Below are 55,979 nucleotides of genomic sequence, written 5' to 3' on the forward strand. Positions count from 1 at the left end.
GAGCATCCGCACCATCGAGACGCTGTCCGCGCCATAACTGTCGGCGGCAACCGGCGCGTCGACGAAACCCTGTCGGCGCCAGAAGGCATCCGCGCCGTTGACGGCGGTCAGGGTGATGCGATCGAAGCCAGCGGCGCGCGCCTGCGCGATGGTGAGGTCCACGGCCGCAGCAGCAGCGCCGGTGCCGCGCGCTTCGGGCAGCAGCGCCAGATCATGAAGATAATAGCGGTCGGCCGCGTCCGGCAGCCTGCCCATCAACTGGTCGAGCGCCGGCGGTCGGTCGCCGGCCCAGGGATGGGTGACGAGGTAGCCCAGCACCTCCCCGTCCCGCTCCAGCAGGAAGCAACCCGCCGGATAGAGGCGCAGCCGTTCGGCATAGATGGCAGGCTCCTCCGTATAGGCGCCATGAACCCGGTCGGAAATGGCCGCCGCCGCGTCCACATCCTCCTGCCCCATCGGTCGCCACTGGGCGCTGCCGCTCATGCCTCGACACCCAGGGCACGGCGATTGGCCGCCAGCAATTCCTCCGACAGCGCAGGATCGTCGACCGCGCGCGCCAGCACCATCGTGCCGACCAGTTGCGCCATGCGGGCGAGCGCCGCGTCGCGATCGGCGATACCGGCATTTTGCAACGCGGCGGTCAGATCCTCGAAGCCTTCGCGAAAGGCGGCGGCGAGCGGTCCGCCCTTGCGCGCAGCGTCCGGGCCGAGCGCGATCAGCGCGCAGCCGGTTTCGGGCGCGTCGCGGTTACGGGCGCTCAGATAATCGGCAGTGATCGCATCCGGCCCGTCCTCGGCCGACAGGCGACGCCACTTGGCCGCGCCGCGCGCGAGCGACGTGGCGCAGGCTTCTGCCGCCAACGCCTCCTTCGATTCGAACTGATTGTAGAATCCGCCGTGGGTAAGGCCGCATTCGCGCATCACCTCACCAATGCCGACGCCCTCCACACCACGGGCACGAAACAGGCGCGACGCCGCATCCACCACCTTCTCGCGATTGCGCTCGGCCTGTTCACGGCTGACTTTCATGATCCTGCATCTCCAATTGGCCTCTTGATCTTATATATGATACCTATCATTTAACGCCAGTCCGTTTTCCGGCTCGAGTATCAGTTCTGGGGCCAGTCCAAGGGGAAGTCGATGCTGTCCACCATGTTCGCCCGCCGCTTGGCCGCGCGCAATGTCCATTATGGCTGGGCGGTCGCGGGCACGACCTTCCTCACCATGCTGGTGGTCGCCGGCGCGGTCGGCGCGCCGGGCGTGTTCATCGTGCCGCTGCAGAAGGAGTTTGGCTGGAGCGCGGCGGATATTTCCGGCGCGCTGGCTATCCGTTTCCTGCTGTTCGGCGGTATGGGGCCTTTTGCCGCCGCCTTCATGAACCGCTTCGGCGTGCGGCGGATGATGCTGATTTCGCTGTCTATCGTCATTGGCGGCCTGCTGCTGTCGCTTGGCATGACGCAATTGTGGCAGCTCGTCCTTCTCTGGGGCGTGGTGATCGGCGTCGGCACGGGTCTCACCGCCATGGTGCTGGGCGCGACGGTCGCCACCCGCTGGTTCAGCGAGCGGCGCGGACTGGTGATGGGACTGCTGTCGGCCAGCACCGCGACCGGCCAGCTCGCCTTCCTGCCGCTGCTCGCGAGCATGACCGGCAGCTATGGCTGGCGCGTGGCGATGCTGCTGGTGTGTGGCGCGATCCTGGTCGCGGCCGTCGCGGTCATGCTGTTGATGCGCGATCGGCCGTCGGACCTGAACCTTGCCCCCTATGGCGAACAGGCGATCCAGCCCGTCCCCGCCCAGCCGGCCAGCCTGGGCGCGCTGCTGGCAACGCCGCTTATCGTGCTGCGCGACGTGGCGAAGGTGCCGACCTTCTGGATCCTCTTCTTCTCCTTCTATATCTGCGGCGCCAGCACCAACGGGCTGGTCCAGACCCATTTCATCTCGCTGTGCGGCGATTATGGGCTGGCGGCTGTCGGCGCGGCGTCGATGCTGGCGATGATGGGGCTGTTCGATTTTGCCGGCACTTTGGCATCGGGCTGGCTCAGCGATCGTTATGACAATCGCTGGCTGCTCTTCTTCTATTATGGGCTGCGCGGCCTGTCGCTGCTCTATCTGCCGTTCAGCGATTTCTCGATCTACAGCCTGTCGCTGTTCGCCATCTTCTATGGCCTCGACTGGGTGGCGACGGTGCCGCCGACGGTGAAGCTGACCGCGCAGCGCTTCGGTCCGGAAAAGGCCAATATCGTGTTCGGCTGGATCTTTGCCGGGCATCAGCTGGGCGCGGCGAGCGCGGCGCTGGCCGGCGGCCTGTCTCGCACCGCCTGGCAAAGCTATATGCCCGCCTTCATCGCGGCAGGCATATTGTGCCTGATCGGCGCGGCGCTGGTGCTGCTCATCAACCGGGGCCGGACGCAGACGCTGGCCACGGCCTGAAGGAATCGATGACGGCGGCGCGCAGGGGCGCTAGTTTGCGGCCCATGAAAAAAGCCAAAGCCGCGCCTAAGCCTGCCTCCGCCCAGAAACGTCGCTCCCGCTGGATCAGCATCCCCCTCAAGGTCGCCATCGGCTTTGTCGGCCTGTCGGTGAGCACCGTGGTCATCTATCGCTTCGTGCCCCCGCCGGTGACGATCACCATGCTGCTCGACCCCAATGGCATCACCAAGGAATGGAAGCGCCTGGACGCGATCGATCCGGACATGCCGCGCGCGGCGATCGCGGCGGAGGATAGCCGCTTCTGCAGCCATCATGGCTTCGACGCGGTCGCGATTGCCCAGGCGATGCGCCACAATGCCAGCGGCGGGCGCATTCGCGGCGGCTCCACGATCAGCCAGCAGACCGCGAAGAATGTCTTCCTGTGGCAGGGTGGCGGTTTCGTCCGCAAGGGCTTCGAAGCCTGGTTCACCGTGCTGATCGAGGCGATCTGGGGCAAGCGGCGGATCATGGAAGTCTATCTGAACGTCGCGGAGACCGGCATCGGCACCTATGGCGTGCAGGCCGGGTCGATCCGCTATTTCGGCCATGGCGCGGGCAAGCTGAGCCGAGCGGAGGCGGCGCGGCTGGCGGCGGTATTGCCGTTGCCCAAGAAGCGCGAGGCGATCGACCCGCATGGCTTCACCCGCCGCTATGGCAACAGCATCTCCGCCCGCATCCCGGTGGTGCAGCGCGACGGGTTGGATGACTGCCTGAACTGAGACAGCGGCCGGGCGCCCGAAAATAGGAAATCGGGCGCTTAACTTCCCATATTTCCCGCACATTTCGACATTTTATTGCGCTGTCCTGATCCTATCGGAAAGCGCACACTGCCCTATCCCCGATCATAATCGAGCGGCGGCGAATAGGACATGAAAAAGGGAGGCGCGGATCGCTCCGCACCTCCCTTTTTGCCTGTCGGCGTCTGGCTTAGAAGCCGATGATCAGCGAAGCGCTGATCGCGCGCGGCGAACCGAAGTTCACGAAGGCCGAGGACGAGCTGGCGAGCGTATCCAGACCGCCGCTGAACGAGCCGACATAATATTTGTCGAACAGGTTGCTGACGTTCAGCTGGATCGCGCCCTTCTCCATGCCGACGCTGGCCAGCGAGTAGCGCAGGTCGAGGTCGACGACGGTGTAGGCACCGAACTTCGCACCGGGGAAGATCATCTTGCTGGTGCCATCGGTGAGCGTCACGCTCTGAATTTCACCGTTGATGTCGTTCAGATAGCGCGAGCTGGTCTTCTTCGCCTGGACGCCCAGGGTGAAGTCGCCCAGATTGCCCTGCAGACGGCCACCGAACAGATATTTCGGCGCGCTGCGTTCACGCTTGCCCGAGGTGCGGAGATAGGCAACGCCATCCTGCACATAGCACAGGCCGGCCAGAGCGATGTCGCTGGTCGCGGCGCAGCTGCCGGTCACGGCGTCGTTCTGGATTTCCGACTTGATGTAGGAACCGAACAGATAGGCGGTGATTTCCTTGATCGGGCTGTAGGAAATATTGGCGTCGACGCCATATTTCTTCACCGGACCCAGGTTGGTGTCGGTGCCGTTACCGTCGATGTCATAGGCAGTGACCAGACGGTTCTTGTACTTCGAGTACCAGCCGGTGACAGCAGCCTGCACCTTCGACGAGGTGTAGCGGAGGCTGGCGTCGAAGCTGTCCGAGGTTTCCGGCGCACGATAAGCGGAGTCGCTATCAACCGGGAAGATGAACGCGTTGTAAAGCGCATCGGTGCTGGGCACCGACAGGTTCTTGGCATAGCTGCCCGCGATGCTGATTTCCGGCGTGATCTTGAAGGTCGCGCCGACGTTCGGCAGGAACTTGTCATACTTCAGCTTGCGCGCCTGCGGCAGAGCCGAACCGGTCGCACGGCCGGTCGTCTCGTTGAAGCTGTAAGGATGGGTCGCGATATAGTCGGCCTGCTGGTCTTCCGGCACGCAGTTCACGAAACCACCCGAGCTGGTGGTGAAGCAATACTGGTTCAGTTCGCGCTTGAAGAAGGGCAGACGGCCACCGATCAGCACCGACAGCTTGTCCTCGAAGAACTGGCCGCGATATTCACCGGCGATCTGGTTCAGTTCGGCGATCGACTTGCGGTCACGCTTCTGCAGCGCGTTGCCGGCGGCATCCAGGACCGGATCGTTGATCGGGAACACGTCGAACGGCGTGCCACCATTGTCAAGGAAGCCAGCATAGCCGGTCTGGCGGTGACGGGCGCGATCATAGCTGTACGACAGACGGACGCGCTGGCCATCGCTGATCTCGTAAGCCAGGTTGGCGATGCCGACCCAGCGACGGGTGTTGGTCTGGCTCGGCTGGAGCAGGGTCACGCGACCCAGCACACCGTCACCGTTCAGGTCACGACCGAAATAGAAGCTGCCGCCATAGTTGCCGGTGCCGGTGAAGCCGGTCGAATCCGTGAAGAAGGTTTCGTTGGCGCTGGTGGTGCCGCCGCCATTGGCCTTCACCCACTGATAGGCGCCGTCGACCGACAGGGTCAAACGTTCAGCCAGGGTGAACTTCGAATTCGCGCGGACATTGCCGGTGTTCGAAGGGTTGAAACGACGCTCGAAATCGGTGCCGCAAGCGTTGGGGGTGCTGGTCTGGCTGACCTGGCAGGGATAGCCGCCGGCGATGTCGTAGAAACGATCGCTCTTGTCGCCGGTGAAGGCGCTGGCGCGGAAGGGCGAACCACCGAAGTTGTTGCGGTTCTGGTTATAATGGGCAGCGACCGAGATGAAGTCGCCGTTGCTGCCGATATCCTGCCAGATCTTGGCGTTATACTGCTGCTTCGACACCTTGCCATAATTGGCGAAGGCAGCATCGTTGCGAATGCGCGAAGCCGAGATCCAGGCCTTGGTGCCATGGCCGGTGAGGTCACCGGTGTTCACCACGCCGAACATGCGGAAATAGGGACGATCGCCGGCACCGTCGGCGACGATGTTGCCGTAGCTGACGCTGGCCAGAACGCCATAATCATCGCTCGGCTCAAGGGTCTTGATGTTGACGGTGCCGCCAACCGCAGCGGCGGTCGGGCTGTCGACGTCGGTCGAACCGAGGTTCACATTGACGTTCTCGATCAGTTCGGCGTCAACCTGCTGGTTGGTGTAGATCGCATAGTTGCCCGAGTCATTGAGCGGGATACCGTCAAAGGTCTGCGAGATACGGTCCGAGCTGAAGCCGCGGATGGTGAAGCTGCCGCCCGACGAACCCCAGGGATCGTTGTTGGTGAAGCTGACGCCCGGCACCAGGTTGATGATTTCGTTGACCGACTGACCCGGACGCTGCGCCTGGATGATTTCCTGGCCCAGAACGACCTTCGCCTTGGGCGAGTCAGGGATCTTCACGCCGCCAACGCCCTGGTTGACGACGGCGCCCGTCACGATGATCGAATCGAAATCGTCCGAACCGGTCGACTGCGCGAAAGCGACAGCCGGGGCAGCGACGGCGAGAATCGCGGCGCTGCACTTGAGAAACTGCTTCATTGACCCTTGTCCCTTTTTCAAGAGTGCGCCCCACGGCGCCATAACCATTTTGCTCTTCGAGCCGGCGCCGCATCTGGCGGCCACTGGCGACGCCCCTGTGATGCTATGATTGCAATTATGTTACAATGCAGGTGCGGGACTGTCACAATTGGAAGGACATCTGGGCAAGGCACTGAAAAACAGACCGAAACATCAAACTATCATATTGATTTTATTGCATAATATGTCGAAATTTTACACCACGCCAACAGTGGTGCAATTATGCAACGGCGCAGGAAATTTTGTGCAGTGCGAAAGACTTGCACGAAAAAGGGGCCGGTGGATGGTCCACCGGCCCCTTTTGTTCCAGCCTGAACGGCGAATGAACTAGGCAGCGTCTTCCGCGCGCTTGTCCTTCTCGCTGAACACGCGAATCGGCTCCTTGGTCCCGGCGACGACATCCTTGTCGACCACCACTTCGCCAACGCCCTCCATCGAGGGCAGGTCGAACATGGTATCGAGCAGGATCGCTTCCAGGATCGAACGCAGGCCACGAGCGCCGGTCTTGCGCTCGATCGCCTTCTTCGCGATCGCGGTCAGAGCATCGTCGGTGAAGCTCAGTTCGACATTCTCCATGTCGAACAGCTTGCCATATTGCTTGACCAGCGCGTTCTTGGGCTCGACCAGGATCTTGACCAGTGCGGTCACGTCCAGATCCTCCAGCGTCGCGATCACCGGCAGACGGCCGACAAATTCGGGGATCAGGCCGAACTTCAGCAGATCTTCGGGTTCGCTCTGACGCAGCAGTTCGCCGGTCTTGCGCTCTTCGGGGGCCGCAACATGGGCGCCGAAGCCGATCGACTTGGCTTCCAGACGGTCACCGATGATCTTTTCCAGACCCGCGAACGCGCCGCCGCAGATGAACAGGATGTTGGTCGTGTCGACCTGCAGGAACTCTTGCTGCGGATGCTTGCGCCCACCCTGCGGCGGAACCGAGGCGGTCGTGCCTTCCATCAGCTTGAGCAGCGCCTGCTGCACGCCCTCACCCGACACGTCGCGCGTGATCGACGGGTTTTCCGCCTTGCGGCTGATCTTGTCGATCTCGTCGATATAGACGATGCCGCGCTGCGCCTTCTCGACATTATAGTCGGATGCCTGGAGCAGCTTGAGGATGATGTTCTCCACGTCCTCGCCGACATAGCCGGCTTCGGTCAGCGTGGTGGCATCCGCCATGGTGAAGGGCACGTCGAAGGTCTTGGCCAGCGTCTGCGCCAGCAGCGTCTTGCCGCAGCCCGTCGGGCCGACAAGCAGGATGTTCGACTTGGCCAGTTCCACCTCGCCCGGCTTGGAGCCATGGTTGAGGCGCTTGTAATGATTGTGGACCGCGACCGACAGGACGCGCTTGGCGCGCTTCTGGCCGATCACATAATCGTCGAGCACATCGCAGATCTCCTGCGGGGTCGGCACGCCGCCATCCTTCTTGCCGACGAGACCGCCCTTGGTCTCCTCGCGAATGATGTCGTTGCACAGTTCCACGCATTCATCACAGATGAAGACGGTCGGCCCCGCGATCAGCTTGCGCACCTCATGCTGCGACTTGCCGCAGAAGGAGCAGTAAAGCGTGCTTTTTGAATCGGAGCCCGTAAGCTTAGTCATTCGCCAATCTTTCCTCCCCGCCGTCGGCACCATGCCGGATCTGGCCGGGGATATTCTGGTCCAAAGGCCATCCTAGACCGGGGCACGGCGGTTTCACAAGAGGTGATGTACCGCACCCCGGTAAAGATCGCCTTTAGGCTTCCGCGGATTCCGCAGCGGCCGGGCGGCGATCGAACACTTCGTCGACCAGACCGAACGCCTTGGCTTCGTCAGCCTCCAGGAAGGTGTCGCGGTCCATCGCCCGCTCCACCGCTTCCAGCGACTGGCCGGTATATTTCACGTAGAGATCGTTGAGGCGGCGGCGAATCCGAAGGATTTCCTTGGCCTGGATCTCGATATCGGACGCCATGCCCTGGGCGCCGCCCGACGGCTGGTGGACCATGATGCGGGCGTTGCTGAGCGCGATGCGCTTGCCCGGCTCGCCAGCGGCCAGCAGGAAACTGCCCATCGAGGCGGCCTGGCCGATGCAGACGGTGCCGACCTGGGGGCGGATATATTTCATCGTGTCGTGGATCGCCATGCCCGCCGTGACGACGCCGCCCGGCGAGTTGATGTACATCCAGATGTCCTTCTTCGGATTTTCCGATTCGAGGAACAGAAGCTGGGCGACGATCAGCGAGGCCATATGGTCCTCGACCTGGCCGGTCACGAAGATGATCCGCTCGCGCAGAAGACGCGAGTAAATATCGAAGCTGCGCTCGCCACGGTTCGATTGCTCGATGACGATGGGAACCAGCGCGGCCATGGGATCATGCATGATGTTGGTCATTGTGCTCTTTCAGTCAGGTGCTTTTGCCCGACCCCCTACATCGGCACAAAACCCGACTGGTTCAAGGGGGAACCATGTGTCACCCCTACCGTTCCACAATCGTTTCAAATCGCGACAGGGGGAACAAGCCGATGGTTTCCGACGTGCATTCCGATATTCCGCCCCATGACGGCCGGGCCGGACCGGGGCTGATCGCCGCCTTCTCCTTCGGTTGGAAGGCGCTGGCGCTGCGTGGCGTGGTCTCGATCATCCTGGGCATCATCGCCCTGGCCTACCCGTTCAGCGCGCTGTTCGCGCTGACGCTGATCTTCGCGGTTTATGCCCTGGTCGACGGCATATTCTCGGCGATCAGCGCCTTTCGCCGGATGGGGCATGGCCGCCACTGGGGCGCGATGCTGCTGCGCGGGCTGCTGGGCATTGCCGTCGGCATCATCTTCATCGTCACCCCGATCGCGATGACGATCACCTATGCGCTGCTGACCGTGTTCCTGATCGCGGGCTGGGCGATCATCGCCGGCGGGCTGGAAATCATCGCCGCGATCCGGCTACGCAAGGAAATAGAGGGCGAATGGCTGCTGGCGCTGAGCGGGCTGCTCTCGCTGCTGCTGGGCCTTTTCGTCCTCTATTTGGCCCTTGCCAACCCGCATGTGTCGGTGGCGATGCTGGGCTGGGGCATCGGCTTCTATGCGCTGGTGACGGGCGTCACCCTGCTGATCCTGGCGATGCGGCTGCGTCGCCGGGTTCAGTCCTTCAAGGCGTAGTCGCTCGGCGCGCGGAAGGCGAGATAGGCGAGCCGCCGCACTTCGCGGCGGCCGCGCACCACCGTGTCGAGGATGAGGCCGCACATGCCGCTCAAGGTCGCGAGGATCATGAGGCCAGTGACCAGGATCGCGGTCGGGAAGCGCGGCACCAGCCCGGTCTGGGCATAGGTGACGATCAGCGGCACGGCCAGGCCGAGCGCGAGCGCTGCGAGGAAGGCCGCGATGATGCCGAAGAACAGGATCGGCCGCTCGATGCGATAGAGGGTGATGATCGTGCGCAGGATTCGCCAGCCGTCGCGATAGGTGGACAGTTTGCTCACCGACCCTTCGGGCCGCGCACCATAGGCGGTCATCACTTCGGACACCGGCATCGCCAGTTCAAGGGCATGGACGCTGATCTCGGTCTCGATCTCGAAGCCGGCGGACAGCACCGGGAAGCTCTTGACGAAACGGCGCGAGAAGACGCGGTAGCCCGACAGGATATCGGTGAAGCTGCGGCCGAAAAGCTGCTTGAGCAGGCTGGTGAGCGCCCAGTTGCCGAAGCGATGGCCACGCCGATAGGCTGCCTCCACCTGATCGCGGCGACAGCCCACCACCATGTCGAGATTATCCTGCAGCATGGCGGCGATCATCTGCGGCGCGGCGGCCGCTTCATAGGTCGCGTCGCCATCGGCCATGATGTAGATATCGGCATCGACATCGGCGAACATGCGGCGCACGACATGGCCCTTGCCCTGTTGCGCCACGCGGCGAACGATCGCGCCCGCGCCGGCCGCCAGTTCGCGGCTGCCATCGCTGCTGTTATTGTCGAAGACATAGATTTCGGCATGGGGCAGCGCACGGCGGAAATCCTCCACCGTCTGCACGATCGCCCCAGCCTCATTATAGCAGGGCAGGATAACGGCGACGCGGGGGTGGCCCACGCCAATGTTCGAAAGATTGTCCATATCCATAAATTGCCCCAACCTATGCTGACCAAATATGGCCGCCGCCCGTCAGACCGGCGGCGGCAACATGTATCGCGCAACGACGGTCAGCGCCAATATGGCTGCCGGCACACCCACCGTTGCAACCGCCAATGCCGAATGTCGCCGCATCATGGCCCTTATAGTCGCATCGGACAATGCGAGCGGCAGGGCCAGACAAACCGCCAATGTCGTAAAGAAGAAATAGCGCTGATCGGTCGCCACCCCGACAAGCAGGAAGGTGCCTGTATATATCAAGGCAAGCCATATCAATATCGCGCAGACACGCAGCAGCGCATCGCGCGAGACGCGCAGCGCGGCGATGATCCAGGGCAGCAGCACCAGCGCGATCGCGACCATCATCACGGGCGAGGTCAGCGGCGAATAGCGGATATGGTCCAGCAGCCGGTTCTTGAACGACCCGCCCCGGTTGCCGGCGGTGTTCAACTTGCGCACGGCTTCGGTATGATGGACCGGCACCCAGAAATAGAGGGTCGAATTATAATGGGTCAGGCGATGGCGCAGATAGGCCAGCGGATGATGCCGGATCGCGCCAGTCCAGCGTGACGACAGCGATGCGCCCCCGCCATCCCGGATCGCCTGCTCGACATTCTTGAGCACATGGCAATTCCAGTGGGCATAGGCCAGCGTGTCCCACATGATCGGGCTGTAGCAGCGATGGACATCCTGCGTCAGCGCCTGCGCGCCCGGCAGATCGGCCAGGATATCATCCCCGCCCCGCACCATGATGCCGGCGATGTCGAATATCTGCAGCGACCGGATTGCCCCGGCATCCGATGCGCCAAGGATGCGATGATTGATGATGTTGCTGGCCGGGACCAGCAGCACTCCGCCGACCGCGGACAGCGCCAGCATCAGCACCGGCCGTGCCATCAGCGCCGGCCGGCCGGCAAAGACCAGCATCGGCGCGACCAGGAACACCGCATTGCTGCGGACCAGCGCCGCCATGACGACGATCAGCAGCGCCAGCGCCCAGCACAGCGTCCGGGCCGGCCGCGCGGCGACAAGCCCTTCCTGCACCGCCCCGATGATCGCCACGGCCAGCAGCAACATCACCGCCATCATGATGTCCTTGGCGATGTTGACGCTCATCATCAGCAGCATCGGCTGGGCCGCGAGGAAGATCATGCAATAGGCGCAGAGCCACCGGCCGCGCCGCGCCGGCAGGCTGGCCAGCAGCGCAACGCCGCAGCCGTAGAAAATGGTGTCGAAGGCGAAGATCGGCCCGGTGCCCGCGCCGAACAGGGTCAGCGCTTCCCAGATCCGCGCCATCAGCGGCGGATGCCAATCGTTGAACTGGCCGGTGACGATCTGATGATATTGGCTGTTGCTGTCGCTGTTGGGCTCACCGGGAAAGCGCAGGAGGAAGAAGGCGAGAAACAAGAGCAGGCAAACGCCCACCAGGAGCCACCTGTTCATCAGCAATTGCCCAAGAACCCGACCAGAACCGCCCTTGACGACTTGCATAAGCCCTCCGCGATCAGTTCATCGCCTGATCCCTAGTTTCGGGCCATCATCAGAATATATTGCAGCGCAAAAATAAAGATCAGGAAAAGCGCGTATGATCCCCGCGTTCGCGCCGAGGGCTCATAGCCAATCACCCGCCACGCCATGCAAAACGCCCGCCCTTCCCTGTCAGGAAGAACGGGCGTTCCGATTTGCTGGCTGGAAAGGCTTATTCAGCCTTGGCAGCGGCCTTCTTGGCGGGAGCCTTCTTCGCCTTGGGCTTTTCCTCGGCGGCAGCGTCCTCAGCCGGGGCTTCGTCCTTCTTGGCGGCGGCCTTCTTGGCCGGAGCCTTCTTGGCGGGCGCTTCCTCGGCTACGGCTTCGGCCTCGGCGGGCTCGGCCTTCTTCTTGGCAGCAGCCTTCTTCGCCTTGGGCTTGTCGTCATGATCGTGGTCATGGCCGCAGCCCGGACCGTGGACGTGGGGCTTCAGATCGCCATCTTCGGCTTCGATCGCGGCTTCCAGTTCTTCGCGGCTGACAGCGCGGTCGCTGACTTCCGCCTTTTCGAACAGGAAGTCGACGACCTTGTCCTCATAGAGCGGCGCGCGCAGCTGGGCAGCGGCCATCGGATCCTGGCGGACATACTGCACGAAACGCTCACGATCCTGCGGGCTGTACTGCTGGGCAGCCTGCATGATGAGACGGTTCATTTCATTGTCCGAAACGACGACATTGTTGGCCTGGCCGATTTCCGACAGCAGCAGACCCAGGCGCACGCGGCGCACGGCGATGCCGCGATAATCTTCCTTCTCGGCTTCCATTTCGGCCAGAGCGGCTTCCGGATCGGCTTCATGGCTGGCTTCATGCTGAAGCTGCTGCCAGATCTGGTTGAACTCGGCTTCCACCATGCTCGGCGGAACGTCGAAGTCGTGCGAAGCGGCCAGCTGGTCGAGCAGCTTGCGCTTCATGTAGGTGCGGGTCAGGCCGTTATGCTCCTGCTCGATCTGGCCCTTGAGCAGATCCTTGAGCTGGTCGAGACCTTCCAGACCCAGCGACTTGGCGAAGTCGTCGTCGAGCTTGGGCTTGTCGGCGTTCAGCACCGACTGCACGGTCACGTCGAAGGTCGCGGCCTTGCCGGCGAGGTGCGCGGCGCCATAATCTTCGGGGAAGGTGACTTCGATGGTCTTTTCTTCGCCCTTCTTCACGCCACCGAGCTGCTCTTCGAAGCCGGGGATGAACTGGCCCGAACCGATCTTCAGCTTCACGCCTTCGGCCGAACCGCCTTCGAACGCTTCACCGTCGACCTTGCCGACGAAGTCGATGACCAGCGTGTCGCCGTCCTTCGCCTTGTGGCTGGCGGCATATTCTTCCAGCGCGCCCTGCTGGGTCGCGATGCGGCCGGCCTGTTCCTCGACCTGCGCGTCGCTGACTTCGGCGGTCAGGCGCTCCAGCTTCAGACCGTCGATGCTCGGGGCTTCGATCACGGGCAGAACTTCCAGTTCCACCTTGACCTGCGCGTCCTTGCCGAACTCGAAGCTTTCGTCCAGCTCGACCGAAGGCTGCATCGCGGGACGCAGCTTCTGGTCGGCGATCAGCTTCTGAACGCTTTCCTGGATGGAATTGTTGAGCGCGTCACGCTGCAGGCTTTCACCATGCATCTTCTTGACGAGGTTCGCCGGCACCTTGCCGGGGCGGAAGCCGGGCATCCGCACCTGCGGCGCAATCGCCAGCACTTCCTTCTCAACGCGGGCGTCGATATCCTTCGACGTGATGGTCACGGTGTAGGCGCGCTTCAGGCCCTCGTTCAACGTCTCGACAGTCTGCATCTCTTCTCTCAAACGCTTTCTTAGCTGAATCTCGTTGGCGCCGGATCAAGCCAAGCCTGACACTGGTGCGGGCGAAGGGACTCGAACCCCCACATCTTGCGATACCAGAACCTAAATCTGGCGCGTCTACCAGTTTCGCCACGCCCGCATCGGTCGCCGGTCGGCGCGGCATAGAGAAAAGCATTGGCGAGAGCAAGGGATATGGATGCATTGGTGGAACCGGCGTCCTTGCCCGCGCGTAGCTTCTTCTTTGCAGGAGAGCATAGCATGGCCACCCAGCCCGATCCAGCGCCCGACACCCTGCCCCCGCCCGACCGGATCGAACCGCAGTCGCCGCCCGAAACGCCGCCGCCCGCGACTCCGGACGAGACTCCGATCAACGAGCCACCCGAAATCATCCCCGGCGAACCCGACTATGACCAGCCCGACAGCGCGCCGGACGAGATTCCGCCTGACATAATTTCGTAACCACGCAACAAAAGAAGGCACCTGAAAACTTTTTTGCAACAGGGTGGAACTTTTTATGGCGGATTACGGAATATGCGTAATCACGTGCTGGACACCCCTAGGAATCCATGATTGAAATGTGACAACAAAAAGAAATTCAGGAGAGGCGCGCTGACATAAAAGGGGGTCGACGTGCATAGGGTTCGCGCCAAGCTAGAGTGGTTCAAGACCGTGATTTTGCCGCAGGAAGCTGCCCTGAGGGGCCGCCTGCGTCGCATTTTGCCCTCCACCCACGAGCTGGAGGATATGGTCGCCGAAGTTCTTGCCCGTGCCTATGCCACGGAGAACTGGGAAAATGTCACCACCGGGCGCGCCTATCTCTTCACCATCGCCCGCAACCTCGTCATCGACACCGCCCGCCGCAACAAGGTGGTGAGCTTCGAGACGATCGCCGATCTGGAATTGCTGGGCGGCGAAAACACCATCGAGGCACAGCTTCACGCCCGCGAGGCGCTCCGCCAGGTCGAGGCGATTGTCGATTCGCTGCCCACCCAGTGCCGCCGCGTCTTCATTCTTCGCCGTATTCACGAAAAATCGATGCTGGAAATAGCGGAGGAAATGTCTCTGTCCGTTTCTACTGTTGAAAAACATCTGGCCAAAGCGATCGGCATAGTTATGCGGGCCTGGGCAGAACGTGAGGAAACGGATTTCGAACGTGCAGGCGTCGGGACCAGGTTCAAACAGCGGGGACAGGGACGCGATCGCGTTGGAAGCCGCGCGCCTGCTGGCCAGGCTTAACAGCGACCCTACTCCCCAGGACGAAGACGAGATATGTGCGTGGATCGAGGCCGATCCGCGCCATGGCGTGGCCTTTGCCCGCGCCGAAGCCGCCTGGGACGCGGCCGAGCGGCTGAAGAGCGCCGCCGCCGAAGTCAATCTCCCCCCGCTCGAAGCGATCGTCAGCGAGGAACAGCAGCGCCGCCTGTCGCGCAACATCATGATCGCCGCCGGCATCGCCATCGCCTTCTTCATCGTCGCCGCGATCGTCACCATCCGCACCTTCAGCGGCGTGGATCGTTATGAGACGGCGGTCGGCCAGATCCGCGACGTCGCACTGGCCGACGGCTCCATCCTGCACCTCAACAGCAATAGCGAGGCGGAAGTCCGCTTCACCGACATAGGCCGCAAGGTGCGCGTGCTGAAGGGCGAAGCCTCCTTCGACGTGGCCCATGACAAGGGCCGCCCGTTCGACGTGGAGGTGCGATCGGCCCAGATCCGCGCCGTCGGCACCGCCTTCAACGTCCGCATGCGCCCGTCGGTGGTGGAACTGACCGTCACGCAGGGCACGGTGACGGTCCATTCGGGTAATAGCGGGCTGGAAAAGGTCAGCGCCGGCAGCGGCGCCGTGATCCAGTCCCGCAGCATCGACCTCACCCATCTCAGCCCCAAGCTGATCGACCAGCGCACCGCCTGGCGTGACCAGATGGTCGAGCTGGACGGGGAAACGATCGAGCAAGCAGCCAGCGAGTTCAACCGCTATCGCCGCGCGCCGATCCTAATCGGCGACGCGCGCGTCTCCTCGCTGCGGGTCGGCGGGCGCTTCCGCGTCAGCGACAGCAAGGAATTCCTGTCCGCGCTGCAACTGAGCCTGCCGATCCGTGCGGTGAATGGCGAGGATGGATCGGTGATGCTGCTTTATCGCGATGAACCCGATGGCGCCGACATCATGGCGGCACCCAGCGAATAAGGCCGGTCAGCCGAGCAGGTCGCGGACCAGCGCGGGTACAAGTTCGCTTGCCGGGCCAAGCCGGCTTTCCTCGAAATAGCTGCTGCCCGCCGACGGATCGAGATTGAGCTCCAGCGTGCGGGCACCATAATGGCGCGCCATCTGGACGAAACCGGCGGCCGGATAGACCGCGCCCGACGTGCCGATCGACACGAACAGATCGGCCTGCGCCAGCGCTTCCTCGACCCGCTCCATATCATAGGGCATTTCGCCGAAGAAGACGATGTCGGGCCGCAGGTTGGGCGCGCCGCAACCGGCGCAGACGCTGCCGGGCGGCAGCGGATCGGCCCAGGCCACCGCCTTGCCGCAGGCGGCACAAAGGGCAGACTTCAATTCCCCATGCATGTGGAGCAGCCGGCTCGCCCCAGCCCGCTCATGCAGGTCATCGACATTCTGGGTGACGATCAGCAGGTCGCCGGGCCAGGCGCGGTCGAGCGCGGCCAGCGCCTCATGCGCGCGATTGGGCACCACCTCCGCCAGCTTCGCCCGCCGCTCGTCATAGAAGCGATGTACCAGCGCCGGATTGCGCGCCAAAGCCTCGGGCGTGCAGACATCCTCCACCCGATGCCCCTCCCACAAGCCATCCGGCCCGCGAAAGGTGGCAAGCCCGCTCTCGGCCGAAATGCCCGCGCCGGTAAGGATGACGATACTATCGATGTCGGTCGGCATGGCGGGCACCTCGGCAGGCAGGCTTACGCCTTGGTCAGCATCTTCTGGGCGCTGGTCTTGATGAAGTCGGAGATCGGGCCGGACATCATCTTGAGGAACATCGGGATCGACACGGTGCCGCGCACCTTGTCCTCCTCGATCAGCAGCTTGACCGGGATGGTCTGGGCCATGGCCGAGATTTCCATGTCCAGCGCATAATCGGACGGCCAGGTCGCGGTCATGGTGCCGCCGCCGGGGATATGCTGTTCCAGCTTGGGCAGGCCCTGCTCCACCCGGCGCTTCGCTTCGTCCCGGCCGAGGTCATGGGGAATGTCGATGTCCATCCTGTTTATCCTTGTTCTGATGGTCAGTTCTGAAAGGCGATATCGAGCGGGGCGAGGCCGGCAATGGTCGCCTGCACTGCCTGGCCGGGCGCGATCGGACCGACGCCGGCAGGCGTGCCGGTGAAGATCAGGTCGCCGGGCGCCAGTTCCACATAGGTGGAGAGATTGGCGATGATTTCGGGCACCGACCAGATCATGTCGCCCAGGTCGCCCGACTGGCGCGGGTCGCCATCGATGCAGAGCGCGATAGCGCCGCTGGCCGGCGGCGTGCCGGGGTGGATCGGGCCGATCGGCGCGGAGCGATCAAAGCCCTTGGCCATGTCCCAGGGGCGGCCTGCCTTCTTCGCGACCGCCTGCATGTCGCGGCGGGTGAGGTCGATGCCGACCGCCCAGCCATAGATCAGCGCCAGCGCATCCTCGACCGAGACATCCGTGCCGCCCGCGCCCAGCGCAACCACCAGTTCGACCTCATGATGCAGATCCTGCGTGCGGGAGGGGAAAGGCAGCGATGCGCCATTCTCGACCACGGCATCGGCCGGCTTGGTGAAGAAGAAGGGCGGCGCGCGATCGGGATCGCCGCCCATTTCGCGCGCATGTTCGGCATAATTCTGCCCGACGCAGAAGATGCGACGGACGGGAAAGCGATCGGCGCTGCCGTCGATCGGCAGGGTCGGAACGGAGAGTCGGGGAAGATCGAGCATGGCCATCTCTTAGCCATGGTCGGTCGCCTTTCCCAAGAAATTCATGGTGCCGGATGACAAAGGGCCGCCGCTCTGGCATCGCGCGCTGACTTATAGCCAAGGAACGGATCAGGGCATGACCAGCATCGGGATTTTCGGCGCCGCCGGGCGCATGGGCCGCACCATCGCGCAGGCCGCGGCGGAAGCCGGGCTGACCGTGGCGGGCGGCACCGATCGCGACGGCGGCGGCGAACTGGCCCCCGGCGTCGCGATCACCAATGATCCGCTGGCATTGGCACAGGCGGCCGACGTGCTGATCGACTTTTCCGTGCCAGCAGCGCTTTCCGCCAATCTCGATGCCTGCATCGCCGCGAACAAGCCGATCCTGATCGGCACGACGGGACTGGAGGGCGAGCATCATGTGCTGATCGACCAGGCAGCGGCACACATCCCGGTGCTGCAAACCGGCAATACCTCGCTGGGCGTCAACCTGCTCGCCGCGCTGGTGGAGAAGGCCGCCGCCAGCCTGGGTGATGATTGGGACATCGAGATCGTCGAGATGCATCATCGCCACAAGGTGGACGCGCCGTCGGGCACCGCGCTGCTGCTGGGCGAAGCGGCGGCGAAGGGACGCGGCATCACGCTGGCCGACCATAGCGAGCGCGGCCGCGACGGCATCACCGGCGCGCGGGCGAAGGGCGCGATCGGCTTTGCCGCGCTGCGCGGCGGAACGGTCGCGGGCGACCATCAGGTCATCCTGGCGACCGAGGGCGAGCGGATCGAACTGGGCCATCGCGCCGAAAACCGCAGCATCTTCGCGCGCGGCGCGATCAAGGGCGCAAGCTGGCTCGCCGGCCAGCCGGTCGGCCGCTATGACATGAAGGGCGTATTGGGGCTCTGATGCCATGAACAAGGGCCAGATCTTCGACTTTTTCAGCCGCCTGGCAGAGGCCAATCCCGCGCCGATGACGGAGTTGGAATATGGCAATGCCTATCAGTTGCTGGTCGCGGTCACCCTGTCGGCGCAGGCCACCGATGTCGGCGTCAACAAGGCGACCCGCGCCCTGTTCCGCGAGGTCGAAACGCCGCAGCAGATGGTCGATCTGGGCGAGGATGCGCTCAAGCAGCACATCAAGACGATCGGCCTGTTCAACACCAAGGCGAAGAATGTCATCGCCCTGTCCGAGATATTGGTGCGCGATTTCGGCGGCGAGGTGCCGCAGGATCGCGACGCGCTGACCACCCTGCCCGGCGTCGGCCGCAAGACCGCCAATGTCGTGCTCAACACCGCCTTCGGGCAGGAAACCTTCGCGGTCGACACCCATATCTTCCGCGTCGGCAACCGCACCGGTCTGGCGCCGGGCAAGACGGTGCTGGCGGTCGAGGACAAGCTGGAAAAGCGCGTGCCCCAGCCCTTCCGCCGCGACGCGCATCACTGGCTGATCCTGCATGGCCGCTATGTCTGCAAGGCGCGCAAGCCCGAATGCTGGCGCTGCATCGTGTCGGACCTGTGCCGCTTCAAGCCCAAGATGCCGGCACCCGGCAGCGTCGCGGAAGCCGCCTGATCGCGCCCGACGGCGGTGCTAGGATCGGTACGGAAATCAGCTCCGCGAATCGTCTTGTCAGTACGAAGGAGAGAGACAATGTCCATCCGCCCCATTCTCACCGCCGGCCTGCTGCTGGCCTGTGGCCTGACGCCTGCTTTCGCCAAGACCAAGGACAAGCCGGATCCCTATGTGCCCAGCGGCGATCCGGTCGACTGCATTTCGATCAGCCAGATCCGATCGAGCAACGTGCGCGACGATCGCACCATCGATTTCGAGGTGAGCGGCAAGAAAATCTACCGCAACACCCTCCCCAACAGCTGCCCCAGCCTGGGCTTCGAGCGACGCTTTTCCTATCGCACCAGCATCTCGCAGCTCTGTTCGGTCGACATCATCACCGTGCTGTTCAACGCCGGGCCGGGCCTGCAACCGGGCGCCAGCTGTGGCCTGGGCAAATTCCAGCCGATGGTGAAGGCCCCGAAATAAGTTTCGGGAACAGGTGATTTTGTGGCTGGCGCGGTTCGAAGCCCTTTGCTAAGCGCCCCTTCTGACCAGCGTCATGCACCCATAGCTCAGCTGGATAGAGCGTTGCCCTCCGAAGGCAAAGGCCAGTGGTTCGAATCCACTTGGGTGCACCAAACCGCCGCATAGATCGGCTGGCTGACGCGCAGTTTCCTATTTTAGCGTTACGGAACGCTGGCGCCGATTGGTCGATTTCTGAGCCGTGATGCGAACAACGCATGATGACGAGGCGGCCTAAACCGATCTCGCGCCGGCATCGGCAAGCGGCATTGGCGCGAACGAAAAAAGATCGTCCCCGCCCTTCTCCAGATCGAGCAGATATTTCTTGGTTTCGACGCCGCCGGCAAAGCCGGTGAGCGCGCCGTTGCTGCCCACCACCCGGTGACAGGGCGCGATGATCGAGATCGGGTTGCGGCCATTGGCGGCGCCGACAGCACGGGTCGCGGTCGGGCGGCCGATGGCGCGGGCGATGTCGGCATAGCTGCGCGTCTCGCCGAACGGTATGTCGAGCAGCGCGGCCCAGACCTGGCGCTGGAAATCCGTGCCCTGAAAATGCAGCGGGACGGAAAAATGCTGCCGCTGACCGGCGAAATATTCCGATAGCTGGGAAGCCGTGTCGCGCAGCACCGGATGGTCGGTCGCTTCGGACCGGGCGCCCAGGCGGACGCGGGCGGGATCATCGTCGGGCCACAGGACCGCCATCAATCCTTCGTCACTCGCAACCAGCGTCAGGTCGCCCACCGGCGAGGGCATCGTCATACAGGCTAGGGTCATCGTCATCCTCCGTGCGTCATCGCTGGAGATAGGCGATGATCCCCGCCCCCGCTTCCTGCCGCTTGCGGTCAAAGTCCGCAAGCGGCAGGCCGCATCATTTCAGGCCACCACCCATGGCGCGATACAGCTCGATCATGTTGGTGAGCCGCGCCAGACGCGTCGTCACCAGGCTCTGCTCCGCGCTCGACAGGGTCCGCTGCGACACCAGGGTCGGCAGGAAGCCATCGACACCCGCGCGGAAGCGGGCCTGCGTCAGGTCATAGGCCTTGCGCGCAGCATCGCGCTGCGAGGTCTGCGCCTCGACCTGATCGGTCATCGTGCCACGCCGGGCGAGCGCATCGGCGACTTCGCGGAAGCCGGTCTGCACGCTCTTTTCATAAGTGGCGAGCATCGCGTCATAGGTCGCTTTGGCATAACGCAGATTGCCCTTGTTCCGGCCGAAGTCGAAGATCGGCAGGGTCGCACTGGGCGCCACCGACCAGGTATCGCTGCCCGACTTGAACAGGCCGGACAGGCCAAGGCTGACCGTGCCCAGCGCCGCCGTCAGCGACAGCTGCGGGAAGAAGGCCGCCCGCGCCGCACCGATATTGGCGTTGGCCGCGATCAACTGATGCTCGGCCGACGCGATGTCGGGCCGGCGCAGTAGCAGGGTCGAGGGCAGTTCCGCCGGCAGATTGTCGAGCGTGACATGGCCTTCCGGCAGGGCCGAGGGCAGATCCTCGCTGCCGAGCGTCGTGCCCGCCAGCAGGTTCAGTGCATTCTGGTCCTGCGCGACCAGCGTGGTAGCGCTGGCGATGGCGGCCCGCGCCTGGTCATAGCTGGTCTGTGCCTCGCGCACTTCCAGTTCGGACGCGATCCCCTTGTCGAAGCGGGCCTTGTTGAGGTCCAGCGTCTCCTTGAACGCGGTCGCCAGCGTCCGCGCGATCGACAGCAATTCCTGATCGGCGGCCATGTTCACCCAGGCCGTCGCCACTTCCGCCACCAATGCGGTCTGGGCCGCATTGCGGTTTTCGACCGAGGCGAAATATTGCTCCTGCGCCGCCTTGGTCAGGTTACGCACCCGGCCGAACAGGTCGATTTCCCAGGACGAGATGCCGACCTGCGCCTGATAGACGTCGGTGTTGAGGCGCTGGCTCTGGCCGAACTGGACCAGCGGCTGTTCCGAATAGGTCGCGGTGCCGGTGGCCCCGACGGTCGGCAACAGATCGGCCCGCTGCACCTTATATTGCGCCCGTGCCTGCTCGACATTGGCGACCGCAATGCGCAGGTCGCGATTGTTGGCGAGGCTCGTCTCGATCACCCGCACCAGACGCGGGTCGGTGAAGAAATCGCGCCAGGCGGTATCGGCCGGCACGATCGCCGCGCCGCCGTCCGCCGTGGCCGCATAGGCCGGCCCCTGGGGGCTGGCCTGCGGCACCGGCAGTTCGGGGCGGGCATATTTGGGCGCCATGTCACAGGCGGCCAGCGTCAGCGCCAGAGAGGCGACCGACATTGCTTTGATATTACGCAACATTCTTATGCCTCCTGCGGTGCGTTCGGCGTTTCGCCGTCGGCGTTACGCTGTTCTTCCCCTTCATGATGTTCGCGGAACAACCGCTTCACCACGGTGAAGAAGACCGGCACGAAGAAGATGGCGAGGACGGTGGCGGACAGCATCCCGCCGACTACAGCCCAGCCGATGGCGTTCTGGCCACCCGCGCCCGCGCCCTTGGACACGGCCAGCGGCAGCACGCCGAAGATGAAGGCGAAACTGGTCATCAGGATCGGCCGCAGACGCAGCTTGCCCGCTTCCAGCGCCGCCTTGGCGGGCGGCAGCCCCTCGCGCATCTTCTCTTCGGCAAATTCCACGATCAGGATCGCGTTCTTCGCCGACACGCCGATGGTCGTGATCAGACCCACCTGCAGATAGATGTCGTTGTTGAGACCCGCCAGCGTCGCCGCGATCACCGCGCCGAGCACGCCCAGCGGCACGACCAGCATGACCGCGATCGGCACCGACCAGCTTTCATACAGCGCAGCCAGGCAGAGGAAGACGATCAGCATCGAGAGCGCATAGACATAGGGCGCCTGTCCACCGGAGGTCTGTTCCTCATAGGAAATGCCGTTCCAGGCATAGCCGATACCGGCCGGCAGCTTGGCCGCGAACTCTTCCATCGCCTGCATCGCGGTGCCGCTCGACACGCCGGGTGCCGGGGCGCCCTGGATGTTCATCGACGGCACGCCATTATAGCGTTCCAGACGGGCCGGGCCCTGGACCCATTCCGTGGTGGAGAAGGCAGAGAGCGGCGCCATCACGCCCGTGCTGCCACGCACATGATAGGCGTTGATCGCGTCGGCCGAGGTACGGAACGGTGCATCCGCCTGCACATAGACGCGCTTCACGCGGTCGCGGTCGATGAAGTCGTTGACATAGGATCCGCCCAGATTGGTGCTGATCGTGTCATTGACGTCCGACTGGGCGATGCCCAGCGCACCGGCTGCGGCCTGATCGACATTCAGCTTAAGCTGCGGCGTATCTTCCAGGCCATTGGGACGGACCTGCGCCAGACGCTTGTCGCCCATCGCCATGCCCAGCAACTGGTTGCGGGCTTCCAGCAGCTTCTCATGACCAAGATTGGCCTGATCGAGCAACTGGAAGTCGAAACCGGACGCATTGCCCAGTTCCTGCACCGCCGGCGGCACGAAGGCGAAGGCCATGCCCGACGAGATCTTCTGGAACGCCATATTGGCGCGCAGGGCGATCGCGGGCACGCGATTGTCCGCACCCGACCGTTCATGCCAGTCCTTCATGCGGGCAAAGACGATGCCGACATTCTGGCCCTGGCCCACGAAGCCGAAGCCGGCGACCGTGAACACGGCCGAGACATTCTTCTTCTCGTCGACCAGATAATGGTCGCGCATCCGGGCGAGGGCCCGCTCGGTCTCTTCCAGCGTCGTGCCCGCGGGCAGCGACACCTGGTTGATGATGATGCCCTGGTCCTCATCCGGCAGGAAGCCGCTGGGCAGGCGCAGGAAGATGAAGGCCATGCCGACCACCACCAAGCCATAGACCAGCATGGTCCGAACCCAGCTGCGCTCGACCTTCTCAACGCCCTTGCCATAACGCACCACGCCCTTGTCGAAGGTGCGGTTGAACCAGTCGAAGAAGCGGCCGAGGATCGAACCGATCGGCCCGTTCCAGCTATGCCCGTGCGAGGCGGGCTTGAGGATGGTGGCGCACAGCGCCGGGGTCAGGATCAACGCGACCAGCACCGACAGGATCATCGACGACACGATGGTGATCGAAAACTGGCGGAAGATGACGCCGGTCGATCCGCCGAAGAAGGCCATCGGCAGGAACACCGCAGACAGCACCAGGCCGATGCCGATCAGCGCGCCGCTGATCTCGTCCATCGACTTCTTGGCCGCTTCCTTGGGGCTGAGCCCCTCATCCTGGATCAGACGCTCGACATTCTCGACGACGACGATCGCGTCATCGACCAGCAGGCCGATCGCCAGCACCATGCCGAACAGCGTCAGGGTGTTAATGGTGAAGCCGGCTGCGCTGAGGATCGCCAGCGCGCCCAGCAGCACGACCGGCACCGCGATCGTCGGGATCAGCGTCGCACGCCAATTCTGCAGGAACAGGAACATGACGACGAACACCAGCAGCACGGCTTCGAACAGGGTATGGACCACCTGCTCCACCGACAGCTTGACGAAGGTCGAGTTGTCGACCGGGAAGTCATATTTGACCCAGCTTGGGAAATTTTTCGACAGCTGGTCGACGCGCGCCTTGACCGCTTCCACCGTGTCGAGCGCGTTGGCGCCCGGTGCCAGCTTGATGCCGAAGCCCGATGCCGGATGGCCGTTGAACTTCACGCCGAAACCATAGGTTTCCGCGCCCAGTTCGACCTTGGCGACATCCTTCATCAGCACGACCGAACCGTCGCTGTTGCTGCGCAGGCGGATATTCTGGAATTCCTCCGGCGTGCGCAGGCGCGACTGGGCCGTGACGGTGGCGTTGAGCGCCTGGCCCTTGGGCGAAGGCGAACCACCGATCTGGCCGGCCGACACCTGGGCATTCTGCGCGGTGATCGCCGACTTCACGTCGCCGGTGGTCACGCCCAGATTGGCCATCTTGTAGGGGTCGAGCCAGATGCGCATCGCATATTGCGAACCGAACAGCTGGGTATCGCCAACGCCGGTGACGCGGCTCAGCGGATCCTGGAGGCTGGACGCGATGAAGTCCGCCGCGTCTTCCTGGTCATGGATGCCGTCGTCGGAATAGGCCGCCATGATGAGCAGGAAGCTGGACGTGGACTTGCCCACGCGCAGGCCCTGCTGCTGCACTTCCTGCGGCAACAGGGGGGTCGCCTGCGACAGCTTGTTCTGCACCTGCACCTGCGCGATGTCAGGATCGGTGCCCTGCTCGAAGGTCAGGGTGATGTTCAGATTGCCCGAACCGTCGCTGGTGGACGAGAAATAGCGCAGATTGTCGATGCCCTTAAGCTGTTGCTCGATGATCTGCGTCGTCGTGCTTTCCAGCGTCTGGGCGTTGGCACCGGGATAGGTGGTCTGGATCGTCACCGCCGGCGGGGCGATTTCCGGGAACTGCGCGACCGGCAGCGACCGGATCGCGAGCAGGCCCGCCAGCATGATGACGATGGCGATGACCCATGCGAAGATGGGCCTGTCGATAAAATAGCGGGCCATGGCTTAGTGCGCCTCGCCCGCGTTCGACGCGCCTTGTGCAGCGGCCGGCTTCGCGCCGCCCTGGGCGGCAGCGCCGCCTTCAGGCGCGGTCACCTGCTGCGGCGCGCCGGGCTTCACCACCGTGCCGGGGCGCAGATTGACCAGCCCCTCGACGATCAGCTGATCACCCGGCTTCAGGCCGCTGGTGACGATCCACTTGTCGCCGATCGCGCGATCGACGGTGACCTGGCGCATCTCGACCTTGTTGTCCTTGCCCACGACCATCGCCGTAGCCCGGCCGCGCGCGTCGCGCGAAATGCCCTGCTGCGGGGCCAGGATCGCCTGGGTGCGCTCACCCTCGATCAGCTTGGCGCGGACATACATACCCGGCAGCAACAGGCCGTCGGCGTTGGGGAAGATCGCACGCAGCGTGACCGCGCCCGAGCTGGAATCCACCGTCACATCGGCGAACTGCAAGCGGCCTTCACCCGGATAGACGCTGCCATTGGGCAGGATCAGCTGGATGCGGGCGCCCTGCGCCTCGCTGATGCCGCCGGCCTTCATTGCCTGCTTGAGATCGATGATCTGCGCGGCCGACTGGGTCACGTCGACATAGACGCGGTCGGTGCGCTGAATGGTGGTCAGCGGATCGGCCTGGCCGGTCTGGACCAGCGCGCCCGGCGTCAGCAGCGAACGGCCGATACGGCCCGAAATCGGCGCGCGGATGCGGGTGAAATTCTGGTTCACCTGCGCTGCCTGTACCGCGCCCTGCTGCGCCGCAACATTGGCACGGGCCTGCTGGGCCGCGGCCGCCGCGTCATCATATTCCTGCTTCGACACCGCGTTGATGCCGACCAGATCCTTGTAGCGCTGAGCCTGCAGCCCGGTCGAGCGGATCGCCGCCTGGGCATTGGCCAACGAGCCCTGGGCCTGGGCGAGCGCCGCGCGATAGGGCGCGTCCTCAATCTCGTAGAGCAATTGCCCGGCCTGGACAGTACCGCCTTCGGTAAACAGGCGGCGACGGATCACGCCGCTGATCTGCGGCCGGACTTCGGCCGTTTCAAAGGCCGAAATGCGGCCCGGCAGTTCGTTCAGCAACGGTGCCGACTCGGTCTTGAGCGTCACCACGCCCACGCTCGGCGGCGGCGGTGCGGGCGGCGCTTCCTGACCGCAAGCGCTCAGCGCAAGGGCCGAAACACAGGCCAGCAATCCGAAGAAGTTCCCCTTTTGCATCAATTTTCCCAATCCGATAAATATCGCAGGACCGGAATGAACGTTCATTCCGCTTGCCGCGCACCTAAGAAGCTGTCAGAGGGAATTCAAGAGAAAAACAATTTTCCGAGGGTAAAATGGTTGCAGCGCAGCATGAAAAAAGCAGTCGCGACCGTGTACTTGCAGCGGCGCGAGACCTGTTCAACAGCCATGGTTTCCACCAGACGTCCATGGCCGAACTCGCTTCCGCCGCACAGGTATCAGTGGGGCAAATATATCGGCTTTTCAAAGGAAAGGAAGATATCATCGAGGCTATCGTCCATGCCGACGCCGACCAGTGGGCGGAGGACGTTGATATCCTGCGCAAACGACTCGACAGTGGCGAGTTGAGCATCGACGATACGTTCGAGCAACTGATGCTGCACGTCATTGACGAAAAGGATGAGGCGCTGTCGTTCGACATCCTGGCCGAGAGCTTCCGCAATCCGACGGTCGGCGAGATGATCGGCACCATGTGCGGCCGTTTCCGCGACGATATTCGCGACTTTGCCTGCGCCGCCAACCCGGAGCTTTCGGGCGAGGCGCTGGACGGCGCGGAGGAGATGATCCTGGCCTGCATGTTCGGCCTGGGCCATCGCAGCCTGTCGCGCCCCAATCTCAGCCCGGAGGCGTCGGCCCGGCGCGCCGCCCAGATGATCGTGGCAGGCCTGAAGGCCGTGCGCTGATCGCAGCGAAAGCCGGTTCACGCCGATCGTGAACCGGCAACGGCGGATCACTCCACGAGTTCGCCGCCCTTCACCACGTCGCTGACATGCTGCAGCAACGTCACATCCTTGAGAGGATCGCCCTGCACTGCAACGATGTCGCCATAGCGGCCGACGGCGATCGCGCCGACATCGGCTTCCCAGCCCAGCGCCTTGGCGCCGCTGACGGTTGCCGCCTGGATCGCCTGCATCGGCGTCATGCCCCATTCGACCATCTTGGCGAACTGCTTGCCATTGTCGCCATGGGGATAGACGCCCGCATCGGTGCCGAACAGCATCGGCACGCCCGCCTTCACCGCCTTGCGGAAGGTTTCGCGCTGGAGACGCCCGATCAGCTTTTCCTTGTCCAGGCTTTCCTGTTCAGTGCCATTGGCCGTGCCGGTCGCCAGGATATAATCGTCATTATAGATATCCATGTCGAACCAGGTCTTCTTGCTGGCCGCCAGCTTGATCGTCTCGTCATCGGCCAGGCTGCAATGTTCGATCGTGTCGATCCCGGCTTCGATCGCGGTGCGGATACCGTCATTGCCATGGGCGTGCGCCGCAACCTTAAGGCCCAGCATATGCGCCTCGTCGGCAATCGCCTTCATCTCGTCAAAGCTCAGTTGCTGGGCGCCGACCGCGTCGCCCAGCGAGAAGACACCACCGGTCGCACAGATCTTGATCACGCGGGCGCCATATTTGTGCAGCCAGCGCACCTTGGCGCGGCCCTCTTGCGGGCTGTCGACCACCGAAGATTCCTTGCGATCCATCGATGGCGGCAGGCCACCGCCATCGCAATGGCCGCCGGTCGCGCCGATTGCATAGCCGGCCGGGATGATCCGCGGCCCAACAATCTGCCCTTCCTCGATCGCCTGCTTGAGGCCCACATCGGCAAAATCGGCCGAACCGACATTGCGCACCGTGGTGAAGCCCGCCTTCAGCGTGATGCGCGCATTCTTGACGCCCACGGCCGTCCAGAAACTGTCGGTGTAGCGCAGCCCCTGATAGCCGCCTACTTCCGCCAGGCTGGTCAAATGGACGTGCATGTCGATGAGGCCCGGCAGGATGGTCTTGCCCGACAGGTCGATATGGCGGACGTCACTGCCCCAGCGCACGGTGCGCGCGTCGGCGATACCGGTAATGCGACCGTCGGTAATGAAGATAGCCGGATGATCGACCGTCTTGCCGGCCAGCACATCGACCATATGGTCCGCGGTGACGACCACCTGCTCGGCAAGCGCCGGCGCGGCAGCCAGCGACAACAGGATGGTGGCGGCCATGGCCGATGCCCGGACAGTCTTCAACATGCGATGCAAATCCCCCTGGGCGATCGATGTCCGGGCCGCGTATGGCCGGATCATCATTGCCCCAAGCCCCTGACCTAGCGACCAAAGCCCGCCAGCATCAAGGGCAAAGATGGATGGTCGCATCGCGCCGCCCACCCCCGTTTCACCCCCGTCCATCGCAAGCCCCTGCCCTGCCCGCAACCTGTTGGCGCCCCGCCCATTGGAGGATCAATCGAGGGAGGTATTTCATGGATCTGGAAGCGAATTTCGGCCGCGCCTATTTCGAGCAGCGACGCGACCGCAATCGCCAGTTGGCGGCGCGATCGGCCACACCGGCGCTCCGCAACATGCATCTGGAATATGCGCGGCTCTACGAGCAATTGCTGCAGGCGGAGGACGCGCAAGCCGCCTCCGCCTGATCCTACCGCCTATTTGGCGGCGACGCCCTGTGGCAGCACCACGGCCGACCAGCTCTTGCCCGGCACCAGATATTTGGTCGCCAGCGCCTGAATGTCGGCCGGCGTGACGTTGAGCAGATCCTGACTCATGGTCTGCATCGCCTGCACATAGCGGGGATCATGGGTTGATCCCTCCATCTGCCCCATCCAGAAGGCATTGCCGGTGCTGGCGCGCATCAGCAACTGCCGCATCGGCGCCACCGCCCGTTGCAGTTCGTCGGCGCTGATCGGCGTCTTGGCCAGATCGGCCGCCGTTTCCTTCACGACGCTGTAGAAATAATTGACCCGGTCAGGCCGCACCTGGCTGGTCACCAAGATATAGCCGCCACTGTCATAGGAGAAGGGCCAGCTATTCTGCACGCTGGGCGAATAGGCCGCACCCTCGGTCGAGCGCAGCTTGTCGAACAGCCGGTCATTGAAAATCTGGGTCAGGATTTCGAGCTGGCGCGCCTCCTTCGTCAGCGCAAAGCCGCCCGAGGTCGGCCAGGCCATGACGGCGGCCGCCTGTTCCTTGTCGCCATCATGGCGCAGGATGACCGGCTGTTCGACATGGGCGGGGAAACGCTGCACCTTGTTCGCGGCCGGCACCGGCACGTCCGGGCGGGCCGGCATCGCGCCAAAGGTCGCCGCCACCGCCTCAATCGCCTCTTCGGCCTTCACCTGACCGAAAATCTGGATCTCGATCGGTCCCGAAGCCAGGATCGGCTCCCAGGTCTGGCGGAAGCTTTCGGGCGTCAGCGCGTTGATTTCCGCCTTGGACGGGGTGCGGAACCGCACATCCTTGTCATGCAGCAGCCAGTTGAGGTCGCGCCCCAGCACGCCATCGGGCGCGCGCGACATCGCGTCATAGGCGACCGAGGCTCCGGTCTTCACCCGCGCGATCGGCGCGGGATCCCAGCCGGGCTGGTACAGCTTGGCGGCGAACAGGCGCAACTGGTCCTTGTAATCGGCCGGACGGGTCACCGCCTGCAATTCGAACGCATCATCGTCGGTCGAAAACTGCATGCCCATGCGCCGACCATTGGTCAGGTCATCCAGCTCCCGCTGGCCCAGCTTGCCGATGCCGCTCGCTACCAGCGCATAATCGCCGGCCCAGCTTGCCACCGGCTTGGTGGGTGAAAAGGCCTGCTGCCCATGACCGAAGCGGACATTGATGCGCACCTTCTCGGTCTCCGCATCATTGGCGAACAGCGTCAGCTTGACGCCGTTGGAGAAGGTGATGCTCTCCATCCCCTGCAATCCGACCGGCGTGCGCGACACGACGGTCGCGGGCGCACCGAATTTGGGCAGGTCGTCCATCGTCACCGCCTTGTCGGCCAGGCGGGCATTGGTCGCCGCCTTGACCGGCGCAGCGAGCGCAGCAGCCAGCTTCTGGTCCTGCCCCGCCTCGACCTTGCCGGTGATCAGCATCGCCCGGAACACCCCGGCGGAAAAGAGGCGGCGGGTGCAATCCAGTATCTTCTGCGGCGTCATCGCCGGCTTGCCAGAACGGAAGATGTCGAGCGCCGCCTGCGGGCTGACCGTGGTTTCGCGAATGTCCACCGCGCTCACCAGATCGCTCGCCTGCTTCGCCCCGGCTTCCGTGTCGGCATTTTCGACCTGGATCGCCAGCGCCGTGTCGAGCTGCGCATATTCGCGGTCGATTTCCTGCTGGGTCGGCGGCGCGGCCTTCGCATCCTCGATGATCGCGCGCACATCGGCCAGCGCCTTCTCCCAATTCTCGCCGGTGGGCGTGATGGTGATGAAGGTGCCGTCGGCCGACCGGCTGATATCCTGCTGGTCGACACCCGCCGCCAGGAAGCTGCCCCCGGCCCGTGCCGCCTGCTCCAGCCGCCGGCTGACGATCTGCAGCGCCAGCATGTCGGTCAGCTTGTCCTGATTATAGACGATCGTGTCGGCATGGGGCTTCCACGGACGCAACCAGGCCATGGTGAGACCCGTCGGCGAGCCCGGTTCCACCACGACGCGGGTGGCCGGCGCCTTGGCGTCCGGTTCTCCGAAATCGGGCTGCTCGGCGCCCTTGCCGCTATCCTGCCAGCTGGCAAAATTATCCTTGAGCAATTGTTCGGCCAGCGCCGGGTCGATATCGCCGGCAATCGCGATCACCGTGTTTTCCGGGCGATACCAGCGCTGGTGGAAGGCTTCAGCCTTGGCCGCGGTCACCGCATTCAGCGTCGCGACCGTGCCGATCGGCGCATGGTCGGCCAAGGGCTGGCCGGCGAAGAAATGCTGGCGACTGGCATCGGAAATGCGCATCTGCGGCCCGTCGCTCTCGCGCCGTTCGGCCAGCACCACCGCCCGCTCGGCATCGACCGCGCTGTCGACGATATTGGGGTCGGTCATCATGCCGGCCAGGATCTTCAGGCTTTCGCCAAGGCTCGTCTGATTGGCCTGCGGCAGGTCGAGCGCATAGGTGGTGCCGGTCGGCGTGGTTGCGGCATTGCTGTCGCTGCCGAAGGTTACGCCCAGCCGCTGCCAGATGCGCTTCGACTCGCCATCGGGCACATGGCGCGACCCGCGCATCGACAGATGTTCCATGAAATGGGCATAGCCCTGCTCGTCGGGACGCTCCATCAGCGATCCGGCATCGATGCGCAGGCGGATCGACACCTGCCCCGGCGGCACGCCATTGCGGCGGATGGCATAGCGCAGCCCGTTGGACAGCGTACCGAACCGCCACGCCATGTCGATCGGCACGTCACTATTTTCGTAGAGCCAGGGGCGGATATCCGCCTGGCTGCCGCCTGGCGCAGCCTTTGCCCCGGCGACCGAAGGATCGGTCCTGGCCGCCAGCGGCAGGGGAGAGCCCGACAGAAGCAGGGCAAGAATGGTGAGCGAAGCGGCCGAACGGCGAGAGGTCAAACGCATAGGCAGAGGAGCCTAACGGCATTTTCCTGAATGACCACTGACAAAGATGGCCACGCCGCGGCATCAGAGCATCGCGCGCAAAAGGGGGAACCGGCTTTGCGCCCCACGCGATGCGACAATGGAAATATGGCGCGCGCAAAATGGCACGAGCCAGAGCGGGTCGCCCCGGACGCTCCATGGGGGAGCGCCCGGAACGCCTTAGCTATTAGCCGCGCGGTGCGCCGGTGCGCTGGACCGCGCCCTTGTGCGTGCCGACGGCGCCACCGCCGCCACCGCGACGACGACGGAAATTCTTCTTGGCGCCGGCACCATCGCCTTCGCCACGATGCGCGCCCTCGCCACGATGGCCGCCTTCACCACGGCGAGCCTTGTCGGGGGCGCCGCGCTGGGCCTTCTGCCCTTCCTGATAACGACGCTGGCCTTCGGCACGCTTGGCCTGCTGGGCCGGGCTCTGGCTCGGCCCCTTGCGCTGCGGCGCGGGCTTGGGAAGGTTGCGCACGGCCTCCAGGAAATTCTCCGGCAGGGGCACGATCTCGGGCTTCACCTTGGTCGCCCGCTCGATCGCCTTGAGGTAAGGCCGTTCGTCATCCGCCACGAAGCTGATGGCGATACCGTCTGCGCCGGCGCGCGCCGTCCGGCCGATGCGGTGGACATATTGCTCCGGCACATTCGGGATTTCGAAGTTGATGACGTGGGACACGCCCGACACGTCGATGCCTCGTGCGGCGATGTCGGTCGCGACCAGCAGCTTGCAATGGCCATGGCGGAACGCCTGCAGCGCGGTGGTGCGCTGCGCCTGGCTCTTGTTGCCATGAATCGCGAAGGCCTGGATGCCCGCGCCCTCCAGGAAGCGCACGACGCGGTCGGCGCCATGCTTGGTGCGGGTGAAGATCAGCGCGCGGTCGATCTCCTCGGTCTTCAGCACGATATGGAGCAGTGCCTGCTTCTCCGCCTGGTTGACGAAGGTCAGCTGCTGACGGACACGCTCGGCCGTGGTCGACTGCGGCGCGACGCTGACCTTGACCGGATCATTGAGGAACTGGCCGGCCAGCGCCTCGATCTCCTTGGGCATGGTGGCCGAGAAGAACAGGTTCTGGCGATCGCGCGGCAGCAGCTTGGCAATGCGCTTCAGGGGATGGATGAAGCCCATGTCCATCATCTGGTCCGCCTCGTCGAGGACGAAGATTTCCGTGTCCTTGATGGTGAAGGCACGCTGGTCGATCAGGTCGAGCAGGCGGCCGGGGGTGGCGACGACGATGTCGACGCCGGCCGACAGGGCACGGATCTGCTTGTTGACCGGCACGCCGCCGAACACGGTTTCCACCGACAGGCGCAGGAAGCGGCCATAGTCGCGGAAGCTCTGGGCGATCTGGGCCGCCAGCTCGCGGGTCGGCGACAGCACCAGCATGCGACAGCCCTTGATCGGCGTCGGCTTGGGATTGCGCGCGAAATAGTCGAGGCTGGGCAGCGCGAAGGCTGCGGTCTTGCCGGTGCCGGTCTGGGCGATGCCGCACAGGTCGCGGCCTTCCAGCAGGACCGGAATGGCCTTTTGCTGGATCGGCGTCGGCTCGGCATATTTCTTGGCGGTAAGCGCCTTGATGATCGGCTCGGAAAGACCAAGTTCATTGAAATGCATGAGAAACTCACAAGTCGGCCGGGCGCCAACCTGTCTGCGGACGCAGCAAGGGCGCAAGGCGGGTTAGGAAACGACCCGCGTGAATAGGGAAGCCTCAAGCTTGGCGCAGACTATCATTGGCCGGTTCCCAGGGCCTGTCAGAGCCGGGAACGATCACGCTGCCAATCGCTATCGGGCCCCAAGGGCCATGCTGCGCTGCCGCACATATGGGGCAAATGCCGCTGAAAAGCAAGCGGCCACGGGATTTCGCCCGCGGCCGCCCAACATCATGCCAGTCCTTTAAAGACTGACCTCGGCATGCTTGTCGCGCAACTCCGCCCGGACATCGCCGCCAAACATCATCTTGAACACTCCACCGATCGACAGATCGGCGCGCCAGATCTCCGCCGTGCCAAGGTCAAAGCGCAGCATCAGCAGGTTGGGATCCTGCCGTCCGCCCGGATACCAGGCCTCGACCTGCTTCGACCAATAACGGTCGATCACCGCCTCGTCGGTCTCCGGCACCAGCGTGCCGTTGATGCAGGCGAACAGATAATGATCCTTCGCCGCGAACTGCGCCATGGCCGGCCCGCCGGCGGCCAGCCGATTGTCGCGACTGGTGTAGAACCAGAAGCAATGATCGGCATCCTTGTCCAGTTGCGCGGTCATCGGCACGCTGTGCGCATGGCTGCCCTGCAACCCCACCATCAAGAACGGGCTGCACGACAGGTCCGTCCAGAAACGCTCGCGAATATCCTTGTCGTCGCTCATCTTTCCATCTCCTTATCTGGGGCTTCACCAAAGGAAATGGCCCGACGCCGCCGAAGTTCCGTTTGACCGCTTGATCTCGCGCGCGCACGTCGCCACATAGCGGCCATGCTGATCGAGACCGAACTCACGCCCAATCCGGCGACCGTCAAATTCCTCCCCGGCCAGGCCGTCATGGGCGCCGCGGGCACCCGCGATTTCGCCAGCCCCGAAGAGGCGGAAGCCTCGCCGCTGGCTGATGCGCTGTTCGGCCTGGGTGACGTGACCGGCGTCTTCTTCGGCGCCGACTTCATTTCGGTGACGATCGCGCCGGGCGCCGAATGGAGCGACGTGAAGCCGGAAATTCTCTCGATCCTGCTCGACCATTTCTCGGCCAACATGCCGTTGTTCGCCGCCGGCACCGCCGCGGGCTTCAGCGTCCCGGCCGAGGAAGAGGCTTTCACCGACGATCCGGAAGATGCCGAGATCGTCGACCAGATCAAGGATCTGATCGAAACCCGCGTGCGTCCGGCCGTCGCCAATGACGGCGGCGACATCATCTATCGCGGCTTCGACAAGGGCACCGTTTATCTGCGCATGCAGGGCGCCTGCGCCGGCTGCCCCTCCTCCTCCGCCACGCTCAAGAACGGCATCGAGCAGCTGCTCAAACATTATGTGCCGGAAGTGACGGAAGTCCGCGCGGTCTGACGCTGCGATGACCGGATTTGGCAAATCGCCCCGGATCGATTAACCGCAGCCATATCCATATCGGCACCGCGGCTTCGGGGGAGTGAATTTGCGCATATTGGTCATCGACACCGCCACACAGGCGCTGTCCGTTGCGCTGCTGGAAGACGGCCAGCCAATCGGCCATTTTCATGAAATCGTCGGCCGCGGCCATGCCGAGGCGCTGCTGCCCGCTATCGCCGCGCTGCCCGATGGCGGGCGCGCCGATGCGATCGCGGTCGATGTCGGGCCGGGCAGCTTCACCGGCGTGCGCATCGGCATCGCCGCCGCCCGCGCCTTGGCGCTCGCCTGGTCGGTGCCGCTCCATGGTTATAGCGCCTTTTCGCTAATCGCCGCGATGGCGGCGCTCGACCATCGGGACGGCCCGGTCGCCGTCACCATCACCGGCGGCCATGGCGAACTTTTCTGGCAATTGTTCGAGGTCGATGGCCGCACTGCCACGACCCAGCCCGCCTCCACGCCGATCACCACGCTCGCGACCCAGCTCGACATGGCGCAATTTTACGGCACCGGCGCCGAGGCGCTGGTCACCGCACGCGGTGACGGCACCGCGATTGCCCTCTATCCCGAAGCCGCGCGCTACAGCCTGATTGCAGAGCTGCCGCCGCTTGCCCCCTCCCCGCTCTATGGCCGCGAGGCCGACGCCAAGACGATCGCGGAGCGCGCCGCTTCATGATCCCCGCCGGCCTGACGCTCGACACCTATGACGAGGGCGAGCGCAATGCGCTCGCCGACGCCATGGAAGTGATGACCCGCGCCTTCGACCCGCTGTTCGGCGAGGCCTGGACCCTGCCCCAATTGTCGGGGGTCATGACCATGCCAGGCACCTGGCTGACCGTCGCCCATGTCGATGCGGCCCCGCTCGGCTTCGCCCTGGTCCGTTCGGTGCTGGACGAATGCGAACTGCTGCTGCTGGCGGTCGATCCGCTATGGCGTGGCCGTGGCATCGGCCGGTCTCTGCTGGGCCACAGCCTGACGCTGGCCCGTCGCCGTGGGATCACGTCGATGAACCTGGAAGTCCGTGCATCGAACATGGCGGTCAAACTTTATGAGACTATTGGTTTCGAATATGTACATCGTCGCCCCGGTTACTATCGAGGCAATGATGGAAAGCTTCATGACGCTTTGAGTTTTCGCATCGACATGCTTGTTTAAGGCAATCTTCTCTTGCGAAGGCAGGCCACAGGGTCTAGCCAAGATATACCGCTCTGAATCCATTTCCTCAGGCGGGTCGCACAATAGAAGCCTTTGCAGGAAACAAGAAAAATGGAAAACGAATCGGCACAGAGCGAACTGCTCGTCACTCTGACCTCCGACATTGTCGCTGCGCACGTCTCGAACAACAGTGTTGCTGTTTCCGACGTCGCAACCCTGATCCAGAATGTTCATGCCGCGCTGACCGGTCTTTCGACCCCGGCGCCTGCCCCCGAAGTCAAGCCGGAACCGGCTGTTTCGGTACGCGCATCGATCAAGCCGGATTACATCATCTGCCTGGAAGACGGTAAGAAGCTGAAGATGCTCAAGCGTCACCTGATGACCCATTATCAGATGACCCCCGAAGATTATCGCGCCAAGTGGGGCCTGCCGGCCGATTACCCGATGGTCGCCCCCAATTATGCCGAACAGCGCCGCTCGCTGGCCAAGAAGATCGGTCTGGGCACCAAGCGCCGCCGGACCCGTGGCGGCAAATAAGCCCCACAACTTCGGCATTTACCTATTGCGAAAGGGGCGCATCGACGATGCGCCCCTTTTCCGTTGGAACAAAAGCGGCTAGGCAATGTCCGACTTTTCCATTTTTGAAGCGAGCCAGCCCCCCGCATGAACCGCAAGATCGACGTCGAAGCCCTTTGCCACGAAAAGGGCCTGCGCATCACCGAACAGCGCCGGGTCATCGCCCAGGTGCTGAGCGACGCGACCGATCACCCCGATGTCGAGGAACTGCACAAGCGCGCATCCACCATCGATCCGGGCATCTCGATCGCCACCGTGTACCGCACCGTGCGCCTGTTCGAGGAAGCCGGCATTCTGGAGCGCCACGATTTTGGCGACGGCCGCGCCCGCTACGAAGCCGCCCCGGAATCGCATCATGACCATCTGATCGATGTCGAAACCGGTAACGTCATCGAATTCGTCGATCCTGAACTGGAACTGCTGCAGAAGCAGATCGCCGAAAAGCTCGGCTTCCGCCTGGTCGACCATCGCATGGAACTGTACGGCGTCGCCCTCGACCGCAAGGACTGACGCCTTGGCGCCACTGCGCCGGGCAGGCCGCATCGCCGCCCTGCTGGGCAGCCTGCTGCTCTGCCTGCCCCCGCACCTCTTGTGGCGCCTGTTTCGCCGTCCATCCCCCTGGCCGCGCCGCTTCCTGGGGATGGCGGCCCGCTCGGTCGGCGCCCGCGTCCGGTTGGAAGGTCACCCGGTCGACAGCGACATGTTCCTGATCGCCAATCATGTCAGCTGGATCGACATTCTCGCGCTGGCCGACGCCACCGGCGCAGCCTTCGTCGCCCATGACGGCATTGCCAGCTGGCCGGTGATCGGCTGGCTCGCGGCCCAGAACAACACCCTGTTCGTCTCGCGCGAGAAACGCGGCAGCCTGTCGGGCCAGCTCGATGCGTTGCGCGCCGCACTCGCCGGCCATCAGCCGGTCGCGCTTTTTCCGGAAGGCACGACCAGCGACGGCAGTGGCCTGCTGCCCTTCAAGCCCTCGCTGCTCGCCGTACTGATGCCGCCGCCGCGCGCGGTGATGATCCAGCCGGTCCATATCGATTATGGCGCGGCCACGGCGGAGATCGCCTGGCACGGTGACGAACCCGCCGGCGCCAACGCCAAACGGCTGCTGGAGCGCAAGGGCCGCCTGCCCGTCACCATCCGGTTCCTGGAGCCGTTTGACCCGGCCAGCTGCGCCGATCGCAAGATATTGGCCGCCACCGCGCACCAGCGGATCGCCGCGAGCATTGCCGCGCACCTGCCACCTTCCTCTTCGGGCCAAGCGCCTGTATAGCTGGACGGCATGAATCGTAACGACGCCCCCGAACATAAAGCCGGCAAGGGCCCGGCCACCTTCCAGGTCAAATCCTTCGGCTGCCAGATGAACGTCTATGATGGCGAACGCATGGCCGAAATGCTGGGCGAGCGCGGCATGACCGCTGCTGCCGATGGCGCAGAGGCCGACCTCGTCATTCTCAACACCTGCCACATCCGCGAAAAGGCGGTGGACAAGGTCTATTCCGACATTGGCCGCCTGACCCGCGAGGATGGCACGCGCCCGATGATCGCTGTCGCCGGCTGCGTCGCGCAGGCCGAAGGCGGCGAGATCCAGCGCCGCGCCCGCAATGTCGACATCGTCGTCGGCCCGCAGGCCTATCACCGCCTGCCCGACCTGATCGGCAAGGCGCAGCGCGGCGAGGAGGCTGTCGACACCGACATGCCGGCCAATTCCAAGTTCTCGGCGCTACCCGGCCGCACCAAGCAGGCCCGGCCGACCGCCTTCCTGACGATCATGGAAGGCTGCGACAAATTCTGCACCTATTGCGTCGTGCCCTATACCCGCGGTGCGGAAATCAGCCGCAGCTGGACCGCGATCCTGGACGAGGCCAAGGCGCTGGTCGATGGCGGCGTGCGCGAAATCACCCTGCTCGGCCAGAACGTCAACGCCTGGACCGGCGAAGATGATCGGGGCCGGATGCAGGGCATGGACGGCCTGGCCCGCGAACTGGCGAAGCTCGGCGGGCTGGAGCGTATCCGCTACACCACCAGCCATCCCAACGACATGAGCGACGGCCTGATCGCCGCCCATGGCGACGAGCCCAAGCTGATGCCCTTCCTCCACCTGCCGGTGCAGTCGGGCAATGACCGTATTTTGAAGGCCATGAACCGCAGCCACACGGTCGACAGCTATCTGCGCATCATCGAGCGCGTGCGCGAGGCGCGGCCCGACATCGCCCTGTCCGGCGATTTCATCGTCGGCTTCCCCGGCGAGAGCGACGCCGAGTTCGAAGATACTCTCAAGATCGTCGATCAAGTGCGCTATGCGCAATGCTATTCCTTCAAATACAGCCCCCGCCCCGGTACCCCGGCGGCGGACATGGATCACCAGATCCCGGCGGCGGTGATGGACGAACGGCTGGCCCGGCTGCAGGCCGCAATCAACCGCCATCAGGTCGATTTCAACGCCGCCACGGTGGGCCGCACCACCAGCATCCTGCTCGAACGCAAGGGCCGCTATCCCGGCCAGCTGATCGGCAAGACGCCCTGGCTGCAATCCGTCCATGTCACCGCCCCCGAATATGGCATTGGCGACATGGTCGATGTCGATATCATCAGCGCCGGCCCGAACAGCCTAGCCGGCGAAATCAGCAGGAGGAAAGCCGCTTGAACCAAAGCCTCGTCATTCCCGCACAGCCGGGAAGCCATCTCCCCGACCCACGGCGCCTGCCGGTCCTTACGAGATGCATGACGAGCCAGGGAGGCTTTTGAATGGGCAAGAAACCGCACCATCCCCGCACCGACATTGCCGAGCGCGCACGCCTGGAAGTGACGTTCGAGAAGCCGCATCTTCTGGGTGCGCTGTTCGGCCAATATGACCAGAATCTGGTCGCGATCGAGAACCGCCTGGGCGTCTACATCGCCGCCCGCGGCAACAAGCTGCAGATCGAGGGCGAGGCCGAAGCCGCCGCCCGCGCCCGCGACGTAATGACCGGCCTCTACAACCGCATCGTCGCCGGGCAGGAAATCGACAATGGCGCGGTGGAAGCCGTGATCGCCATGTCGGCCGAACCGACGCTGGATGGCATCATCCGCCATGACGTCGCCGAACCGCCCAAGGTGATGATCCGCACCCGCAAGAAGACGATCGTCCCCCGTTCCGCCACCCAGGTCGCCTATATGGAGGCGCTGACCCGGAACGACATCATCTTCGCGCTTGGCCCGGCAGGCACCGGCAAGACCTATCTGGCAGTTGCTCAGGCGGTCAGCCAGCTCATCACCGGCAGCGTCGACCGCCTGATCCTCTCCCGTCCCGCCGTCGAGGCGGGCGAGAAGCTCGGCTTCCTGCCGGGCGACATGAAGGAAAAGGTCGATCCCTATCTGCGGCCGATCTACGATGCGCTGCACGATACGCTGCCGGCCGAACAAGTCGAACGGCGGATCGCCAGCGGCGAGATCGAGATCGCCCCGCTCGCCTTCATGCGCGGCCGTACCCTGGCCAATGCCTTCATCGTGCTGGACGAGGCGCAGAACACCACCATCGCCCAGATGAAGATGTTCCTGACCCGCTTTGGCGAAGGCAGCCGCATGGTCATCTGCGGCGATCCCAAGCAGGTCGATCTGCCGCAGCCGGGCATTTCGGGCCTGGCCGACGCGGTCGCGCGGCTGGACGGGGTCGAGGGCATCGCCATGGTCCCCTTCGGCATCGGCGACGTCGTCCGCCATCCGGTGGTCGGCCGCATCGTCCAGGCCTATGAGGGGCCCGATGCATAAATCTTCACAACGGATCTCAACATTATGATCGAAGTCGCTGTCCTTCATGAAGAAGGCTGGCCCGGCCCGGACTGGGAATTTCTCGCGCAACAGGCGGTTTCAGCCGCCATTGCGCACAGTCCCTATGCCGCCTTCGCGACCGGCTCCACCCTCTATGAAGTCGCGGTCAAGCTGACCGACGATGATGAGGTCCATCAGCTCAACCGCGCCTATCGCGAGAAGGACAAGCCGACCAACGTCCTGTCCTTCCCGATGGTGCAGGAAGACCTGCTGGAAGTGACGGCGAACACCGACGATGGCGAGGTTCTACTGGGCGACATCGTGCTGGCCGAGGGGGTCTGCGCCGCCGAAGCTGCGGAAAAGGGCATATCGGTCGCCGACCATGCCACGCATCTGATCGTCCACGGGACTTTTCATTTGCTTGGATATGACCATATGGACGACAATGAAGCCGAGGCGATGGAAGCGCTGGAAATCCGCGCGCTCCTCAGCCTTGGCCTAGCCGATCCCTATGGGGATCGGGACAATGGTTGATCATGCTTATTCGGATCCGGTCTATCACCGGCTTCGACAATGTTCTGAAACAGGGGAATAGGAAGTAAGATGGCTGAAGGCAGCCCGAAGGATAGCGCCGGTTCCAAGGAAGCGGACAGTAGTAACGAGGGCGGTTTATGGAGCGGCCTGAAGTCGCTCCTGTTCGGCGAGAATGAAGCCCCCAGCCTCCGCAAGGAACTGGAAGAGGCGCTCGACGAATATGATGAGGAAGAGCAGGAAGAGGGCGCGGCCCCGCCTGCCAAGGGCGATCTGTCCGCGATCGAGCGGCAGATGGTCCGCAACCTGCTGCATTTTTCCGAACATACGGTCGACGACGTCGCCCTGCCCCGCGCCGACATCGTCGCGATCGAGGAAAAGGCGAGCTTTGCCGAACTGGCAGAACTGTTCGCCGAGGCCGGTCATAGCCGCATCCCGGTCTATCGCGAGACGCTCGATACGATCGTCGGCATGGTCCATATCCGCGATGCTTTCGCGATCCTTGCCGGCAAGGCGCCGGTGCCCGATACGCTGGCGCCGCTGATCCGCCAGCCGCTCTATGTGCCCGAAAGCATGGGCGCGCTCGACCTGCTCGCCGAAATGCGCGCCAAGCGCACCCATCTCGCCATCGTGCTGGACGAATATTCGGGCACCGAAGGCCTGCTCACCTTCGAGGATCTGGTCGAGGAGATCGTCGGCGAGGTCGAGGACGAGCATGACGACGCGCCCGAAGCGATGCTGGTGCCGCTGGAAGGCGGCATGTGGGACGCCGACGCCCGCGCCGAACTGGACGATGTGGCCGAGGAAATCGACCCGCGTCTGGGCGAGATCGAGGAAGATGTCGACACGCTGGGCGGCCTCGCCTTCGTGCTCGCCGGCCGCGTCCCCGAACCGGGCGAGATCATCCCGCACGAACAGAGCGGCTGGAAACTGGAAGTCCTGGCCAGCGACGGCCGCCGCGTCACCCGCCTGCGGCTCCACCCGCCGGTCGAACAGGAACCAGAAGCGGAAGAGGCCTGAGGGCCTCTTTCCGCTTCTACATCACTATCGACAGCTTGAAGGCAGGGGCCTTGGGCGTGCTGGCGCGTGCCTTTCCTGTGCGCAGCCTTTCTTTGGGTGGCCATGCTGGTTGATTTCCCGCCATGCCCCTCCCGTAAACGGGAGGGGTTGCGAGACTTGCGCGCGCAGCGCGTTAGTCGCAGCGGGGTGGGCTTGTCCGACGTCCAACTCACCCCCTTCCGCTTGCGGGAGGGATATCCTGACTGCTTCTGGTCGCCAGCGGTCAAAATCCGATATCATCATTCCCCGGCCATAAGAGTTGCCCATGGAGTCCGAATTCATCGCCATGTCTCATATTTTCGGCCTTCATCTTGTCCATCGCGAAATGTTAACGGGGCCTATCTAGCACGTATCAATATTCAACCGAACGGCGGGCATGCGCAGCGAGCGATCTTCTTTCAGGCACCATCCTTATGCAGACATGGCGGTCACCGCGCCATGGTCGCGTATCGAACGGATAGTGTTTCTTGCCGTCTGCCTCGCAACTTTGTTCTTCGCGATCCTGACGCCTCCCTTCCAAGCGCCGGACGAGAACCAGCATTATATGAAGGCGCTGACCCTGTCGCAGGGCCAGGTCGTGACGGAAATTCAGGGCGACCGGATCGGCGCGGAACTGCCGCGTGCCGCGGTCGAGCTGCATGCTCTCGATTTCCCGACCGAACCGGACGGCCAACGCCACCGCTATGACAAGGCGATGATCGACCGCGCCTGGGCCGCCGACGCCGCTCGCCCCGGCACGCGCTTTGCCGAATTTCCCAATGTCGCCAGCTATGCGCCGACGCTCTATGCCGCCGGCGCCGTCGGCCTCGCAATCGGTGACGCGCTCGGCCTGCCGCGCATCGGCGCCTTCTATGCCGGCCGCATCGTCAATGCGCTGACCGCATTGCTGCTGCTCGTCGCCGCGCTGCGCCTCATCCCCTTTGGCCGCATGGCGCTGCTCGGCACCGCGCTGCTGCCGACATTCTGCTATCAGATCGGCTCGCTCTCGCCCGATGCGGTCATCAACGGTATCGGCTTTCTCGGCCTCGCTCTGGCACTGCGGATCGGCTTCATGGCACCGGACCGTGCCAGCGCCGCCGCCACGCTGGTCACCGCGCCGCTGCTGGCGCTAGCCAAGGGCGTCTATCTGCCGCTGATGGCCGCCGGCCTGCGCTGGCCCTGCCGCGCCAGCCTGCTTCGCAACGCGCTAATCCTGTGCGCGATGCTGCTGGGGACTGTCATTTTCGCTGTCTGGATGAAGGCCAATGGCGGCAGCCAGGCGCTCTATCACATCACCTCGCGCAAGACCGGGGAGAGCGTGCTGACCGCGCCGCTGGCGCAGCAACTGGCCGTGATCCTCGCCGATCCGGCTGGCTATGTCCGCATCCTTGCCTCTAGCATCGTCGAGCGGGCGCCGGTCTATGCGCTGCAGATCGTCGGCCGTTTCGGCTGGAACGCCATCCTGCTGCCGCTGCTCGCCTACCCGCTCGCCCTGCTGATGCTGGGCAGCGCGGTGCTGAGCGGATCGGGCGCGCGCTTCGGTCTCGGCCAGCGGCTATGGTGGCTGGCGATCGCGCTCGGCACCGCGCTGCTGATCGAAACCGCCATGTATCTCACCGGCACGCCGCTCGGCGTCGATTATGTGCAGGGGACGCAGGGCCGTTATTTCCTGCCGCTGCTGCCGCTTGTGCTGCTGGCATTGATGCCGGCCGATCCGCTGCGGGGCGCCCGCCTGCTCTGCGCCGGTGCGGGCCTAGCTCTGCTGCTGGTGGCTATGCTCAGCGCCTGGGACAGTTTCTGGGTCCATGGCTTCGTCACCGCCGACGGCATGCCGCCGCACGGCAGCATCACCCGCGCCTTACTCCTGCCCTCGCCGCGCTGGTAGCCAGACCGCACACAGCATAAGCCAGCCCAGCCCTTCGACCCATCCGGCCATCACGTCACTTGGCCAATGCACGCCCAGCCATACCCGGCTGGCGCCGATCAGCGCGATCATCGCCCCGCCCGCGCCATAGGCCCAGCGCCGCCCGGCCAGCATTGCTAGCGCGCCGAAAAACATCATGTTCCCCGCCGCATGGCCGCTGGGGAAGCTGTAGCTATGCACGATGTCGAGATGCGGCAGCAGGTCGGGCCGCGGCGCGGCGAATATCTGCTTGAGGATCAGGTTGAGCAGCGTACCGCCAATCTCCACCCCGGCAAACCACCAGGCCGCCGCCCGCCGCCCGGTAAAGACCAGAGCGCCCAGCACGACCAGCGACAGGATGATGCGGATCGCCGTGCCGCCGATCGCCGAGGCGAGCCGCATGACCATCGTCACCTGCCCGCCCGCCGCCGTCTCGCGCCCCTGCCCGGCCCAGCCCATCAGGCCGATGTTGAGGTCGTCGAGCAGCCCATTGCGCTGCGCCAGCGCAATTCCCAGCACGCAAAAAAGCGCGAGGATGAACATCCCCGCGCCCTTTGCCAGCATGAGCTGCCGATCAGATATGGAGCGCACGCCCATAAGCGGCGAGCACGCTTTCATGCATCGATTCCGAGATGGTCGGGTGCGGGAACACCGTCTGCATCAGTTCGGCCTCGGTGGTCTCCAGCGTCTTGCCGATGGTATAGCCCTGGATCATCTCGGTCACTTCCGCACCGATCATGTGCGCGCCCAGCAGTTCGCCGGTCTTGGCGTCGAACACGGTCTTGGTGAAGCCCTCGGCCTCGCCCAGCGCGATCGCCTTGCCATTGCCGATGAAGGGGAACATGCCGACCTTGACGTCGTAGCCCGCTTCCTTGGCCTTGGCTTCGGTCAGGCCCACCGATGCGATCTGCGGGTGGCAATAGGTGCACCCCGGAATGTTGCGCACGTCCATCGCATGCGGGTGGACATCCTTGTTGCCCAGCGCCTGCGCGATCGCCTCGACCGTGGTGACGGCTTCATGGCTCGCCTTGTGCGCCAGCCATGGCGGCGCGGTGACGTCGCCGATCGCCCAGATGCCGTCGACATTGGTGCGGCCATAGGGGTCGGTCTTGATGTGGAAGCGCTGGTCGGGCTCGACGCCAACCTCTTCCAGACCGATATTCTCGACATTGGGGACGATGCCGATCGCCACGATGACATGGCTATATTCGGCGGTGATGTCCTTGCCGGCCTTGTCCTTGATGGTCGCGGTCACGGCCTTGTCGGTCGCGGCGATCTTCTCGATCTTGGCGCCGGTCAGGATGGTCATGCCCTGCTTCTTGACCGCCTTTTCGAGGAAGGCCGAGACATCGGCATCCTCGACCGGCACGATCCGGTCCATCATCTCGACCACGGTCACATCAGCGCCCATGTCGTTGTAGAAGCTGGCGAACTCGATACCGATCGCGCCCGAACCGATGACCAGCAGCTTGGTCGGCATTTCCGCCGGGGTCATGGCGTGGCGATAGGTCCACACGCGCTTGCCGTCAGCCTTGAGCTGCGGCAGGTCGCGGGCGCGAGCACCGGTCGCGACGATGATATGCTTGGCGGTCAGCTCTTCGCTCTTGCCGTCCTTGGTGACGGTCAGCTTGCCCTTTCCGGTCAGCTTGCCATCGCCCATGTGAACGGTGATCTTGTTCTTCTTCATCAGGTGCGTGACGCCCTGATTGAGCTGCTTGGCAACGCCGCGCGAACGCTTCACCACCGCCTCGATGTCGGCGCTGATCTTCTCGGCCGCCAGGCCATAATCCTTGGCATGCTGCATATAATGGAAGATTTCGGCCGAACGCAGCAGCGCCTTGGTCGGAATGCAGCCCCAATTGAGGCAGATGCCGCCCAGATTTTCGCGCTCCACGATCGCGGTCTTGAGGCCCAGTTGCGCCGCCCGGATGGCGGCAACATAGCCGCCTGGGCCGGAGCCGAGGACGATCAGGTCATAGGTATCAGCCATGGTCTCTCTCGCTATTCGATATCTTGGTCAGGCCGCGCCTTTATTGAGCAGGCAGCGGCGGCACGGAACGGGGTTGGCGATCCTCACCGATCGCCACGAAGGTGAAAGTCGCCTGGGTCACGCGATAGGATCGGTCGTCGTGACGGGCACGGCGCCACGCCTCGACATCGATCTTCATCGATGTGCGGCCGACCGACTTCAGCATCGCGAACACCGACACCTCGTCGCCGACGATGACTGGACGGTGGAAGGTCATGCCCTCCACCGCGATCGTCACCGCACGGCCATGGCTATATCGCGCCGCGACCGACCCCGCAGCCGAATCCATCAGGCTCATCAGCCAGCCGCCGAAAATATCCCCGTGGGGATTGGTATCGGCGGGCATGGCGATGACGCGCACCGCCGGGCTATATTCCGGCGGCTGCTCGTCGATCTTCGCCATCAGGCCAGCATGCCCAGCGGATTTTCGATCAGTTCGCGGAACGCCTTCATCAGACGGGCGCCGTCGGCACCGTCGATCGCGCGATGATCGAAGCTGCCGGTCGCCGACATGACGGTCGCGATCTGGAGCGAGTCATCGACCACGAAGGGACGCTTCTCGCCCGCGCCGATCGCCATGATCATGCCCTGCGGCGGGTTGATGACCGCCTCGAACTGCTTGATGCCGAACATGCCCATGTTCGACAGCGACGCGGTGCCGCCCTGATATTCGCTCGGCTGCAGCTTGCCGGCCTTGGCGCGATCGGCCAGATCCTTCATCTCGTTCGAGATCGCAGCCACGCCCTTGATGTCGGCGCCGGTGACGATCGGGGTGATCAGGCCACCGGGGATCGACACGGCCACCGAAATATCGGCGCGCTTGAACTGCAGCATCTGGTCGCCGGCGAACTGCACGTTGCACTCGGGCACCTGCATCAGGGCCACGCCCAGCGCCTTGATCAGCAGGTCGTTGACCGACAGCTTGACGCCACGGCCCGACAGGCCGGCGTTCAGCTCGCCGCGCAGCTTCAGCAGCTTGTCGAGCTGGATGTCCACGGTCAGGTAGATGTGCGGCACCTGCTGCTTGGACTCGGTCAGGCGGCGCGCGATCGTCTTGCGCATGCCGTTGAGCTTGATGACTTCGTGCGGAATGCCGAAATCCTGCGCGGCAGCGGCCACCGGTGCCGGGGCAGCGGCGGGTGCAGCAGCGGCCGGGGCGGCAACCGGTGCAGCGGCCTTGGCCGGGGCAGCAGCGGCGCCATCCAGGTCAGCCTTGACGATGCGGCCGTTCGGGCCCGAACCGGCGACAGCAGCCAGATCGACGCCCTTGGCTTCGGCCAGGCGACGGGCCAGCGGGCTCGCCTTCACGCGGCCTTCCGCCGGAGCGGCGGCAGGCGCAGCCGCCTTCGCCGGCACCGGATCAGCCTTGGCGGCGGGGGCGGCGGCTTCGGCCTTGGCGGGAACCGCATCAGCCTTGGGCGCGGGGGCAGCGCCACCGCTGGCGGCCGCTGCGGCGACATCCTCGCCCTCTTCGGCGATGATCGCGATGACGGTGCCGACCTTCACGCCCTCGGCGCCTTCCGACACCAGGATCTTGGCGACGGTGCCTTCATCGACCGCTTCGAATTCCATGGTGGCCTTGTCGGTCTCGATCTCGGCGAGAAGGTCGCCGGACGATACCTTGTCCCCTTCCTTGACCAGCCACTTGGCCAGCGTGCCCTCCTCCATGGTGGGGGACAGGGCAGGCATCTGGATCGTCTTGCTCATGCGTTCGGGGCCTCTTCTTGATTATCTGGCACGCGCCGTTTCGGAGCCCGTTTTCACCCTTTGGCCGGAACGGTCAAGGCCACGCCTTGCGCAAGGGCCCATAATGCCCCACATTTCACCTCGTTGGTTCGTCGGGGCAGTTTTGACGGGCCGGCAAGGCCGATTTTTGTTTCTCGGGGATATCGAACAATGCGGACATATCTGGTGGTCGTGGACGAATCGCCCGAAGCGGAAACCGCGCTGCGCTTCGCCGCGCGCCGCGCCGCCAAGACGGCCGGGACGATCCGCATCCTGGCCCTGATCCCGCCGTCCGAATTCGTCCAATGGGGCGGCGTCCAGGCGACGATGGAGGATGAGGCGCTGCAACGGGCCGAAGCGCTGGTGACCAGCGCGGCCGGCACGCTGACCGACGAATCCGGCATCCGCCCCAGCATCACCGTGCGCCAGGGCGATCCCGTCGCGGTCGTGCGCAAGACGCTGGAGGAAATGGACGATGTCGCTGCCCTGGTCCTGGGCGCCGCCGCCAGCGGCCCGCCCGGCGCCCTGGTATCCCACTTCACCGGATCGGACGCGGGCAAGATGCCCTGCCCGATCATGATCATCCCCGGCGGCCTCGACAGCGACGCGATCGACCGGCTGAGTTGAACCAGAGCCTCAAGGCTTCTCCGCAGCAAAATGCGTCGTGCCGGCGCGTGCGTCCGCGGCGCCCCATCAAGTGCCGATCTCTCGCCGCTGCCGGCAATATCATGATGCCGCACGGTTGCCGCCAGCGCGGCATCCGACAATCGCGCAAGGGGAGAATGGCGCGCACCGAAGATCAACCCCGATCGAAACACCGCATTGCGATCTTCTTCATCGCATCAATGTGGAAACAGACCAGAAATCATTGTCGCAACCATCTTTCATCCAAATCGATATTTCCGCATCACCATTTCAACTCAGCCCAGACAGAAACTGAACTTCTTATGGCCTGAAATATACAGGAAGACGCGCACCTTGCTTAACGCGATCTTCAACCTTGCAGGACAATCTTGCGGCAATTGATCTCGTCATAGCGGAAGAACTTCCTCCATGAGCTTTGTTGCGCCGTCCAGTCTCGGTCCTTTCGCCAGCGCCTATCCGCTGTCACCGACGATGCTGCAGCATAGCCTGACGGGCCATCCGCTGCTCTCGTTCGAAGCCCTGGCAAAAGCCAGCATCGACCTGCCACCGCAATTTGTCGAACGCCGGATCGGCAACGCCCCCAATGGCGGCGAATTCGCGATGGACCGCTCCGACGACGCCGATGTCGCCACCGTCATTCGCTCGATCCAGACCAGCGGCAACTGGATCATGCTCCGCTTCGTCGAGCAACTGCCCGCCTATCGCGAGTTGCTGGCCAGGCTGATGGACCAGATCGGCCCCGCAATTTCTCCAGCGACCGGTCCGGGGCTGACGGTGCGGGGGTTCATCTTCATTTCCGCGCCGGGAACGCTCACCCCGTTTCACTTCGATTGCGAATATAATATCCTCTTCCAGATCGCGGGCGACAAACAGTTCGCGACCTATCGCCCGATGGCACCATGGCTGCCGATCGACCGGCACGAAGCCTATTATGGTGGTGGCGACAATATGCTGCCCTGGAACGACGCCTATGAAGCGGATGCCGACATCCACCCCATGCAGCCGGGCGACGGCCTGTTCATCCCCTATGCCTCGCCCCATTGGGTCAGGGCGGGCGCGGAGCCATCCATTTCGCTGTCGATCACTTGGCAGAGCCAGTGGAGCCAGGCGCTGGGCGACGCCATGCAGATCAATCCGCTGCTGCGGCGATGGGGCCTGCCCACCGGCGACGTGCCGATATGGCCCAAGGCCGCCAAATGGCGCTCGATCGGGTGCCGCGTGGCGCGCAAGGCCGGTCTGTTATGAGCCACCTTCCCGCCTCCGGCAGTTTCCAACCGGACGCCAGCCATGCCTGGCCGATGTCGGATGCCGACCAACCCGTCGTCCGCATCCTGCGCGATGCCGATCTGACGGCCGATGATCGCGCGCAGTGGGCGGCCCTGTCGGCACTGGCCGGGGCCGCCAATGTCTTCGCGCAGGACTGGTTCATGGACGCCGCCCTGAGCCACGCGCCTGATGGCGCTGACGTGCTTCTGGCCATCGTCGCCCCCATCGATGGACCATGGCTGGGCGTCATGCCGCTGATCGCCGTACCACGCTTCGGCCGATGGCCAGTGCGCATCTGGCGCAACTGGGCGGCGACCAACCAATTCCTGGGTACGCCGCTGGTCATCGCGCAGTCCGCTGATCTGTTCTGGAAGAGCCTGTTCGCCTTCCTGGACCAGCGCTCAGGCGGGGAGATCATGCTGCATGTCTCCGGACTGGATGCCGACGATCCGGTCAGTATCGCCCTGTTCGACCGCTGCGAACGGGAAAGGCGAGCATTCCACACCATCCATTGCCATGATCGTCCAGCCTATCGCGCCGGCAAGCAAGGGGAAGGCCGCGGCGACGCGAAAATGCGGAGCCGACTGCGCAGCCTGTCGAAGCGACTGGAACAGGAACATGGCCCGGTCAGGATCGACATTCTGACGCTGGACGCGCCATGCACAGCCTGGATCGACGCGTTTCTGGACTTGGAGGCATCGGGCTGGAAAGGCCGGGGCGGCAGCGCATTGGCAAGCGACGGCGCGACCCAGGCCCTGTTTTGCGAAGTGATTGAGCGCGGTCATGCGAACGGCAGCGCCCGCCTCGCCACCCTGTCGGTCGGGGGCCGCGCGATCGCCATGTCGAGCTGGTTTGAAGCCGCCATCTGGGGCCATGGCTTCAAGATGGCGTTCGACGAGGATTATCGCGCTTATGCGCCGGGCCTGCTTTTGATGCGCGACATCAGGGATCGCATCGAGGGCCGCCCCGGCATGTCCTTCGACAGCTGCGTCCCGCGCGGCGCCGGGCACTGCCATCGACTATGGGGCAACAACCGGAAGATTGTCGATGGCGCCGTCGCGATCGGCTCGCCCTGGCACCATGTCCAGTTCGACGCCCTGATGAAGGCGAGAGCCGCCTATGCGGCGATCAAGGCCCGTTTGGCGACCTGACGCCAGGTCGTAACGACATGCCGCCTAGCTGCGATCCAGTCCCAGCGCCCGGTCATCGGCCGTCGCCGCCGCCATTTCGGCCTGGGCCGCGGCGATGCGTGCCTGCGCCTCGATCAGCTTGACCGCGGCATCGGTGGCCGCTTCCTCGCGACTATTGACCAGGAAGAAATCGCTCGATCCCAGATCGAAGCGGCGCCGTTCGGCCTGGGCCAGTCGTTCGGCCAGGTCGCGCTGCCGCCGGGTCGTATCCACCAGCACGCGCGCGGCGTCGACCTCGATGCCGATGCCGGCCACTTCGGTGCGGATCTTTTCCGCCAGATAGCGCTGCTTGACGGTGAGTTCGTCGATCTTCGCCTGGCTCTCGGCGACCTTGCCCCTCGCCTTGCGGTTCTGCAGCGGCACTTTGAAGGTCACGCCGACGATCACCTCCAGCGGCGTGCGGCTATAGCCCCCCAGACCCTGGGCACCGACATCCTTGGCGACCTGCCCCTCGAAATCCAGCTTGGGCCGGGTGTCGTTCTGGGCCAGCGCCAGCTTGACCGAGGCGTTATCGATTTCCTCCAGCAGGATGCCGAAGTCGGGACGATCCTCGATCGCGAACAGCGGGTTGATCCGCAGGCCGTCGAACGCGGCGGCGGACGCGGGCAGGCGCACGGCATCGACGAGGATCGGCAATCCGTCCGCATCGCGATAATAGAGCGAGAAGCTGTTGGCCGCCGCCATGAACTCCTGCCGCGCCTGCACCACCAGCGCCTCGCGCTTGACCATGTTGGCTTCGTTTTCGGTCAGCAATATCGCGGACTTGGCGCCCAGTTGCACTTGGCGTGCAATGCCCTGGCTGCGGCTTTCCGCCAGATCATAAAGCGCCTGATAGGCCTTGAGCTTGAGGCCGCTCGCCACCCATTTCTGATAGGCGGCTATGGCGCGCGCCTGCACACCGATGGCGGTCGCCCGCGTTTCAAAGCGCGCGATGTCGATATCGTTGCCGGCAATTTGCGACGCGGATCGCCGCGCGTCGATCAGCCGATCCCGCATTAGGGCATAGAGTGCCCCGATCTTCAGCTCGCCCGCGCGATTGGTATAGGCCTTGTCCTCATAGACCGGGAAATCCCCGCGCGAATTGCGATATTGGCCATAGACATAGCCGCCGTTGCCGGTCAGCGGGCGTTCGACCTTGCTGTCGATCAGCGTGCCGTCATAATAGCCCTCGACCCGGCTGCGGGCATCCACGGAAAACACCGTGTCGAAGGCGCCCTGTGCGCTGATGGCGCGCCCTTCGGCCTGACGCGCGCGAGCCAGGGCGGCAATGATATCGGGCGCCGAGCGGGCCGAGGATTGCAGCACCTCATCCAGCGTCAGCGGCGTCGAGGGCTGCCCTGCGGTCGGCGCGGGCGTCGCATCGACCGACAGGGCCTCACTAGCCGCGCACGGCAGGGTGCCCGCGCCCATGGCCGCGACCAGCATGGGCAGCGCCATCGCACGCCACATCCTCACTTCTTCTTCTCGATCGAACTCTTGTCGTCCTTGGGCGCTTTCGCCTCGCCCTTGCCGGCCACCTGATCCTGGCCAAAGTTGAGCGGGAAATCGTTGAGCTGGCGCCACAATTCATACCAGACCGGCACCGTGTCGCCCTGCACCCAGCCCAGCACCTTGCTGCCCTGACGGACGAAGCGTCGCTCCGGCCAGGCGGTCTTGCCCGGCGCCTGTTCCACCAAGATCCGGAACAACCCGTCGGTGCGCGGCGTGGGATCGACCGACCGCACCTGGCCGTCATAGATGCCAACAGCAAAAGCCGGCCAGCCGCTGAACTGGAAGGCCGGAAAGCCCTCAAATTCGAGCCGCACTTGGCGCCCCGGCTCGACCAGCGGCACGTCTCGCCCGTCGACATACAGTTCGACCGCGCGGGTGATATTCTCGGGCGCGATCGTCGCCAGCACCGTTCCCGACGAGATCAGCGCGCCGCCCGCTGCGGCGTTCAGATCCTGCACCCGGCCTTCGCGCGGCGCCGAGACGATCTGCGCCGAACTTTGCGCAAGCTTGATCTCGATCTGCTTGAGCTTCGCGCGCGCTTCGGCGAGCTTCGCGTCCACGTCGGCAACTTTGATCTGGGTCTGCTCATAGTCGCGGCGGGCAGCCAGCCCTTCGGCATAAAGCTGGCTGGTGCGATTGACGTCGATCATCGCGGTCGCCCGCGCCTGCTGGACCGCCGCGATCTGTGCCTCGACCTGCGCCTTCTCCCCGGCCAGCCGGGCAAGGAAATCCGGATCGACATCGACCACGCGGACGATCGGATCACCGGCGCGGACATGATCGCCGTCCCTGACATAGAACTCGGCGACGCGGCCACTGACCAGCGAAGATACGTCGCGGGCGCGGTCCTGCGCGCTCAGCGTCGTGACCTGACCACCGCCCTGCGCCGTCTGCTGCCAGGGCACGAACAGGATCGCCAGCACGAGCAGGACGCCCAACAGGATGAGCCATGCGACGGTCGTCACCAGTCGGGGCGGCCGCAACTGGGCGAGCGACGGGAAATGTTCGGCCTGGGCGCGATCGAGCGTCATGCCTGCGCCTCCCGCGCTGCAACGAAGCGGGCAAATTCATCCTTGTCGGTGAACCGTTGCTGCGCGCGCGCGCCAACCCAATACCAGGCGTCGAGGTCGAGCGCTTCGGGGCGCCCGCTGCTGAGCAGCACGGTCGTGCCCGCTGCCCGCAACTCGGCCAATGTCGCCTTGAGGCTGGCAATCGGCATCATGTCGTAAAGTTGCGACAACAGCAGTACGCGCGGACGGCTGAGCAAGGCATTGGCGAGCTTGAGCTGCATCACTTCGACGATTGACAGCGGCGAGCCGGAGCTGGCGAGCTGGGTATCCAGCCCATGCGGCAGCCTGGCGAGCCGCGCGCCCAGGCCCACCCGTTCCAGCGCGTTCATGATCCGCGCCCCATCCATGTCGCGGCCTTCGGCGAACGACAGATATTCACGCAGGGTGACATCGATGATGGTCGGACGATTGAGCACCATCACTGCTGAGCGCAGCAGATACATGTCGAAACTGCCCAGCTCGCTGCCGCCGATCAGGACGATGCCGCTGTCGGGCGCGGCGTGGCGCTTGAGCAGCAGCGCCAGGGCGCTCTCCATGCCCGGTTCGGCCAGGATCACTGCCTGTTCGCCGCTCGCAATCTCGAAATTGATCTGGGCCTTGTCGATCTCGACATCGCGGAAGCGGACCGATCCGTCGCGCGGCGCCTCCCCACGCTGGCCCAGCCGCTCCTGCGGAATGGCCAGGATCTGCGACAGTTCCTCGCTGCTCGCGACCAGATCATAGAAGGTGTCGAGATAGGAACCGAGCTGGTAGATGCCGTAGAAGACGCCGGACAGGATCAGTTCCGCCGCAACCAGCTGCCCGATCGAAAGCTGACCGGCGAGGATCAGATTGCCGCCGAGCGCGAGCAAGGCGGCCGCGGCGAAGGCATAGACCAGGAAATAGCCCAGCGTCTGCGCGAAGCTGTAGCGGAAATAGCGGCGATGCGCGGCGATATAGTCGGCAATGACCGTTTCGGACCGGTCCATCGCGAAATTCAGGTGCCGGGCCGACTTGTAGAAGCCGTTGGAACCGCCGACGCTTTCCAGCCAGTGCGCGGCATTATGCTTGGCATGGCTGACGCCCACCGCGCCGGTGATCGCACCATGCCGCCAGGCCAGCCAGATCATCAGGCACACCGTCACCAGCACCAGGTTGAAGGCCAGGAAGAAGGGATGGTAGAAGCTGGTCACCACCAGGCCCACCGCCCCTTGCAGCACGATGGTGAAGGCGCCGATCACCAGACTGGGCACCGATTTCTGGACGATCACCATGTCGAAATAGCGGTTGAACAGGCTGCCCCGGCTTTCATCGACGAAGAAGGGGTTTTGCGCATGGACCGCGCGCACGGTGATTTCCGCAACCACCCGCGCAAAGATGCGGCGTTCGAAGATCGCGAGCAGATAGACGCGTAGCGCGCTCAGCCCCGCCACGACCAGCAGCAGGGCCAGCAGCACGCCGGACAGGATCCACAAGGGCGCGACCAGCGCGGTGCGCGCCACAGAGTTGATCAGCAGTTGCACGGAAATGGGGGTAGCCAGCGACAACAGGCTGATCGCCACCGTATAGACGATTCCGACATTCACATAGCTGCGGTCAGGCCCCACCACCTCCGACAGCCACGCGGCCGCCTGCCGCAAGCCGAAACGCTCACTCGCCAACTCGACACCTGTTCCCTGCCAGCCTCATCGAAAGCGCCCCTAACCGCGGCGATTACGGCCCACAATGGCTTATGCTGCACAGCAACATAAACTTATGAAGCGTTTGCAGAATGGTGCAGGCATCAGGGCAAATGCTGCCCTCCCGGCCAGAAGTCCCCCGCTCTGGAGGGGACAGATCGGTCCTTCAGCCAAATTGCGCGAGAAAATCTCGCCCGGTCATTGGCAGCGAGAACATCGGGAAATCCTTGGTGATCGCCACGCGCTGTTCCTCCTCGCCGATGGTGGCGCAGCAGTCGATCAGCGTCGCGACATGATAGCCCCGCTCATAGGCGGAACGCATGGTGGATTCGACACAGCAATTGGTGAGAAAGCCGCCGATGGCCAGGTGCGTCATGCCATGCTGGCGCAGGATGAAGTCGATATTGGTGCTGGCGAAACAGTCCAGGCCGCGCTTGCCCTCCACCACGATCTCGCCATCGATCGGCGCCATTACATCGGCAATCTGCGCGCCCCAGCTACCCCGGCGAAAGGCCTTGGCGGCGATCACGCCGGCAAGGATGCCATAGGGCCGGGGCGACAGTTCGGGATAGCCCTCCGCAAAGCTGATCGGCACATGAAGGATGGTGAGCCCCGCCTGGCGCGCGCCCTCCAGCAGGGCGATACTGTTCGCCAGCATGCTGTTGGCGCGCATCACGTCCCGCACCGCCTCATGCTGGGCACCGCCCTCGCTGACGAAATCATTCTGATATTCGATCAGGACGATGGCGGTCTTGTCCGGCTTCATGCTCTTGCTCCGGTTGAGGGTCAGGCGATGTCGGGCATCTGGTCGAGATATTTGTCCAGCGTCAGCGGATAGTCGCGAACGCGGATGCCGGTGGCATCGTAGATGGCGTTGGCGATTGCCGATCCGGGACCGCATATGCCCAGTTCCCCCACCCCCTTCGCCTTCAGCGGCGAGACCACCGGATCGAGCGTGTCGAGGAAGATGCATTCCTGATGCGGGATGTCGGCGTGGACCGGCACTTCATAGCCGGCAAGATCGTGATTGACGAAGAAGCCGAAGCGGGTGTCGACCGCCAGTTCCTCCATCAGGGCGGAGCCGGCCGACATGACCATGGCACCGATCACCTGGCTGCGCGCCGACAGCGGATTGAGGATGCGGCCGGCATCGCACACGGCCAGCATCCGGCGTATGCGGGTTTCGCCGGTATAGGCGTTGACCGCCACCTCGGCGAAATGGCCGGCATAGGTGCCGACATCATAGCCCTTCTTGAAATCGCCGAAGCTGATTTCATCCTCCGCCGTAAGGGCACCAGCATCGGTCAGCGCCATGCGGCGACCGCCCGCATCGATCCGGCCGTCGGCGAAGGTCGCGCTATCGGCGTCGAACCCCAGTTTCTGGCCGATCGCCCGGCGCAGCGCCACGCAGGCGGCATAGACGCCGGCGGTCGAGCTGGCCGCGCCCCATTGGCCGCCCGAACCCGACGACGCGGGAA

54 protein-coding genes and 2 tRNA genes (1 of these 56 running past the window's edge) are annotated in these 55,979 nt (G+C 64.2%); 27 read left to right on the top strand and 29 right to left on the bottom strand.

Features of this window, described 5'->3' with window-relative positions; all coding sequences use genetic code 11:
• Both ACUCV3_RS22995 and ACUCV3_RS23000 read right to left on the bottom strand, forming a co-directional pair.
• Positions 1 to 483: GNAT family N-acetyltransferase (locus tag ACUCV3_RS22995; RefSeq protein WP_048938170.1), on the bottom strand; the 483-nt coding region annotated here is incomplete at its 3' end.
• Entirely contained in the window at positions 480 to 1,028 is a 549-nt protein-coding gene (locus tag ACUCV3_RS23000; protein ID WP_007704859.1) for a TetR/AcrR family transcriptional regulator, read from the bottom strand. The genes ACUCV3_RS22995 and ACUCV3_RS23000, both read right to left, overlap by 4 nt.
• Before the next feature lie 111 nt (positions 1,029 to 1,139).
• Between ACUCV3_RS23000 and ACUCV3_RS23005 the strand changes: the two genes are divergently transcribed.
• Positions 1,140 to 2,429 (top strand): MFS transporter, encoded by a 1,290-nt coding sequence (locus tag ACUCV3_RS23005; RefSeq protein WP_017500475.1) that lies wholly within the window; start codon positions 1,140 to 1,142, stop codon positions 2,427 to 2,429.
• 44 nt (positions 2,430 to 2,473) lie between these two features.
• Complete coding sequence (gene mtgA / locus ACUCV3_RS23010) at positions 2,474 to 3,187, top strand: monofunctional biosynthetic peptidoglycan transglycosylase (RefSeq protein ID WP_279729139.1); 714 nt, start codon at positions 2,474 to 2,476, stop codon at positions 3,185 to 3,187.
• Between the two features lie 208 nt (positions 3,188 to 3,395).
• Here the strand turns inward: mtgA and ACUCV3_RS23015 are convergent, their stop codons facing one another.
• The 3 genes from ACUCV3_RS23015 to clpP form a co-directional block, all read right to left on the bottom strand.
• Complete coding sequence (locus ACUCV3_RS23015; RefSeq protein ID WP_048938171.1) at positions 3,396 to 5,954, bottom strand: TonB-dependent receptor; 2,559 nt, start codon at positions 5,952 to 5,954, stop codon at positions 3,396 to 3,398.
• Between the two features lie 366 nt (positions 5,955 to 6,320).
• Positions 6,321 to 7,589 carry an ATP-dependent Clp protease ATP-binding subunit ClpX gene (gene clpX / locus ACUCV3_RS23020; protein ID WP_004207563.1) on the bottom strand — a complete coding sequence of 423 codons (1,269 nt, stop codon included), beginning with the start codon at positions 7,587 to 7,589 and terminating at the stop codon, positions 6,321 to 6,323.
• 133 nt (positions 7,590 to 7,722) lie between these two features.
• Complete coding sequence (gene clpP, locus ACUCV3_RS23025) at positions 7,723 to 8,358, bottom strand: ATP-dependent Clp endopeptidase proteolytic subunit ClpP (protein WP_004207564.1); 636 nt, start codon at positions 8,356 to 8,358, stop codon at positions 7,723 to 7,725.
• A gap of 131 nt (positions 8,359 to 8,489) precedes the next feature.
• Between clpP and ACUCV3_RS23030 the strand changes: the two genes are divergently transcribed.
• On the top strand, positions 8,490 to 9,119 hold the full coding sequence (locus ACUCV3_RS23030; RefSeq protein ID WP_010336052.1) for an HdeD family acid-resistance protein: 630 nt from the start codon (positions 8,490 to 8,492) through the stop codon (positions 9,117 to 9,119).
• Here ACUCV3_RS23030 and ACUCV3_RS23035 read toward each other — a convergent pair.
• The 4 genes from ACUCV3_RS23035 to ACUCV3_RS23050 all read right to left on the bottom strand — a co-directional run bounded on the left by ACUCV3_RS23035 (position 9,101) and on the right by ACUCV3_RS23050 (position 13,524).
• On the bottom strand, positions 9,101 to 10,072 hold the full coding sequence (locus ACUCV3_RS23035) for a glycosyltransferase family 2 protein (RefSeq protein WP_010336051.1): 972 nt from the start codon (positions 10,070 to 10,072) through the stop codon (positions 9,101 to 9,103). The two genes, ACUCV3_RS23030 and ACUCV3_RS23035, sit on opposite strands and share 19 nt — an antisense overlap.
• 42 nt (positions 10,073 to 10,114) lie before the next feature.
• Positions 10,115 to 11,524 (bottom strand): hypothetical protein, encoded by a 1,410-nt coding sequence (locus ACUCV3_RS23040; protein ID WP_482241177.1) that lies wholly within the window; start codon positions 11,522 to 11,524, stop codon positions 10,115 to 10,117.
• Between the two features lie 256 nt (positions 11,525 to 11,780).
• Entirely contained in the window at positions 11,781 to 13,376 is a 1,596-nt protein-coding gene (gene tig / locus ACUCV3_RS23045) for a trigger factor (protein WP_017500479.1), read from the bottom strand.
• Positions 13,377 to 13,439: 63 nt separating this feature from the next.
• Positions 13,440 to 13,524, bottom strand: a tRNA-Leu gene (locus ACUCV3_RS23050).
• A gap of 119 nt (positions 13,525 to 13,643) precedes the next feature.
• On the opposite strand from ACUCV3_RS23050, the gene ACUCV3_RS23055 reads away from it, so the two are divergent.
• The 3 genes from ACUCV3_RS23055 (at position 13,644) to ACUCV3_RS23065 (ending at position 15,570) form a co-directional block, all read left to right on the top strand.
• On the top strand, positions 13,644 to 13,844 hold the full coding sequence (locus ACUCV3_RS23055) for a hypothetical protein (protein ID WP_279729137.1): 201 nt from the start codon (positions 13,644 to 13,646) through the stop codon (positions 13,842 to 13,844).
• Between the two features lie 171 nt (positions 13,845 to 14,015).
• Positions 14,016 to 14,621, top strand: coding sequence for an RNA polymerase sigma factor (locus tag ACUCV3_RS23060; protein ID WP_004207570.1), 606 nt, complete (start codon positions 14,016 to 14,018; stop codon positions 14,619 to 14,621).
• Positions 14,590 to 15,570: a FecR family protein gene (locus ACUCV3_RS23065; RefSeq protein WP_037511612.1), complete on the top strand. Its 981-nt coding sequence runs from the start codon at positions 14,590 to 14,592 to the stop codon at positions 15,568 to 15,570. The genes ACUCV3_RS23060 and ACUCV3_RS23065 overlap by 32 nt, the downstream gene beginning before the upstream one ends.
• Positions 15,571 to 15,576: 6 nt before the next feature.
• Here the strand turns inward: ACUCV3_RS23065 and ACUCV3_RS23070 are convergent, their stop codons facing one another.
• Genes ACUCV3_RS23070 through ACUCV3_RS23080 form a run of 3 tightly spaced genes read right to left on the bottom strand, consistent with a single transcriptional unit; the run spans position 15,577 to position 17,308 of the window.
• Positions 15,577 to 16,278, bottom strand: a complete 702-nt coding sequence (locus ACUCV3_RS23070) for an NAD-dependent deacylase (RefSeq protein WP_279729136.1) — start codon at positions 16,276 to 16,278, stop codon at positions 15,577 to 15,579.
• Positions 16,279 to 16,301: 23 nt separating this feature from the next.
• Positions 16,302 to 16,601 carry a polyhydroxyalkanoic acid system family protein gene (locus ACUCV3_RS23075; protein WP_004207574.1) on the bottom strand — a complete coding sequence of 100 codons (300 nt, stop codon included), beginning with the start codon at positions 16,599 to 16,601 and terminating at the stop codon, positions 16,302 to 16,304.
• A gap of 23 nt (positions 16,602 to 16,624) precedes the next feature.
• Positions 16,625 to 17,308, bottom strand: coding sequence for a fumarylacetoacetate hydrolase family protein (locus tag ACUCV3_RS23080; protein ID WP_279729135.1), 684 nt, complete (start codon positions 17,306 to 17,308; stop codon positions 16,625 to 16,627).
• Positions 17,309 to 17,417: 109 nt separating this feature from the next.
• Here ACUCV3_RS23080 and dapB point away from each other — a divergent pair, with 109 nt between their 5' ends.
• From dapB to ACUCV3_RS23100, 4 genes are all read left to right on the top strand, one after another.
• Positions 17,418 to 18,182 (top strand): 4-hydroxy-tetrahydrodipicolinate reductase, encoded by a 765-nt coding sequence (gene dapB, locus ACUCV3_RS23085; RefSeq protein ID WP_279729134.1) that lies wholly within the window; start codon positions 17,418 to 17,420, stop codon positions 18,180 to 18,182.
• Between the two features lie 4 nt (positions 18,183 to 18,186).
• The gene (gene nth / locus ACUCV3_RS23090; protein ID WP_279729133.1) at positions 18,187 to 18,846 is read left to right on the top strand and encodes an endonuclease III; all 660 of its coding nucleotides are present in this window, start codon (positions 18,187 to 18,189) and stop codon (positions 18,844 to 18,846) included.
• A 78-nt stretch (positions 18,847 to 18,924) separates the two neighbouring features.
• A complete protein-coding gene (locus ACUCV3_RS23095) occupies positions 18,925 to 19,311 on the top strand; it encodes a hypothetical protein (protein ID WP_279729132.1) in 387 nt (128 codons plus the stop codon).
• Between the two features lie 75 nt (positions 19,312 to 19,386).
• A tRNA-Arg gene (locus tag ACUCV3_RS23100) sits at positions 19,387 to 19,463 on the top strand.
• A 118-nt stretch (positions 19,464 to 19,581) separates the two neighbouring features.
• On the opposite strand, the gene ACUCV3_RS23105 is transcribed toward ACUCV3_RS23100, so the two are convergent.
• The 4 genes from ACUCV3_RS23105 to ACUCV3_RS23120 form a co-directional block, all read right to left on the bottom strand.
• Complete coding sequence (locus ACUCV3_RS23105) at positions 19,582 to 20,121, bottom strand: methylated-DNA--[protein]-cysteine S-methyltransferase (protein WP_279730316.1); 540 nt, start codon at positions 20,119 to 20,121, stop codon at positions 19,582 to 19,584.
• 94 nt (positions 20,122 to 20,215) lie between these two features.
• On the bottom strand, positions 20,216 to 21,634 hold the full coding sequence (locus tag ACUCV3_RS23110; protein WP_279776232.1) for an efflux transporter outer membrane subunit: 1,419 nt from the start codon (positions 21,632 to 21,634) through the stop codon (positions 20,216 to 20,218).
• Positions 21,635 to 21,636: 2 nt separating this feature from the next.
• The gene (locus ACUCV3_RS23115; protein ID WP_004207583.1) at positions 21,637 to 24,816 is read right to left on the bottom strand and encodes an efflux RND transporter permease subunit; all 3,180 of its coding nucleotides are present in this window, start codon (positions 24,814 to 24,816) and stop codon (positions 21,637 to 21,639) included.
• 3 nt (positions 24,817 to 24,819) lie between these two features.
• Complete coding sequence (locus ACUCV3_RS23120; RefSeq protein ID WP_161733225.1) at positions 24,820 to 26,028, bottom strand: efflux RND transporter periplasmic adaptor subunit; 1,209 nt, start codon at positions 26,026 to 26,028, stop codon at positions 24,820 to 24,822.
• 116 nt (positions 26,029 to 26,144) lie between these two features.
• On the opposite strand from ACUCV3_RS23120, the gene ACUCV3_RS23125 reads away from it, so the two are divergent.
• Entirely contained in the window at positions 26,145 to 26,732 is a 588-nt protein-coding gene (locus ACUCV3_RS23125; protein ID WP_004207585.1) for a TetR/AcrR family transcriptional regulator, read from the top strand.
• 47 nt (positions 26,733 to 26,779) lie between these two features.
• Here the strand turns inward: ACUCV3_RS23125 and ACUCV3_RS23130 are convergent, their stop codons facing one another.
• Positions 26,780 to 28,060, bottom strand: coding sequence for a Xaa-Pro dipeptidase (locus ACUCV3_RS23130; RefSeq protein WP_279731736.1), 1,281 nt, complete (start codon positions 28,058 to 28,060; stop codon positions 26,780 to 26,782).
• 227 nt (positions 28,061 to 28,287) lie between these two features.
• Here ACUCV3_RS23130 and ACUCV3_RS23135 point away from each other — a divergent pair, with 227 nt between their 5' ends.
• The gene (locus ACUCV3_RS23135) at positions 28,288 to 28,458 is read left to right on the top strand and encodes a hypothetical protein (protein WP_010336034.1); all 171 of its coding nucleotides are present in this window, start codon (positions 28,288 to 28,290) and stop codon (positions 28,456 to 28,458) included.
• Between the two features lie 9 nt (positions 28,459 to 28,467).
• Here the strand turns inward: ACUCV3_RS23135 and ACUCV3_RS23140 are convergent, their stop codons facing one another.
• From ACUCV3_RS23140 to ACUCV3_RS23150, 3 genes are all read right to left on the bottom strand, one after another.
• Positions 28,468 to 31,365, bottom strand: coding sequence for a M16 family metallopeptidase (locus ACUCV3_RS23140; protein ID WP_279728931.1), 2,898 nt, complete (start codon positions 31,363 to 31,365; stop codon positions 28,468 to 28,470).
• 205 nt (positions 31,366 to 31,570) lie between these two features.
• Complete coding sequence (locus tag ACUCV3_RS23145; RefSeq protein ID WP_004207589.1) at positions 31,571 to 33,001, bottom strand: DEAD/DEAH box helicase; 1,431 nt, start codon at positions 32,999 to 33,001, stop codon at positions 31,571 to 31,573.
• Between the two features lie 279 nt (positions 33,002 to 33,280).
• Positions 33,281 to 33,751 carry a pyridoxamine 5'-phosphate oxidase family protein gene (locus ACUCV3_RS23150; protein ID WP_279728932.1) on the bottom strand — a complete coding sequence of 157 codons (471 nt, stop codon included), beginning with the start codon at positions 33,749 to 33,751 and terminating at the stop codon, positions 33,281 to 33,283.
• A gap of 105 nt (positions 33,752 to 33,856) precedes the next feature.
• On the opposite strand from ACUCV3_RS23150, the gene ACUCV3_RS23155 reads away from it, so the two are divergent.
• From ACUCV3_RS23155 to ACUCV3_RS23205, 11 genes are all read left to right on the top strand, one after another.
• Positions 33,857 to 34,435, top strand: coding sequence for a NifU family protein (locus ACUCV3_RS23155; RefSeq protein ID WP_004207592.1), 579 nt, complete (start codon positions 33,857 to 33,859; stop codon positions 34,433 to 34,435).
• Between the two features lie 88 nt (positions 34,436 to 34,523).
• Complete coding sequence (gene tsaB, locus ACUCV3_RS23160) at positions 34,524 to 35,150, top strand: tRNA (adenosine(37)-N6)-threonylcarbamoyltransferase complex dimerization subunit type 1 TsaB (protein WP_279728934.1); 627 nt, start codon at positions 34,524 to 34,526, stop codon at positions 35,148 to 35,150.
• Positions 35,147 to 35,629, top strand: a complete 483-nt coding sequence (locus tag ACUCV3_RS23165) for a GNAT family N-acetyltransferase (protein ID WP_004207594.1) — start codon at positions 35,147 to 35,149, stop codon at positions 35,627 to 35,629. Before tsaB ends, ACUCV3_RS23165 begins: the two co-directional genes overlap by 4 nt.
• A 111-nt stretch (positions 35,630 to 35,740) precedes the next feature.
• Complete coding sequence (locus tag ACUCV3_RS23170) at positions 35,741 to 36,166, top strand: Ros/MucR family transcriptional regulator (protein ID WP_004207595.1); 426 nt, start codon at positions 35,741 to 35,743, stop codon at positions 36,164 to 36,166.
• Between the two features lie 126 nt (positions 36,167 to 36,292).
• Complete coding sequence (locus tag ACUCV3_RS23175) at positions 36,293 to 36,715, top strand: Fur family transcriptional regulator (RefSeq protein ID WP_004207596.1); 423 nt, start codon at positions 36,293 to 36,295, stop codon at positions 36,713 to 36,715.
• Positions 36,716 to 36,719: 4 nt separating this feature from the next.
• Complete coding sequence (locus tag ACUCV3_RS23180) at positions 36,720 to 37,478, top strand: lysophospholipid acyltransferase family protein (RefSeq protein ID WP_279728936.1); 759 nt, start codon at positions 36,720 to 36,722, stop codon at positions 37,476 to 37,478.
• 9 nt (positions 37,479 to 37,487) lie between these two features.
• Positions 37,488 to 38,852 carry a tRNA (N6-isopentenyl adenosine(37)-C2)-methylthiotransferase MiaB gene (gene miaB / locus ACUCV3_RS23185; RefSeq protein WP_279728937.1) on the top strand — a complete coding sequence of 455 codons (1,365 nt, stop codon included), beginning with the start codon at positions 37,488 to 37,490 and terminating at the stop codon, positions 38,850 to 38,852.
• A gap of 101 nt (positions 38,853 to 38,953) precedes the next feature.
• Positions 38,954 to 39,955 carry a PhoH family protein gene (locus ACUCV3_RS23190; RefSeq protein WP_010336027.1) on the top strand — a complete coding sequence of 334 codons (1,002 nt, stop codon included), beginning with the start codon at positions 38,954 to 38,956 and terminating at the stop codon, positions 39,953 to 39,955.
• A 24-nt stretch (positions 39,956 to 39,979) separates the two neighbouring features.
• Positions 39,980 to 40,489, top strand: a complete 510-nt coding sequence (ybeY, locus tag ACUCV3_RS23195) for an rRNA maturation RNase YbeY (RefSeq protein ID WP_279728938.1) — start codon at positions 39,980 to 39,982, stop codon at positions 40,487 to 40,489.
• A gap of 69 nt (positions 40,490 to 40,558) precedes the next feature.
• The gene (locus ACUCV3_RS23200; protein ID WP_125998519.1) at positions 40,559 to 41,506 is read left to right on the top strand and encodes a hemolysin family protein; all 948 of its coding nucleotides are present in this window, start codon (positions 40,559 to 40,561) and stop codon (positions 41,504 to 41,506) included.
• A 460-nt stretch (positions 41,507 to 41,966) separates the two neighbouring features.
• On the top strand, positions 41,967 to 43,409 hold the full coding sequence (locus tag ACUCV3_RS23205; RefSeq protein ID WP_482241178.1) for a DUF2142 domain-containing protein: 1,443 nt from the start codon (positions 41,967 to 41,969) through the stop codon (positions 43,407 to 43,409).
• Here the strand turns inward: ACUCV3_RS23205 and ACUCV3_RS23210 are convergent.
• Genes ACUCV3_RS23210 through ACUCV3_RS23225 form a run of 4 tightly spaced genes read right to left on the bottom strand, consistent with a single transcriptional unit; the run spans position 43,383 to position 47,163 of the window.
• A complete protein-coding gene (locus tag ACUCV3_RS23210) occupies positions 43,383 to 44,024 on the bottom strand; it encodes a phosphatase PAP2 family protein (RefSeq protein ID WP_482241179.1) in 642 nt (213 codons plus the stop codon). The genes ACUCV3_RS23205 and ACUCV3_RS23210 overlap by 27 nt on opposite strands.
• The gene (lpdA, locus tag ACUCV3_RS23215) at positions 44,002 to 45,417 is read right to left on the bottom strand and encodes a dihydrolipoyl dehydrogenase (protein ID WP_004207605.1); all 1,416 of its coding nucleotides are present in this window, start codon (positions 45,415 to 45,417) and stop codon (positions 44,002 to 44,004) included. The genes ACUCV3_RS23210 and lpdA overlap by 23 nt, the downstream gene beginning before the upstream one ends.
• Before the next feature lie 40 nt (positions 45,418 to 45,457).
• Positions 45,458 to 45,859, bottom strand: a complete 402-nt coding sequence (locus ACUCV3_RS23220) for an acyl-CoA thioesterase (protein WP_482241180.1) — start codon at positions 45,857 to 45,859, stop codon at positions 45,458 to 45,460.
• Complete coding sequence (locus ACUCV3_RS23225; RefSeq protein ID WP_097383582.1) at positions 45,859 to 47,163, bottom strand: pyruvate dehydrogenase complex dihydrolipoamide acetyltransferase; 1,305 nt, start codon at positions 47,161 to 47,163, stop codon at positions 45,859 to 45,861. The genes ACUCV3_RS23220 and ACUCV3_RS23225 overlap by 1 nt, the downstream gene beginning before the upstream one ends.
• Before the next feature lie 189 nt (positions 47,164 to 47,352).
• On the opposite strand from ACUCV3_RS23225, the gene ACUCV3_RS23230 reads away from it, so the two are divergent.
• From ACUCV3_RS23230 to ACUCV3_RS23245, 4 genes are all read left to right on the top strand, one after another.
• The gene (locus ACUCV3_RS23230) at positions 47,353 to 47,808 is read left to right on the top strand and encodes a universal stress protein (protein WP_004207608.1); all 456 of its coding nucleotides are present in this window, start codon (positions 47,353 to 47,355) and stop codon (positions 47,806 to 47,808) included.
• A complete protein-coding gene (locus ACUCV3_RS23235) occupies positions 47,805 to 48,137 on the top strand; it encodes a hypothetical protein (protein WP_482241181.1) in 333 nt (110 codons plus the stop codon). The genes ACUCV3_RS23230 and ACUCV3_RS23235 overlap by 4 nt, the downstream gene beginning before the upstream one ends.
• 97 nt (positions 48,138 to 48,234) lie before the next feature.
• Positions 48,235 to 49,071 carry a cupin domain-containing protein gene (locus ACUCV3_RS23240; protein ID WP_099231601.1) on the top strand — a complete coding sequence of 279 codons (837 nt, stop codon included), beginning with the start codon at positions 48,235 to 48,237 and terminating at the stop codon, positions 49,069 to 49,071.
• Entirely contained in the window at positions 49,068 to 50,243 is a 1,176-nt protein-coding gene (locus tag ACUCV3_RS23245) for a GNAT family N-acetyltransferase (RefSeq protein WP_482241182.1), read from the top strand. The genes ACUCV3_RS23240 and ACUCV3_RS23245 overlap by 4 nt, the downstream gene beginning before the upstream one ends.
• Positions 50,244 to 50,267: 24 nt before the next feature.
• Here the strand turns inward: ACUCV3_RS23245 and ACUCV3_RS23250 are convergent, their stop codons facing one another.
• The 5 genes from ACUCV3_RS23250 to paoC form a co-directional block, all read right to left on the bottom strand.
• The gene (locus ACUCV3_RS23250; RefSeq protein ID WP_482241198.1) at positions 50,268 to 51,731 is read right to left on the bottom strand and encodes a TolC family protein; all 1,464 of its coding nucleotides are present in this window, start codon (positions 51,729 to 51,731) and stop codon (positions 50,268 to 50,270) included.
• 2 nt (positions 51,732 to 51,733) lie between these two features.
• On the bottom strand, positions 51,734 to 52,804 hold the full coding sequence (locus ACUCV3_RS23255) for an efflux RND transporter periplasmic adaptor subunit (protein WP_017501808.1): 1,071 nt from the start codon (positions 52,802 to 52,804) through the stop codon (positions 51,734 to 51,736).
• Positions 52,801 to 54,483, bottom strand: coding sequence for an ATP-binding cassette domain-containing protein (locus ACUCV3_RS23260; protein ID WP_037512656.1), 1,683 nt, complete (start codon positions 54,481 to 54,483; stop codon positions 52,801 to 52,803). The genes ACUCV3_RS23255 and ACUCV3_RS23260 overlap by 4 nt, the downstream gene beginning before the upstream one ends.
• A 184-nt stretch (positions 54,484 to 54,667) precedes the next feature.
• Positions 54,668 to 55,267 carry a cysteine hydrolase family protein gene (locus ACUCV3_RS23265; protein WP_482241183.1) on the bottom strand — a complete coding sequence of 200 codons (600 nt, stop codon included), beginning with the start codon at positions 55,265 to 55,267 and terminating at the stop codon, positions 54,668 to 54,670.
• A 20-nt stretch (positions 55,268 to 55,287) separates the two neighbouring features.
• On the bottom strand, positions 55,288 to 55,979 hold the end of the coding sequence (gene paoC / locus ACUCV3_RS23270; RefSeq protein WP_482241184.1) for an aldehyde oxidoreductase molybdenum-binding subunit PaoC. Its footprint extends 1,510 nt past the window's final position; only the last 692 of its 2,202 coding nucleotides appear in the window; its start codon lies off the right edge, out of view; the stop codon is at positions 55,288 to 55,290.

It is taken from the genome of Sphingobium sp. VMM (assembly GCF_056790315.1).

Bases quoted from the DNA above. Each gene is read 5' to 3' on its own strand.
- ACUCV3_RS23055 (WP_279729137.1), top strand. From the start codon at position 13,644: ATGGCCACCCAGCCCGATCCAGCGCCCGACACCCTGCCCCCGCCCGAC.
- ACUCV3_RS23095 (WP_279729132.1), top strand. From the start codon at position 18,925: ATGTCCATCCGCCCCATTCTCACCGCCGGCCTGCTGCTGGCCTGTGGC.
- ACUCV3_RS23265 (WP_482241183.1), bottom strand. From the start codon at position 55,267: ATGAAGCCGGACAAGACCGCCATCGTCCTGATCGAATATCAGAATGAT.
- ACUCV3_RS23200 (WP_125998519.1), top strand. From the start codon at position 40,559: ATGGCTGAAGGCAGCCCGAAGGATAGCGCCGGTTCCAAGGAAGCGGAC.
- ACUCV3_RS23000 (WP_007704859.1), bottom strand. From the start codon at position 1,028: ATGAAAGTCAGCCGTGAACAGGCCGAGCGCAATCGCGAGAAGGTGGTG.
- ACUCV3_RS23030 (WP_010336052.1), top strand. From the start codon at position 8,490: ATGGTTTCCGACGTGCATTCCGATATTCCGCCCCATGACGGCCGGGCC.
- ACUCV3_RS23210 (WP_482241179.1), bottom strand. From the start codon at position 44,024: ATGGGCGTGCGCTCCATATCTGATCGGCAGCTCATGCTGGCAAAGGGC.
- ACUCV3_RS23230 (WP_004207608.1), top strand. From the start codon at position 47,353: ATGCGGACATATCTGGTGGTCGTGGACGAATCGCCCGAAGCGGAAACC.
- ACUCV3_RS23125 (WP_004207585.1), top strand. From the start codon at position 26,145: ATGGTTGCAGCGCAGCATGAAAAAAGCAGTCGCGACCGTGTACTTGCA.
- ACUCV3_RS23135 (WP_010336034.1), top strand. From the start codon at position 28,288: ATGGATCTGGAAGCGAATTTCGGCCGCGCCTATTTCGAGCAGCGACGC.
- ACUCV3_RS23040 (WP_482241177.1), bottom strand. From the start codon at position 11,524: ATGAACAGGTGGCTCCTGGTGGGCGTTTGCCTGCTCTTGTTTCTCGCC.
- ACUCV3_RS23190 (WP_010336027.1), top strand. From the start codon at position 38,954: ATGGGCAAGAAACCGCACCATCCCCGCACCGACATTGCCGAGCGCGCA.
- mtgA (WP_279729139.1), top strand. From the start codon at position 2,474: ATGAAAAAAGCCAAAGCCGCGCCTAAGCCTGCCTCCGCCCAGAAACGT.
- ACUCV3_RS23205 (WP_482241178.1), top strand. From the start codon at position 41,967: ATGGCGGTCACCGCGCCATGGTCGCGTATCGAACGGATAGTGTTTCTT.
- ACUCV3_RS23115 (WP_004207583.1), bottom strand. From the start codon at position 24,816: ATGGCCCGCTATTTTATCGACAGGCCCATCTTCGCATGGGTCATCGCC.
- clpP (WP_004207564.1), bottom strand. From the start codon at position 8,358: ATGACCAACATCATGCATGATCCCATGGCCGCGCTGGTTCCCATCGTC.
- nth (WP_279729133.1), top strand. From the start codon at position 18,187: ATGAACAAGGGCCAGATCTTCGACTTTTTCAGCCGCCTGGCAGAGGCC.
- miaB (WP_279728937.1), top strand. From the start codon at position 37,488: ATGAATCGTAACGACGCCCCCGAACATAAAGCCGGCAAGGGCCCGGCC.
- ACUCV3_RS23105 (WP_279730316.1), bottom strand. From the start codon at position 20,121: ATGACCCTAGCCTGTATGACGATGCCCTCGCCGGTGGGCGACCTGACG.
- ACUCV3_RS23130 (WP_279731736.1), bottom strand. From the start codon at position 28,060: ATGTTGAAGACTGTCCGGGCATCGGCCATGGCCGCCACCATCCTGTTG.
- ACUCV3_RS23150 (WP_279728932.1), bottom strand. From the start codon at position 33,751: ATGAGCGACGACAAGGATATTCGCGAGCGTTTCTGGACGGACCTGTCG.
- lpdA (WP_004207605.1), bottom strand. From the start codon at position 45,417: ATGGCTGATACCTATGACCTGATCGTCCTCGGCTCCGGCCCAGGCGGC.
- ACUCV3_RS23075 (WP_004207574.1), bottom strand. From the start codon at position 16,601: ATGGACATCGACATTCCCCATGACCTCGGCCGGGACGAAGCGAAGCGC.
- ACUCV3_RS23080 (WP_279729135.1), bottom strand. From the start codon at position 17,308: ATGGCCATGCTCGATCTTCCCCGACTCTCCGTTCCGACCCTGCCGATC.
- ACUCV3_RS23005 (WP_017500475.1), top strand. From the start codon at position 1,140: ATGCTGTCCACCATGTTCGCCCGCCGCTTGGCCGCGCGCAATGTCCAT.
- ACUCV3_RS23175 (WP_004207596.1), top strand. From the start codon at position 36,293: ATGAACCGCAAGATCGACGTCGAAGCCCTTTGCCACGAAAAGGGCCTG.
- ACUCV3_RS23120 (WP_161733225.1), bottom strand. From the start codon at position 26,028: ATGCAAAAGGGGAACTTCTTCGGATTGCTGGCCTGTGTTTCGGCCCTT.
- clpX (WP_004207563.1), bottom strand. From the start codon at position 7,589: ATGACTAAGCTTACGGGCTCCGATTCAAAAAGCACGCTTTACTGCTCC.
- ACUCV3_RS23035 (WP_010336051.1), bottom strand. From the start codon at position 10,072: ATGGATATGGACAATCTTTCGAACATTGGCGTGGGCCACCCCCGCGTC.
- dapB (WP_279729134.1), top strand. From the start codon at position 17,418: ATGACCAGCATCGGGATTTTCGGCGCCGCCGGGCGCATGGGCCGCACC.
- ACUCV3_RS23070 (WP_279729136.1), bottom strand. From the start codon at position 16,278: ATGCCGACCGACATCGATAGTATCGTCATCCTTACCGGCGCGGGCATT.
- ACUCV3_RS23165 (WP_004207594.1), top strand. From the start codon at position 35,147: ATGATCCCCGCCGGCCTGACGCTCGACACCTATGACGAGGGCGAGCGC.
- ACUCV3_RS23015 (WP_048938171.1), bottom strand. From the start codon at position 5,954: ATGAAGCAGTTTCTCAAGTGCAGCGCCGCGATTCTCGCCGTCGCTGCC.
- ACUCV3_RS23145 (WP_004207589.1), bottom strand. From the start codon at position 33,001: ATGCATTTCAATGAACTTGGTCTTTCCGAGCCGATCATCAAGGCGCTT.
- ybeY (WP_279728938.1), top strand. From the start codon at position 39,980: ATGATCGAAGTCGCTGTCCTTCATGAAGAAGGCTGGCCCGGCCCGGAC.
- ACUCV3_RS23155 (WP_004207592.1), top strand. From the start codon at position 33,857: ATGCTGATCGAGACCGAACTCACGCCCAATCCGGCGACCGTCAAATTC.
- ACUCV3_RS23170 (WP_004207595.1), top strand. From the start codon at position 35,741: ATGGAAAACGAATCGGCACAGAGCGAACTGCTCGTCACTCTGACCTCC.
- ACUCV3_RS23250 (WP_482241198.1), bottom strand. From the start codon at position 51,731: ATGTGGCGTGCGATGGCGCTGCCCATGCTGGTCGCGGCCATGGGCGCG.
- ACUCV3_RS23245 (WP_482241182.1), top strand. From the start codon at position 49,068: ATGAGCCACCTTCCCGCCTCCGGCAGTTTCCAACCGGACGCCAGCCAT.
- ACUCV3_RS23110 (WP_279776232.1), bottom strand. From the start codon at position 21,634: ATGTTGCGTAATATCAAAGCAATGTCGGTCGCCTCTCTGGCGCTGACG.
- ACUCV3_RS23255 (WP_017501808.1), bottom strand. From the start codon at position 52,804: ATGACGCTCGATCGCGCCCAGGCCGAACATTTCCCGTCGCTCGCCCAG.
- ACUCV3_RS23220 (WP_482241180.1), bottom strand. From the start codon at position 45,859: ATGGCGAAGATCGACGAGCAGCCGCCGGAATATAGCCCGGCGGTGCGC.
- ACUCV3_RS23225 (WP_097383582.1), bottom strand. From the start codon at position 47,163: ATGAGCAAGACGATCCAGATGCCTGCCCTGTCCCCCACCATGGAGGAG.
- ACUCV3_RS23140 (WP_279728931.1), bottom strand. From the start codon at position 31,365: ATGCGTTTGACCTCTCGCCGTTCGGCCGCTTCGCTCACCATTCTTGCC.
- ACUCV3_RS23240 (WP_099231601.1), top strand. From the start codon at position 48,235: ATGAGCTTTGTTGCGCCGTCCAGTCTCGGTCCTTTCGCCAGCGCCTAT.
- tig (WP_017500479.1), bottom strand. From the start codon at position 13,376: ATGCAGACTGTCGAGACGTTGAACGAGGGCCTGAAGCGCGCCTACACC.